Origin of the sequence: Martelella endophytica (assembly GCF_000960975.1) — a bacterium.
GTDB lineage: Bacteria > Pseudomonadota > Alphaproteobacteria > Rhizobiales > Rhizobiaceae > Martelella > Martelella endophytica.
On sequence record NZ_CP010803.1, the window covers coordinates 512,605 to 569,670 of the forward strand.

At 62.9% G+C, this 57,066-nt stretch carries 53 protein-coding genes and 1 riboswitch (2 of these 54 cut by a window edge); of the genes, 16 read left to right on the plus strand and 37 right to left on the minus strand.

Annotated elements, in window-relative coordinates:
* The 16 genes from TM49_RS02355 to TM49_RS02425 form a co-directional block, all read right to left on the minus strand.
* Positions 1 to 648, minus strand: the 5' portion of a protein-coding gene (locus TM49_RS02355; RefSeq protein WP_045679369.1) for a DUF4167 domain-containing protein. 84 nt of this gene lie to the left of the window's left edge; only the first 648 of its 732 coding nucleotides appear in the window; its start codon is at positions 646 to 648; its stop codon lies beyond the left edge, outside the window.
* Between the two features lie 316 nt (positions 649 to 964).
* Complete coding sequence (gene prmC, locus TM49_RS02360; protein WP_045679370.1) at positions 965 to 1,831, minus strand: peptide chain release factor N(5)-glutamine methyltransferase; 867 nt, start codon at positions 1,829 to 1,831, stop codon at positions 965 to 967.
* Complete coding sequence (prfA, locus tag TM49_RS02365) at positions 1,831 to 2,913, minus strand: peptide chain release factor 1 (RefSeq protein WP_045679371.1); 1,083 nt, start codon at positions 2,911 to 2,913, stop codon at positions 1,831 to 1,833. The genes prmC and prfA overlap by 1 nt, the downstream gene beginning before the upstream one ends.
* 63 nt (positions 2,914 to 2,976) lie before the next feature.
* Positions 2,977 to 5,244 carry a phosphoenolpyruvate--protein phosphotransferase gene (ptsP, locus tag TM49_RS02370; protein ID WP_045679372.1) on the minus strand — a complete coding sequence of 756 codons (2,268 nt, stop codon included), beginning with the start codon at positions 5,242 to 5,244 and terminating at the stop codon, positions 2,977 to 2,979.
* A 77-nt stretch (positions 5,245 to 5,321) separates the two neighbouring features.
* Entirely contained in the window at positions 5,322 to 6,572 is a 1,251-nt protein-coding gene (locus tag TM49_RS02375; RefSeq protein ID WP_045679373.1) for an aspartate kinase, read from the minus strand.
* A gap of 194 nt (positions 6,573 to 6,766) precedes the next feature.
* On the minus strand, positions 6,767 to 7,543 hold the full coding sequence (locus TM49_RS02380) for an ABC transporter ATP-binding protein (protein ID WP_201777046.1): 777 nt from the start codon (positions 7,541 to 7,543) through the stop codon (positions 6,767 to 6,769).
* Positions 7,540 to 8,541, minus strand: coding sequence for a FecCD family ABC transporter permease (locus tag TM49_RS02385; protein ID WP_045679375.1), 1,002 nt, complete (start codon positions 8,539 to 8,541; stop codon positions 7,540 to 7,542). The genes TM49_RS02380 and TM49_RS02385 overlap by 4 nt, the downstream gene beginning before the upstream one ends.
* The gene (locus TM49_RS02390; protein ID WP_244464779.1) at positions 8,534 to 9,391 is read right to left on the minus strand and encodes an ABC transporter substrate-binding protein; all 858 of its coding nucleotides are present in this window, start codon (positions 9,389 to 9,391) and stop codon (positions 8,534 to 8,536) included. The genes TM49_RS02385 and TM49_RS02390 overlap by 8 nt, the downstream gene beginning before the upstream one ends.
* On the minus strand, positions 9,392 to 11,359 hold the full coding sequence (locus TM49_RS02395; RefSeq protein WP_052699674.1) for a TonB-dependent receptor plug domain-containing protein: 1,968 nt from the start codon (positions 11,357 to 11,359) through the stop codon (positions 9,392 to 9,394).
* A 157-nt stretch (positions 11,360 to 11,516) separates the two neighbouring features.
* A riboswitch (cobalamin riboswitch) is annotated at positions 11,517 to 11,713 on the minus strand.
* Between the two features lie 189 nt (positions 11,714 to 11,902).
* Positions 11,903 to 12,367, minus strand: a complete 465-nt coding sequence (locus TM49_RS02400; RefSeq protein ID WP_045679376.1) for a DUF421 domain-containing protein — start codon at positions 12,365 to 12,367, stop codon at positions 11,903 to 11,905.
* Positions 12,368 to 12,523: 156 nt separating this feature from the next.
* Positions 12,524 to 13,828, minus strand: a complete 1,305-nt coding sequence (gene pncB, locus TM49_RS02405; protein WP_045679377.1) for a nicotinate phosphoribosyltransferase — start codon at positions 13,826 to 13,828, stop codon at positions 12,524 to 12,526.
* A gap of 233 nt (positions 13,829 to 14,061) precedes the next feature.
* Complete coding sequence (locus tag TM49_RS23285; RefSeq protein ID WP_144409450.1) at positions 14,062 to 14,289, minus strand: hypothetical protein; 228 nt, start codon at positions 14,287 to 14,289, stop codon at positions 14,062 to 14,064.
* 160 nt (positions 14,290 to 14,449) lie between these two features.
* Positions 14,450 to 16,069, minus strand: a complete 1,620-nt coding sequence (locus TM49_RS02410; RefSeq protein ID WP_045679378.1) for an ABC transporter ATP-binding protein — start codon at positions 16,067 to 16,069, stop codon at positions 14,450 to 14,452.
* A complete protein-coding gene (locus tag TM49_RS02415) occupies positions 16,066 to 17,208 on the minus strand; it encodes an ABC transporter permease (protein ID WP_045679379.1) in 1,143 nt (380 codons plus the stop codon). Before TM49_RS02415 ends, TM49_RS02410 begins: the two co-directional genes overlap by 4 nt.
* A 1-nt stretch (position 17,209) precedes the next feature.
* A complete protein-coding gene (locus TM49_RS02420) occupies positions 17,210 to 18,295 on the minus strand; it encodes a microcin C ABC transporter permease YejB (RefSeq protein ID WP_045679380.1) in 1,086 nt (361 codons plus the stop codon).
* Between the two features lie 259 nt (positions 18,296 to 18,554).
* Positions 18,555 to 20,369 carry an extracellular solute-binding protein gene (locus TM49_RS02425; protein WP_244464780.1) on the minus strand — a complete coding sequence of 605 codons (1,815 nt, stop codon included), beginning with the start codon at positions 20,367 to 20,369 and terminating at the stop codon, positions 18,555 to 18,557.
* A gap of 169 nt (positions 20,370 to 20,538) precedes the next feature.
* Between TM49_RS02425 and mepA the strand changes: the two genes are divergently transcribed.
* A complete protein-coding gene (mepA, locus tag TM49_RS02430; protein ID WP_045679382.1) occupies positions 20,539 to 21,549 on the plus strand; it encodes a penicillin-insensitive murein endopeptidase in 1,011 nt (336 codons plus the stop codon).
* A gap of 177 nt (positions 21,550 to 21,726) precedes the next feature.
* A complete protein-coding gene (locus TM49_RS02435) occupies positions 21,727 to 22,752 on the plus strand; it encodes a glucokinase (protein ID WP_045679383.1) in 1,026 nt (341 codons plus the stop codon).
* A gap of 6 nt (positions 22,753 to 22,758) precedes the next feature.
* Here TM49_RS02435 and TM49_RS02440 read toward each other — a convergent pair whose 3' ends face one another.
* The 10 genes from TM49_RS02440 to TM49_RS02485 form a co-directional block, all read right to left on the minus strand.
* Positions 22,759 to 23,205 (minus strand): hypothetical protein, encoded by a 447-nt coding sequence (locus TM49_RS02440; RefSeq protein ID WP_144409454.1) that lies wholly within the window; start codon positions 23,203 to 23,205, stop codon positions 22,759 to 22,761.
* 151 nt (positions 23,206 to 23,356) lie between these two features.
* Positions 23,357 to 24,457: a CehA/McbA family metallohydrolase gene (locus TM49_RS02445; protein WP_144409456.1), complete on the minus strand. Its 1,101-nt coding sequence runs from the start codon at positions 24,455 to 24,457 to the stop codon at positions 23,357 to 23,359.
* Between the two features lie 198 nt (positions 24,458 to 24,655).
* Positions 24,656 to 25,507: a fumarylacetoacetate hydrolase family protein gene (locus TM49_RS02450; RefSeq protein ID WP_045679386.1), complete on the minus strand. Its 852-nt coding sequence runs from the start codon at positions 25,505 to 25,507 to the stop codon at positions 24,656 to 24,658.
* Between the two features lie 21 nt (positions 25,508 to 25,528).
* Positions 25,529 to 26,806, minus strand: a complete 1,278-nt coding sequence (locus tag TM49_RS02455; RefSeq protein WP_045679387.1) for an L-fuconate dehydratase — start codon at positions 26,804 to 26,806, stop codon at positions 25,529 to 25,531.
* Between the two features lie 25 nt (positions 26,807 to 26,831).
* Positions 26,832 to 27,563, minus strand: coding sequence for an SDR family oxidoreductase (locus tag TM49_RS02460; protein WP_045679388.1), 732 nt, complete (start codon positions 27,561 to 27,563; stop codon positions 26,832 to 26,834).
* Positions 27,564 to 27,575: 12 nt separating this feature from the next.
* The gene (locus TM49_RS02465; RefSeq protein WP_045679389.1) at positions 27,576 to 28,682 is read right to left on the minus strand and encodes a mandelate racemase/muconate lactonizing enzyme family protein; all 1,107 of its coding nucleotides are present in this window, start codon (positions 28,680 to 28,682) and stop codon (positions 27,576 to 27,578) included.
* 1 nt (position 28,683) lies between these two features.
* Positions 28,684 to 29,775: an ABC transporter ATP-binding protein gene (locus TM49_RS02470; RefSeq protein WP_045679390.1), complete on the minus strand. Its 1,092-nt coding sequence runs from the start codon at positions 29,773 to 29,775 to the stop codon at positions 28,684 to 28,686.
* 4 nt (positions 29,776 to 29,779) lie between these two features.
* Positions 29,780 to 30,643, minus strand: coding sequence for a carbohydrate ABC transporter permease (locus TM49_RS02475; RefSeq protein WP_045679391.1), 864 nt, complete (start codon positions 30,641 to 30,643; stop codon positions 29,780 to 29,782).
* Positions 30,640 to 31,542 carry a carbohydrate ABC transporter permease gene (locus TM49_RS02480; protein WP_045679392.1) on the minus strand — a complete coding sequence of 301 codons (903 nt, stop codon included), beginning with the start codon at positions 31,540 to 31,542 and terminating at the stop codon, positions 30,640 to 30,642. Before TM49_RS02480 ends, TM49_RS02475 begins: the two co-directional genes overlap by 4 nt.
* A gap of 95 nt (positions 31,543 to 31,637) precedes the next feature.
* Entirely contained in the window at positions 31,638 to 32,960 is a 1,323-nt protein-coding gene (locus TM49_RS02485; RefSeq protein WP_045679393.1) for an ABC transporter substrate-binding protein, read from the minus strand.
* Positions 32,961 to 33,142: 182 nt separating this feature from the next.
* Here TM49_RS02485 and TM49_RS02490 point away from each other — a divergent pair, with 182 nt between their 5' ends.
* The 3 genes from TM49_RS02490 (at position 33,143) to TM49_RS02500 (ending at position 35,160) form a co-directional block, all read left to right on the plus strand.
* A complete protein-coding gene (locus tag TM49_RS02490) occupies positions 33,143 to 33,898 on the plus strand; it encodes an IclR family transcriptional regulator (RefSeq protein ID WP_045679394.1) in 756 nt (251 codons plus the stop codon).
* A 78-nt stretch (positions 33,899 to 33,976) separates the two neighbouring features.
* On the plus strand, positions 33,977 to 34,801 hold the full coding sequence (locus TM49_RS02495; RefSeq protein WP_045679395.1) for an amidohydrolase family protein: 825 nt from the start codon (positions 33,977 to 33,979) through the stop codon (positions 34,799 to 34,801).
* A gap of 29 nt (positions 34,802 to 34,830) precedes the next feature.
* On the plus strand, positions 34,831 to 35,160 hold the full coding sequence (locus TM49_RS02500) for an L-rhamnose mutarotase (RefSeq protein WP_045679396.1): 330 nt from the start codon (positions 34,831 to 34,833) through the stop codon (positions 35,158 to 35,160).
* A gap of 5 nt (positions 35,161 to 35,165) precedes the next feature.
* Here TM49_RS02500 and TM49_RS02505 read toward each other — a convergent pair whose 3' ends face one another.
* The gene (locus TM49_RS02505; RefSeq protein ID WP_045679397.1) at positions 35,166 to 36,194 is read right to left on the minus strand and encodes an NAD-dependent epimerase/dehydratase family protein; all 1,029 of its coding nucleotides are present in this window, start codon (positions 36,192 to 36,194) and stop codon (positions 35,166 to 35,168) included.
* A gap of 85 nt (positions 36,195 to 36,279) precedes the next feature.
* On the opposite strand from TM49_RS02505, the gene TM49_RS22515 reads away from it, so the two are divergent.
* The 9 genes from TM49_RS22515 to TM49_RS02550 all read left to right on the plus strand — a co-directional run bounded on the left by TM49_RS22515 (position 36,280) and on the right by TM49_RS02550 (position 44,311).
* A complete protein-coding gene (locus tag TM49_RS22515; protein ID WP_052699676.1) occupies positions 36,280 to 36,831 on the plus strand; it encodes a TetR/AcrR family transcriptional regulator in 552 nt (183 codons plus the stop codon).
* A 76-nt stretch (positions 36,832 to 36,907) separates the two neighbouring features.
* A complete protein-coding gene (locus TM49_RS02515) occupies positions 36,908 to 37,972 on the plus strand; it encodes a Gfo/Idh/MocA family protein (RefSeq protein WP_045679398.1) in 1,065 nt (354 codons plus the stop codon).
* Entirely contained in the window at positions 37,969 to 39,132 is a 1,164-nt protein-coding gene (locus tag TM49_RS02520; RefSeq protein ID WP_045679399.1) for a CaiB/BaiF CoA transferase family protein, read from the plus strand. Before TM49_RS02515 ends, TM49_RS02520 begins: the two co-directional genes overlap by 4 nt.
* Complete coding sequence (locus TM49_RS02525) at positions 39,132 to 40,259, plus strand: extracellular solute-binding protein (RefSeq protein ID WP_045679400.1); 1,128 nt, start codon at positions 39,132 to 39,134, stop codon at positions 40,257 to 40,259. Before TM49_RS02520 ends, TM49_RS02525 begins: the two co-directional genes overlap by 1 nt.
* Positions 40,259 to 40,705 (plus strand): MaoC/PaaZ C-terminal domain-containing protein, encoded by a 447-nt coding sequence (locus tag TM49_RS02530; RefSeq protein ID WP_045679401.1) that lies wholly within the window; start codon positions 40,259 to 40,261, stop codon positions 40,703 to 40,705. The genes TM49_RS02525 and TM49_RS02530 overlap by 1 nt, the downstream gene beginning before the upstream one ends.
* Before the next feature lie 374 nt (positions 40,706 to 41,079).
* Positions 41,080 to 41,652: a TetR/AcrR family transcriptional regulator gene (locus TM49_RS02535; RefSeq protein WP_045679402.1), complete on the plus strand. Its 573-nt coding sequence runs from the start codon at positions 41,080 to 41,082 to the stop codon at positions 41,650 to 41,652.
* 158 nt (positions 41,653 to 41,810) lie between these two features.
* Positions 41,811 to 42,677, plus strand: a complete 867-nt coding sequence (locus TM49_RS02540) for an oxidoreductase (protein WP_045679403.1) — start codon at positions 41,811 to 41,813, stop codon at positions 42,675 to 42,677.
* Between the two features lie 152 nt (positions 42,678 to 42,829).
* Complete coding sequence (gene dapB / locus TM49_RS02545) at positions 42,830 to 43,651, plus strand: 4-hydroxy-tetrahydrodipicolinate reductase (protein ID WP_045679404.1); 822 nt, start codon at positions 42,830 to 42,832, stop codon at positions 43,649 to 43,651.
* Positions 43,652 to 43,675: 24 nt separating this feature from the next.
* Positions 43,676 to 44,311: a 2,3-bisphosphoglycerate-dependent phosphoglycerate mutase gene (locus TM49_RS02550; protein ID WP_045679405.1), complete on the plus strand. Its 636-nt coding sequence runs from the start codon at positions 43,676 to 43,678 to the stop codon at positions 44,309 to 44,311.
* A 56-nt stretch (positions 44,312 to 44,367) separates the two neighbouring features.
* Here the strand turns inward: TM49_RS02550 and TM49_RS02555 are convergent, their stop codons facing one another.
* The 6 genes from TM49_RS02555 to TM49_RS02580 all read right to left on the minus strand — a co-directional run bounded on the left by TM49_RS02555 (position 44,368) and on the right by TM49_RS02580 (position 50,441).
* Complete coding sequence (locus TM49_RS02555; protein WP_045679406.1) at positions 44,368 to 45,801, minus strand: aminobutyraldehyde dehydrogenase; 1,434 nt, start codon at positions 45,799 to 45,801, stop codon at positions 44,368 to 44,370.
* An 18-nt stretch (positions 45,802 to 45,819) separates the two neighbouring features.
* The gene (locus TM49_RS02560) at positions 45,820 to 46,845 is read right to left on the minus strand and encodes an ABC transporter ATP-binding protein (RefSeq protein WP_045679407.1); all 1,026 of its coding nucleotides are present in this window, start codon (positions 46,843 to 46,845) and stop codon (positions 45,820 to 45,822) included.
* Positions 46,846 to 46,854: 9 nt separating this feature from the next.
* The gene (locus tag TM49_RS02565; protein ID WP_045679408.1) at positions 46,855 to 47,658 is read right to left on the minus strand and encodes an ABC transporter permease; all 804 of its coding nucleotides are present in this window, start codon (positions 47,656 to 47,658) and stop codon (positions 46,855 to 46,857) included.
* Positions 47,651 to 48,475: an ABC transporter permease gene (locus TM49_RS02570; RefSeq protein WP_045679409.1), complete on the minus strand. Its 825-nt coding sequence runs from the start codon at positions 48,473 to 48,475 to the stop codon at positions 47,651 to 47,653. Before TM49_RS02570 ends, TM49_RS02565 begins: the two co-directional genes overlap by 8 nt.
* A 412-nt stretch (positions 48,476 to 48,887) precedes the next feature.
* Positions 48,888 to 49,919 (minus strand): ABC transporter substrate-binding protein, encoded by a 1,032-nt coding sequence (locus TM49_RS02575; RefSeq protein ID WP_045679410.1) that lies wholly within the window; start codon positions 49,917 to 49,919, stop codon positions 48,888 to 48,890.
* A gap of 45 nt (positions 49,920 to 49,964) precedes the next feature.
* Entirely contained in the window at positions 49,965 to 50,441 is a 477-nt protein-coding gene (locus TM49_RS02580) for a DUF3830 family protein (protein WP_045679411.1), read from the minus strand.
* A 383-nt stretch (positions 50,442 to 50,824) separates the two neighbouring features.
* Between TM49_RS02580 and TM49_RS02585 the strand changes: the two genes are divergently transcribed.
* Positions 50,825 to 51,433 (plus strand): DsbA family protein, encoded by a 609-nt coding sequence (locus TM49_RS02585; RefSeq protein ID WP_045679412.1) that lies wholly within the window; start codon positions 50,825 to 50,827, stop codon positions 51,431 to 51,433.
* A 147-nt stretch (positions 51,434 to 51,580) separates the two neighbouring features.
* Positions 51,581 to 53,380, plus strand: coding sequence for an adenine deaminase C-terminal domain-containing protein (locus TM49_RS02590; protein WP_045679413.1), 1,800 nt, complete (start codon positions 51,581 to 51,583; stop codon positions 53,378 to 53,380).
* Between the two features lie 22 nt (positions 53,381 to 53,402).
* Here TM49_RS02590 and TM49_RS02595 read toward each other — a convergent pair whose 3' ends face one another.
* The 4 genes in view from TM49_RS02595 to TM49_RS02610 are tightly spaced (at most 39 nt apart) and all read right to left on the minus strand, a layout consistent with a single transcriptional unit that may run on beyond the window.
* Positions 53,403 to 54,353, minus strand: coding sequence for a DUF4432 family protein (locus TM49_RS02595; protein WP_045679414.1), 951 nt, complete (start codon positions 54,351 to 54,353; stop codon positions 53,403 to 53,405).
* A 39-nt stretch (positions 54,354 to 54,392) separates the two neighbouring features.
* A complete protein-coding gene (locus tag TM49_RS02600; RefSeq protein WP_045679415.1) occupies positions 54,393 to 55,514 on the minus strand; it encodes an ABC transporter ATP-binding protein in 1,122 nt (373 codons plus the stop codon).
* Positions 55,515 to 55,522: 8 nt separating this feature from the next.
* The gene (locus tag TM49_RS02605) at positions 55,523 to 56,356 is read right to left on the minus strand and encodes a carbohydrate ABC transporter permease (RefSeq protein ID WP_052699678.1); all 834 of its coding nucleotides are present in this window, start codon (positions 56,354 to 56,356) and stop codon (positions 55,523 to 55,525) included.
* Positions 56,353 to 57,066, minus strand: the 3' portion of a protein-coding gene (locus tag TM49_RS02610) for a carbohydrate ABC transporter permease (RefSeq protein ID WP_045679416.1). It continues 210 nt past the right edge of the window; the window shows 714 of its 924 coding nt (coding positions 211-924); the start codon falls outside the window, past its right edge; the stop codon is at positions 56,353 to 56,355. Before TM49_RS02610 ends, TM49_RS02605 begins: the two co-directional genes overlap by 4 nt.

The following is a 57,066-nucleotide window of genomic DNA, read 5'->3' on the forward strand; positions in this document are numbered from 1 at the left end:
GGCCGGCTTCTTCGGCGCCTCGCCCTCATCGGCGGAGGCATCGGCTTCGGCGGCGGCGCTGTCATTGCCGGCGTTTTCACCTGCGGCTTCGGCGGCGGCGCGCTTGGTGCGGCGCGGGCGGGAAGCGGCGGCCGAACGGCGGCGCCCCTTCTCGACCGGCTGACCATCTGCCTCTTCGGCAGCGACTTCGGCCGGCGTGCCGTCGATCACCGGCTGCGGGCCGTCGGCATCGACCGATGCTTCCTGGCGGCGCGGCTGCTGATCGCGGCGCTCATTGCGCTCGTTGCGGTCATTGCCCTGGTTGTTGTTGCGGGCGGACGAGGCGTTGTTGTTGTCGTCCTCGTCATCATTGTCGCGATCGTCGCGCTGATAGCGCTCCTGCAACTGGGCCTGCGCGGAGGCGATGATGCGATTGTAATGTTCGGCGTGCTGGAGATAGTTCTCCGCCATCACCCGGTCGCCGGCACTCTGCGCATCGCGAGCGAGCGACATGTACTTCTCCGCGATATGCTGGGCTGTGCCGCGAACCTTCACATCAGGACCAGTACTGTCATAGGTCCGGGTCAACGGATTCGCGCCCTTGCGGTTGAAGTTGTTGTTATTATTACCGCGCCCGCGACCGCGTTTATTCTGCTGTCCTGACCTCATGAGATAGTCACCTGAATTTTCTGTTTAAGGTCGAGCTACGCCATCAGCCGTGCGCGTGTCAGTCGGACACGGCGGCGCAGTCCCGCTGGCGAGGCCAAAGCCTGCTGCCATTCGTGGAATCTGAAAACCTGAATCACGCAAAAACCGGCAGGTCGCAATGAACCAACACTGGACGGAAAACCTAAGACTGCGGCTCGGAAACGAATCGCCGTTTCCCTCAGTCATCGCTTTGCGTGGGGGCAAACTATAATGCTTGCCGGAAAAATCCAAGCCCTTTCTTCGCATGTTTTCAAAAAGCTTGCGCTGTTGCCGAGCATCACGCCGCGTCCCTTCCGGCAAAAATGAGAACGCGATCATTGCCGCCGAAATCTCGCACGGCATCGAGAAGATTAAAACCGGCGGCAGCAAAAATCGCGCTGACCACAACCTTCTGATCAAATCCGACCTCGACCGCCACAAGACCCTCTTCGGAAAGATGATCGGCCGCGCCCGCCGCGATCACACGATAGGCATCAAGCCCGTCGGCGCCACCATCAAGGGCTGCACGCGGATCATGCTCGCGCACTTCCGGTTCCAGGCCTTCGATGTCGGCGGAGCCGATATAGGGCGGATTGGAGACGATCACGTCATACCGCCCGATGACCGCGTCATACCAGAAACCCCTGGCGCATTCGAAGCGGTCTGCAACACCATTAATCAAGGCATTGCTGCGCGCTGTTTCAAGGGCTTCGGCGGAAATATCGGTCGCGAGCGCGTTTGCCCCGGCGCAGTGCTTCAGAAGTGCAATGGCGATCGCCCCGGTTCCGGTGCCAAGGTCGGCGAAGCGTACGGTGCCCCGTTCCTCCACGAGGCGGTTCAGATGGGGCAGCACTGCGGCAACCAGGGTTTCGGTGTCGGGACGCGGCTCCAGCGTTTCAGGCGAGAGCAGGAAATCGAGGCCATAGAACTCGCGGGCGCCGAGGATCCGGTAGACCGGCTCGCGGCGTTTGCGCCGCTCGACGGCCGCTTCGACGGCGGCGCATTCTTCCGGATCAATCTCCCGACCTGCCTCCGTCACCATCTCCGTCAGGGTGAGCCCGAGAACACCGCTGACGAGATGACGGGCGTCCTCTGCGGGAAGGTCCGCAGCCTCGAATTCGGCGAGGGTGCGACGAAATAACGCATCCAGTGTGAGACCCGCCATCAATGCGCCTCAACGCCGAGCTGGGCGAGCTGACCGGCCTGGAAATCGGAAATCAGCGCGTCGACGACCTCATCCAGATCGCCTGCGATCACCTGGTCGAGCTTGTAGAGCGTGAGGTTGATGCGGTGGTCGGTGACCCGTCCTTGCGGGAAATTGTAGGTGCGGATGCGTTCCGAGCGGTCGCCGGAGCCGACCTGGCTCTTGCGATCGGCCGATCGCGCGCTGTCGGCGCGCTGGCGTTCCATGTCGTAGAGCTTGGCGCGCAGCACCTGCATCGCCTTGGCGCGGTTCTGGTGCTGGGACTTTTCCGACGAGGTGACGACGATGCCGGTCGGGATGTGGGTGATCCGCACGGCCGAGTCCGTCGTGTTGACGTGCTGACCGCCAGCGCCGGAGGAGCGCATCGTATCGATGCGGATATCTTCCTGGCGGACCTCGATGTCGATGTCTTCCGCCTCCGGCAGAACGGCGACGGTCGCCGCCGAGGTGTGGATGCGCCCGCCCGCTTCCGTCTCGGGCACACGCTGCACGCGGTGCACGCCGGATTCGAACTTCAACCGCGAGAACACGCCCTTGCCGGTGACCGAAGCGATGACTTCCTTGTAGCCGCCGGCGTCGCCCTCGCTTGCCGACAGCACCTCGACCTTCCAGCCCTTGGATGCGGCATAGCGCTCATACATGCGAAACAGATCGCCGGCGAAAAGGGCCGCCTCGGAACCGCCGGTTCCGGCGCGGATTTCGAGCACGGCGCTCTTCTCGTCAGCCGCATCGCGCGGCAAAAGCAGGATCTGGATCTCGCCGGCGAGCGCCTCGATGCGCTCCTCCAGCTCCGGCATTTCCATCTCGGCAAGTTCACGCATCTCCCGATCGGTCGAACGGTCGGCGAGAAGCGTCTCGAGATCGGCATATTCGCTTTCGGCGGACTGGTAGTCGCGGATCTTCTTCACCACCGGCTCGAGCTCGGCATATTCGGAAGCGAGCTTCACATAGGTCTCGGCGTCGGGGCCGGCCGACATCCGGGCCTCGACCTCGGCAAACCGCCGGTCCAGTTCTCGCATCTTGTCCTCGGGAAGCCTCGCCACGCCGGGTACACTCCATCATCATCGCCTGCCTCGCCCAAAGCGCGCGAGACGGCCGTCATCTAGCTAAAGGGGAATATTGTGTTCGGTGGCGAAGCGCTCAAGCACGCGCCGCACCGGTTCGGTGTTCGACGGGTCGTCGAGGGCGGCATTGACCACCGCGCTGACCGCCGAAATATCGAGCCCGAGCAGCATCGCCTTGACCGGGCCGATCGCGGTCGGCGACATCGACACCGCGCGATAGCCGATCGCAAACAGCGCCATCGCCGAGAGCGGCTTGCTCGCATATTCGCCGCAGAGCGTTACCGGCACGTTGTTCTTCTCGCCGGCGCGCACGATGTCGCGCAGCACCCTGAGGAACGGCTTGCTCACCGTATCATAACGGTCCGAGACGCGGGCATTGCCGCGGTCGATCGCCATGAAGAACTGGTAGAGGTCGTTGGAGCCGACCGAGACGAAGTCGACCTCGGCCATCAGCTCGTCGATTTCGTAAAGCAGCGCCGGCACTTCCAGCATCGCGCCGAGCTCGATCTTCTTCGGCACCTGATGGCCGAAGCGGGCAAGATGCTGGACTTCCTTCGCCATCAGCGCCCGCGCCTCGCGAATTTCCGCGACTTCGGAGACCATCGGCACCATGACCTTCAGCGTCTCGCCGGCCGTCGCCTTCATCAGCGCGCGCAGCTGCATGCGCAGGAGATAGGGCCGGTCGAGCGCAAGCCGGATGGCGCGCCAGCCCATGGCTGGGTTTTCCTCTTCCTGCGAGCGGAAATAGGAGACCATCTTGTCGGAGCCGATATCGAGCGTGCGGAAGGTCACCGGGCGGTTGCCGGCATGATCCAGCACCTGACGGTAGAAGCTTTCCTGCTCGGCCGCCTTCGGCATGCGCGAGGCAATCATGAACTGCAGCTCGGTCCGGAACAGGCCGATGCCTTCCGCGCCCGAATCGTCAAGCTGCGGCAGGTCGACCAGCAGGCCCGCATTCATCATCAGATTGACACGCACGCCATCGGCGGAGAACGGCTCGACGGCTCTGAGCGCCCGAAACTGTTCCTGCCTGCGGGTACGCAGGCGGACCTTCTCTTCGTAGGCCATGATCACCGCGTCAAGCGGGCGGACATGAACCTCGCCGTCATCGCCATCAACGATGACGGAATCGCCATTCTCGACCTGCGCGGCAACGCCCGTCGCCTGACCGATGACCGGGATGCCCATGGCGCGAGCGACGATGATGACATGGCTGGTGGCCGAGCCCTCCTCCAGCACCAGCCCGCGCAGCTTCTCGCGCGGATAGTCGAGGAGCTCGGCGGCCCCCATGGCGCGGGCGACGATTACCGCATCATCGGGGAAGCCGTTGCCATCGGCATCGACGGCGTGGCCGGTGAGCTGGCGCAGCAGCCGGTTGGCGAGATCATCGAGATCATGCATGCGCTCGCGCATGAACGGGTCCGTGACCCGGATCATCCGCGCCTTGGTATCGCTCTGCACCTTCTCGACCGCGCCCTCGGCGGTGAGGCCCAGCATGATCGCCTCTTCGAGCCGCCGCACCCAGCCGCGGTCATGGGCGAACATGCGATAGGTTTCGAGCACGTCGCGATGCTCGCCCTCGGCGGAAACGTCGCCGCGCTCCAGAAGGTCGTCGATCGAGCGGCGCAGCTTGTCCATGGCGGCGCGCAGCCGTTCGATCTCGGCGTCGCTGTCCTCGTTGACGAGGTTGTTGATGACGATGCGCGGCTCGTGCAGTACGGCATGGCCGAGCGCGATGCCCTCACCATAGGCATCGCCCGAAAGCGACACCGAGCGCGTCAGGTCCAATTCCATGCCGGGGCGGGTGATCTTCTTCAGGTCGCCGGAGGCGATCAGCTCTGCCAGCAGCATCGCCGCCGTCTGCAGCGCCTCGACCTCCTCCTCGCTATAGGCATGTTCGTCGGTGTTCTGCACCACGAGAACGCCAAGCGTGCGCCCGGCGCGCAGAATCGGCACGCCGAGGAAGGAGTGATAAATCTCCTCACCCGTTTCCGGCAGGTAGCGGAAGGCGGGATGCGACTGGGCATCGGAAAGGTTCAGCGGGCGGGCCGATGCGGCGATCGTGCCGACGAGGCCCTGGCCCATGCGCAGACTTGCAAGGTGGACGGCGTCGCGCTTCAGGCCCTGGGTCGCGAAGAGTTCGAGAACGCTGTCGGCGCGCAGCACATAGACCGAACACACCGCGGCCACCATGTTGTTCGCGATCTGGCCGACGATGCGGTCGAGGCGGTCCTGGGGTTCCAATGGCTCCGCCATCAGTTCCCTCAACCGCTTCAGCAATGTGCGCGGGCTCGATGCTTGGTGGTTCATCGCAAGTCTGTCCCCGTTGGAGGAAGCGCCCTGCGCTTCCATGGGCATCCGGGACTCACCGGGCACCCTCTTAGGGTTTATTTATCGAGACCATAGCAGGAATGCAAAGTCCTGACTGCGAGCTCGGCATAGGCACCGTCGATCAGGATCGAGATCTTGATCTCCGATGTGGTGATCGCCTTGATGTTGATGCCCTTCTGCGACAGCGCCTTGAAGGCCGAGGCGGCGACGCCGGAATGCGAACGCATGCCGATGCCGATCACGGAAATCTTTGCGAGTTCCGTTTCGCTCTGGATCACGTCATAGCCGATCTCGGACTGCTTGGCGGCAAGCGCGACCTTGGCCTTCTCAACGTCCGAAGCCGGCACGGTGAAGGTCATGTCTGTATGCGTGCCCTCTTCCGAGATGTTCTGCACGATCATGTCGACATTGACATGGGCATCGGCGAGCGGGCCGAAAATGGCGGCGGCGACGCCGGGCCGGTCTTCAACACGACGCAGAGAAATCTGCGCCTCATCCTTGGCATACGCGATGCCGGTGACGACTTCCTGTTCCAAAATCTCATCCTCGTCGCAAATCAGGGTACCGGGCGGATTGTCGAAATCGCCCATGCCGGGCGCATCCGGCGCATCGAAACTCGAGCGCACGAAGGTGCGCACCTTGTGAACCATGGCAAGCTCGACCGAGCGAACCTGCAGCACCTTGGCGCCGAGGGAGGCCATCTCCAGCATTTCCTCGAACGCCACCTTCTTCATCCGCTTCGCCTTCGGCTCGACGCGCGGATCGGTGGTGTAGACGCCGTCGACATCGGTGTAGATGTCGCAGCGGTCGGCCTTCACGGCGGCGGCGATGGCAACGGCGGAGGTATCCGAACCGCCGCGGCCGAGCGTCGCGACGCGGTTATCCGGGCCGATACCCTGGAAGCCGGCGCAGACGGCAACCTGGCCCTCGCCCATGCGCTTGATGATGTCGGAGCCGTCGATATCGACGATCCGGGCGGCGCCGTGGGTGCCGTCCGTCTGGATCGGAAGCTGCCAGCCCTGCCAGGAGCGGGCATTGACGCCCATCGACTGCAGCACGATCGAAAGCAGGCCGGAGGTGACCTGTTCGCCGGAGGAGACGACGACGTCATATTCGCGCGCGTCGTGCATCGGCGAGGCTTCGCGGGTCCACTCCACCAGCTCGTTGGTCTTGCCGGCCATGGCCGAGACCACGACGGCGACCTCATGGCCGGCATCGACTTCCCGTTTCACATGGCGCGCGACATTGCGTATACGCTCGATATTGGCGACCGACGTGCCGCCGAACTTCATGACAATGCGGGCCATCTAGAACTTTCCAACCACTTTTCAAAACCTCGGGCACCCGAAGGACGGACGCAAATCAGAAACCCTCCGGCCCCGCTCGGCGGACACGGGAAAGCGCGCCGCGCGCAGACGCGCCGGAAAAGCTGCGGTTTCTTAGCGAAATCGCGGCCCCTGCGCAATGGCGCTTCATGCGAGTTTGGCACTGCCGCCTGCGACTATTTTTCCGAAAGTTCGGTCGGCATCACCACCGGCCCGCCGCCGGCCTCGCCGAGGAAAGCCTCGATGCCGTAAACCCGGCGGAGATTCTCGGCCGTCAGCACCGCCGCGGGCGCCGCATCGGCAATGATGCGGCCTTCGTGCAGCATGACGAGGCGCGTGCACCAGCGTGCGGCAAGGCCGAGATCGTGCATCGAGGCGATCACCGAGCGCCCCTCGCGCAGAAGCGAACGGAAGAGTTTCATCAAACCGATCTGGTGGGCCGGATCGAGACCGGCGACCGGCTCGTCGGCGACGAGAAGCGGGGTCGTCTGGGCAAGCGCCCGGGCAATCAGTACCCGCGTGCGTTCGCCTCCGGAAAGCGCATTGGCCGGGCGGGCGGCAAGATGCGAGACGCCCATGCGCGTCATGGCGCTGGCGACGATCTGGCCGCCGGCATAATCGCCGAAGGCAAAGCCTTCCCGCCAGGGCTCACGCCCGAGCGCCACGACATGGCGGGCCGCGACCGGCCAGGCGATTTCGTGCTCCTGCGGCAGATAGGCGACGGCCCGGGCGCGCTCGACCGGCGTCAGCCTGGCAAGCGGCAGGTCGGTCAGGCGGATGTCGCCCGAAGCGCCGATCAGCCCGAGGGCCGCCTTCAGCAGCGTCGACTTGCCGGCGCCATTCGGGCCGATGAGGCCAATGAATTCGCCATGATTGACCGAAAGATCGATGTCGTTCAGCACCGTGCGGCCGGCAAGGCGAACCGACAGGTTGTGAAGATCGAGCAGCATCAGATGAGCTCCCGGCGGGTGCGGAAGATCAGCCAGAGAAAGAACGGTGCGCCGATCAGCGCCGTGACCACACCGATCTTCAGGTCGCGCTCCGGCGCCACCAGGCGGACGGCGATATCGGCGGCCAGCAGCACGGCCGCACCGCCGAGCGCGCTAGCCGGCAGGAGCCTCGAAGGCACGGAACCGGTGAGCGGGCGCAGCAGATGCGGCACGACAAGGCCGACGAAGCCGATGGTCCCGGAGACCGCCGTCGCCGCGCCGACGCTTGCGGCTACGCCGAGGATGACCTGCCGTTCCAGCCGCCGCGGCGAAATGCCGAGGCTCGCCGCCGCCTCCGGCCCGAGCGTCATCGCATCGAGCGCGCGGCCGGCGGAAAACATCAGCACAGAGCCGACGAGCATGAAGGGCACGGCGAGCCAGACCTGCAGCATCGAACGGTCGGCGAGCGAGCCGAGCATCCAGAACATGATCTCCATCGCCGCGAAGGGGTTGGGCGAGAGATTGAGCGCGAGCGCCGTCATCGCGCCGGCAAAGCTCGTCACCGCAACGCCGGCAAGGATGATCGTCAGACTGCGCGCGGCACCACCTGCCAGCATCCGCACGAAGACGACGGAGAGGAAGGCTAAGGTCAGTGCCATGAACGGCAAAGCCAGCGCAAACATCGCCGACAGGCCGGTATAGATCGCGATCACGGCGCCAAGCGAGGCGGATGCCGAAACGCCGAGCAGCCCCGGTTCGGCCAGCGGATTGCGCAGATAGCCCTGCAGCACCGCACCGGAAAGCCCGAGCGTCGCCCCGATGGTGAGGCCGAGGATCGCGCGCGGCAGGCGGATCTGCTGCATGATCAGCGCGATCGCACCGGCATCGCGGCTGAACAGACCGCCCATGCTGTCGGCAAGGCCGATGCCGGCCGGACCGACGGCGAGCGAGGCGAGAAACAGGACGAAGACCAGCAAGGTCAGCGCGCCGATCAGCAGGGCAAAGGCGGCGCGCTCAGTCATTGCCGATATCCTCAAGCCGCTCGACGGCATCGACATTGAACGGCCCACCGCAAATCGTGTAGCTGCTCGCAAGCGGCACGTAGTCCGCCGCCGCGGCCGCCCGGACAAAGGCCGGGTGGGCGAATACGGCATCGGCCAGCGCCGGCGCCTCGTAGCCGCCGTCACCACCGATGATGACATCGGGTGCCGCCATGATCAGGCGTTCGAGCGGCAGCCTGCCGAGACCGTCAACGCCGGCGCCTGGGCCGATATTCTCAAGACCCGCCTTCGCCACGATGTCTCCGGCAAGCGTATCGGCGCCTGAGGTATAGCCGTTGGAGAAATAGAGCGCCGCCGTCTTGTTGGAGGCGGGTTTTGCCGCAAGGGCCGCGAGCCTTGCATCCATGTCGGCGACGATTTGCTCCGCGCGCGCTTCCTGCCCGAGAAGCGCCCCCATACGCTCCAGATTGTCGCGGACATCGGCAAGGCCGGTTTCCGGGGCGAATTCGGCCACGGCAATGCCGAGCCGCTGCAGGAGATTGACCGTATCGCGGGTGGTATAGCTGCCGGCAAGAACGAGGTCCGGCTTCATCAGGAAGACCTCTTCCGCGAGGCCGGAATTGAGGCGATAGCCACGCGCCTCCTCCGCCATTGCCGAGACCACGGGATCGGCGGCGAGGTTCGAGACGGAGACGAGCTGGCCGGGCGCTGCAATCAGCATCGCCATCTCATCGGTGCAGAGATTGATCGAAACGACGCGCTGAGGCGCCGCAACGGCGGGAGCCGCCATCACCAGGATGGCGGCCGCCAGCCCGGCCCGCACGACCCTTGCCGGATGAAAGGCTCGAGCCGTGCACGCCGATCGCATCATTCAGAACGTCCTTCGATAGGCGAGCGTGACAGTCGTGCCGGGCGCCTTGTAACCATAGGCTGTCTGGTACTCTTCATCGAACAGGTTCTCAACCGCGAATTTTACGTTGGCCGTCTCGTCGATCGCATAGATGGCGGAAAGGTTGACGAGCGTGTAGGCACCGAGCTGATACTGGGCATAGTTGGTGTATTCGATGTTGTCGGCATTGGTCCAGCGGCTGCCGACATATTCGATACCGGCATTGAGGTTCAGCTTCTCCGTCGCGGCATAGCTCGCCTCCGCCGTGAGCTTCAGCCGGTTCTGGTTGGCGATGTAGACGTCGTCGGTCTCATCTTTCGGCAGGCGGTATTCGAAGCCGAAGTCGAGGCCGAGTCGGTCGTCGAACAGCATCTGGCTATAGGTGGCGCGCACGCCCGAAACCTTGGCCTTGTCGATGTTTTCCATCGTGCCGATGTAGGTGACCGGATCGGAGACATAGGCAATCATGTCGTCGATGCGGTTTTCGTAATAGACGAGGTCGATCGCCGCCGTATCTGTCGGCGCCCAGTTCAGGCCGACTTCCCAGTTCTTCGAGGTTTCGGCCTCGAGATCGGGATTGCCGACATAGGAGCCGTCATAGGCCCAGTAGAGATCGTTGAAGGTCGGGGCGTTGAAGCCGGTCGAGAACGAGGCGCGCGCCGTCAGCCCCTCGACGAGTTCGTAGCCGAGACCGACATTGTAGGTCACCGCATCGCCGAACTGCTCGTCATAATCGTAGCGCAGGCCCGCATTGAAGGTCAGCGCATCGAGCTCCAGCCCGTACTGGCCGTAGACGGCCGCGACGTCGCGGGCAGTCTCCGTGTATTCGACGGATGAATCCACCGTCTCGCGATAGGCTTCGGCGCCGAGCGTAAAGGTGTTCAACGCGGCACCCGCCTGGATTTCCTTCGTGGTCGAGGCCGAAAGACCGTAGCGGTTGGTGTCGTAGTGAGTATCGGCTTCGGGATGGCCGTCGCGGAAGTTCTTCTGGTAGTCGAAGGCGGAGTAGAGTTCGAACACGGACGACCAGGTGTCGGAGTGATCGACTTCGGCGCCGACCTTGAAGGCAGCATTGGTCTGATCGGCCTCATTGGCCCCATAGACGGTCTCGCCGGTCATCCAGTCGGCATAGGGCGCGCTGTCGAAATGCGGGTTCGAGCGCACGTAAAGGCCGCTGGTATAAAGCCGGCCCCAGAGGAAATCCTTGGACAGCGCGAAGTTGAAGGCGCCCTGCAGGAAACCGTCGCGGCCATCTTCATGCACGGAATTGTCGGCAGTGGTGAAATCGTAGCCCTCGGTTCCCAGCAGCGACAGGCCGATGTTGAAATTGACCCCGGAATTGCTGACGCCACGGGTCGAAACCGTACCGTAGCCGCCCCAGGGATAGGTGACGCCGGTCTCGACCGTGGTGCAGACGGAGGCGCCGTTCTCGCAGGTCGAGCCGTCCTTGGTGATGATGTTGACGACACCGCCGATCGCATCCGCTCCCCATTCGGCCGAATGGGCGCCCTCGACGATCTCGACGCGGGCGATGGAGGACAGCGGAATGTTGGAAATATAGGCCGTGCCGGACGTGGCGGAGGCAACCCGCATGCCGTCGATCAGCACCAGCGTCTGCGAGGCGGAAGCGCCGCGCAGGACGATCGAGGATGTGGCGCCTTGGCCGCCATTGGTGGTGATATTGACGCCCGGATAGCGCTTCAGCAGTGACGGCAGGTCGGGGGCGGCGGATTTCTCGATATCGTCCTCGGTGATCACGGTCACCGTCGAGGTCGACTGCAGCACGGTCGTCGGGCGGCGCAGCGGCGTCGTCACGGTCACCGGCGCAAGCTCGGTTACGGCACCATCGGCAAGCGCCGTGGAAAACGCGTCGGATTCCTGTGCGAAAGCCTGACCGCTGACGGCAAGCGCGATAGTCGCAGCAGAGGCTGCGAAAGCGTATTTCTTCATCAATATGTCCCCATGGGCCGGCAATGCCGGCCGCAACACCGCGGGACGGAATGTGTCTGAAGAGGTCTCCCCATCGGTCGCATTCCACCACGGCAACATCGTTTCGAAATGTCACCGCGACGGCTGACCGCGCCCGAACAAGAACCCCGTGTTCCGGCAAGGGTGACCGGATCCGGCAGGTCTCCTGGCTTCCGCGTCATCGCCGTGTTTCCGTCTTCCCGGACATAGGCCCAGTGACATCATGGAAACGGCTCTGCGGTTACAGTTGCGGGGGCAGCCACGGAATTGCCTGAAGGCGCACCGTATTCCCTTTTCATCCGCCGCAAGGGCGGAACCTGATCCAGGTTCCAGTTACCGGCGGCAGGGCGCGGATGTCAACGCGGCAGGGCGAGAGGCAGAACGAAGCGTCCGGACTATTGCTTTTTGGTCACAGGCGACCGGGCTAAAGCAATTCCAGGTGAAGTGGATACCGGTCACCGTCCGGAATTGCGAAAAAACAAAGAAATGAAGCGTTTCCACGTTTCCATGAAACGCGGAAACGCTTTAGCGCGTCACCACGCTCAACGACCCATCCGTCTCGAGGATGACGGCAGCAATCGCGTCGACCTCGTTTTCACCTGCCGCCCGGATGGCAGACCTCACCTCGTCTTCCGTCAGCCGCTGCCGGCGCATGGCATCAACGAGAAACCGGCCATCGCGAAACACCAGCGCCGGCTCGCTTTTCACCAGCCTGTCGAAGGCCGGCCAGCGCACCGAGAAAAAGGTGATGAAGAACTGCAGCAGGATGAGCAGCGCAAGCGCCGCAGCACCTTCGGCAAGCGGCACCGAGCGGCTCAGCATCACCGTCGCCAGCACCGAGCCAAGCGCAACGGTGACCACCAGATCGAAGGCATTCAGCTTGGAAAGCGTGCGCTGCCCGCTGACCCGCAGCATCAGGACCAGCGCGACATAGGCAAGCGGGCCGATGACGAGGACGCGGGCCACACCGGACCAACTCTCGAACAACATGATTTCCTCCCTCTTTCAGGGAGAACGCATCAGGTCGCGAATGGTACCATTGCGCCAGAGCATCGGGCGAGAAAGTGGAATCCGGTTTTTCGACGACCCGATGCGGCAGACAAGGAAACTAGAGCATCGGGCGATGCTAACTAATCGCCCGATGATCTAGACCACCACCGGATGATCCACCATGTCCTCCGTGCCGAAGAATTTCATGTAGCGCTCGACCTCGGCCGGGTCGCCGGTCGCCTTCTGCGGATTGTCGGAGAGCTTGACCGCCGGGCGGCCATTGGCGTCGGAGACCTTGCAGACGATCGAGATCGGCTTCAGCCCGCTGACGCGATGCGGCGCGCAGCCGATGAAATCATTGGTCAGGTTGGTGCCCCAGCCGAAACTCATCCGCACCCGTCCCTCGAAATGCTTGTAGGTCTCGATAATCGCGTCGACGTCGAGGCCATCGGAAAAGATCAGCAGCTTTTCCTTCGGGTCGCGGCCCATCTTCTTCCACCACTCGACGATCTTTTCGCCACCCTCGATCGGCGGCGCGCTGTCCGGGCGGAAGCCGGTCCAGTCGGCGACCCATTCCGGCGCATTGCGCAGGAAAGCCGTCGTGCCGAAGGCATCCGGCAGCGCGATCAGCAGGTTGCCGCCATAAAGCTTGTTCCAGTCCTGCATGATCTTGTAGGGCGCGAAGGCGAGCGCTTCATCGGTCTCGGCAAGGGCTGCCGCCACCATCGGCAGTTCATGGGCGTTGGTGCCGACGGCCTCGAGATCGGTATCCATGGCCAGCAGCACGTTGGACGTGCCGGTAAAGGCCGGCCCGATGCCTTCCTTCAGCGCTTCCACGCACCAGCGCTGCCAGAGGAAGGAATGGCGCCGCCTCGTGCCGAAATCGGATATCTTCAGGCCCGGCAATGCGGCAAGCCGCTCGACCTTCGACCACATCTTGGCCTTGGCACGCGCATAGGTGACATCGATGGTAAACAGGCCGAGATCGCGCATCGTCGCACGCGACCGCAACTCGTTGATGATGCAGAGCGCCGGGATTTCCCACATCGTGGTTTCCATCCAGCGCCCGTGAAAATCGAGCTGATACTGGCCATCCTTCTTGGTCAGCTCGTATTCCGGCAGGCGGAAACCGGCGAGCCAGGTCAGGAACTCGGGCTCGAATATCTGCGAGCGGCCGTAGAAGGAGTTACCCGCAAGCCAGATCATCTCCTTCTTGGTGAGCCTGATCTCGCGCGCATGGTCGAGCTGGGCGCGAAGTTCGCCCTCATCGATTTCGTCCGCCAGCCGCACCGAGGTGGTCCGGTTGATCACCGAGAAGGTGGCGTTGACGTCCGGATAGAGCTTCCAGATCATCTGCAGCATCAGCAGCTTGTAGAAGTCGGTATCCAGAAGGCTGCGGATGATCGGGTCGAGCTTCCAGGTGTGATCGTAAACCCGCGTCGCGATATCGGTCTTGGCCATGGCATCTCAGTCCTGCTCGCGGTCAGCCGCGGTGACACTTCCTGTTTGCGCCAGTGTTAGCGAAAAATGCGTGTCAAAGTCCATAGCTGGCCGAAGACAGGCCGCTGCCGGCCGCGCCGATGCTCCGTTCAAGAACGCAAATCATTGAAAAACGACAAGCAAAAACAGGCCGCCCGGGTGTAGTCCGGGCGAGCCGCCAAGTTTCCTCAAACGCGAAAAACAGTCAGTTCAGGTCAGAACTTGTTTTCAGCGATGTTCTTTTCGAGCTGGGCATTGAGAATGCTGAGCCGCTGATCACTGGTGGTGAAATCGTGATAGCCATACCAGAGCGCCGCAACAAAAGCGGCCACGATAATGGCGAGAACAATCAAGCCCGTCACGGAATGTCCCGCAGAACCGTCCTGCGTTTTCTCCGATACGGAAGATGAATGATGATGATGGCCTAAAACTGCGTTCGACATCTACGAAATCCTCCCGAGATTGTCGATGTAAACTCCTCTGACAACAGCATACTACGAAATTTGAAGAAGAACAAATCCGCATTTGGTCTGAACTTTTCAGGGCAATCGACAGTCCCTGCCGCTGGCAGAACCAGCGACAGCTCTTCCAGGGGCCGAGGTCTCAGTCGGCTTCGATCGGTTCGATATCGAAGGCAGCGGCGAGCAGCGCCCTGGTATAATCGGCCTGCGGGTTTTCGAAGACCTCTGCCGCCGGGCCGCGCTCCACCACCTCGCCGAGACGCATGACGATGATCTCGTTGGCGAGCGCGCGTACCACCTTCAGGTCATGGCTGATGAACAGATAGGCCAGATTGTGCTTCTTCTGCAGGTCGGAGAGCAGATCGACGACCTGAGCCTGCACGCTCATGTCCAGCGCCGAGGTCGGCTCGTCGAGCATGACGAAGCGCGGTTTCAGCACCATGGCACGGGCGATCGCGACGCGCTGGCGCTGGCCACCGGAAAACTCGTGCGGATAGCGCCAGCGGGTGGCGGCATCGAGCCCGACCTCCTCAAGCGCTTCGGCAACGCGCGCTTCCCGTTCCCCGGCCGAAAGGCCGCTCTCGTGGATCTTCAGCCCTTCCGCGACGATCTCGCCAATCGACATGCGCGGCGAGAGCGATCCGTAGGGATCCTGGAAGACGATCTGCATTTCTTCCCTGAGCGGCTTCATCGCCTTGAACGAATAGGCGTTGATATCCTTGCCGACAAAGGCGATCCGGCCTTCCGAAGAAATCATCCGCGTCAGCGCCAGACCCAGCGTCGTCTTGCCGGAGCCGGATTCGCCGACGACGCCGAGGGTCTCACCGGCTCTCAGCTTCAGCGAAATGCCGTTCACCGCCTTCACGTGGTCGACGGTCTTGCGCAACAGCCCCGCCTTCACCGGAAACCAGACCTTCACGTTGTCGGCTTCCATCACCACCTCGCGGGCCGGATCATGCGCCGGCGGCGTGCCCTTCGGTTCGGCGGCGAGCAGATGCTTGGTGTAGGCATGCTGCGGGTCGGAGAAGATCTCGGCGACCGGGCCATGCTCGACGATCTTGCCGTTGGTCATCACGCAGACGCGGTCGGCAAACTTGCGGACAATGCCGAGGTCATGCGTGATGAACAGCATCGACATGCCGTGGTCGCGCTGCAGCGATTTCAGAAGCTTCAGGATCTGCGCCTGCACCGTCACGTCGAGCGCCGTCGTCGGTTCGTCGGCGATCAGCAGCTTCGGCCGGTTGGCAAGCGCCATGGCGATCATCACGCGCTGGCGCTGGCCGCCGGACAATTCGTGCGGGAAGGCACCGAGCCGCTTTTCGGCGTCGCGGATGCCGACCTCCTGCAAAAGCTCGAGCACCCGCTTTCTGGCCGGAGCGCCGGTCAGACCGGCATGCAGCGCCAGCGTCTCGCCCACCTGCCGCTCCACGGTGTGAAGCGGGTTCAGCGAGGTCATCGGCTCCTGGAAGATCTGGGTGATGTCGCCGCCGCGCACCTGCCTGAGCGCCCGGTCGTCTGCCTTCAGGAGATCACGCCCCTCAAACAGGATTTCGCCGGTCGGATGGCTTGCCGTCGGATAGGGCAGAAGCTTCAGCACCGAAGCCGCGGTCGCCGACTTGCCGGAGCCCGATTCGCCGACAAGCGCCACCACCTCGCCCGGCATGATGTCGAAGGAGACGCCGTCGACGGCGAGGTTGGACGCGCCACCATGACGGAAGGCGACGGAGAGATTGCGGACGCTGAGGAGAGGTTGTTCGCTCATTGGAAGGTCTTCCTCGGGTCGAAGGCATCGCGCACCGCCTCGCCGACGAAGACGAGGAGCGACAGCATGATCGAGAGCGTGACGAAGGCGGTGATGCCGAGCCACGGCGCCTGCAGATTGCTCTTGCCCTGGTTCACCAGTTCGCCGAGCGAGGGCGAGCCGGGCGGCATTCCGAAGCCCAGAAAGTCGAGCGATGTCAGCGTCACGATCGCACCCGACAGGATGAACGGCACGAAGGTGAGCGTGGCGACCATCGCGTTCGGCAGCAGGTGGCGGAACATGATGGTAAAATTGCCGACGCCGAGCGCACGCGCCGCCCGCACATACTCGAAATTGCGTGCCCTGAGAAACTCCGCGCGCACAACAGCAACGAAACTGACCCAGGAGAACACCAGCATGACGCCGAGCAGCACCCAGAAGCCGGGCGGCAGGATCGCGGCGATGATCAACAGGATGTAGAGCGTCGGTAGCGACGACCAGATCTCGATGAAGCGCTGCATCAGCAGGTCGACCCAGCCGCCGAAATAGCCCTGCACGGCGCCGGCCGAAACGCCGATGATTGCCGAAAGCACGGTCAGCGCCAACCCGAACAGCACCGATATCCGGAACCCGTAGATGACGCGGGCGAGCACGTCACGGGCAAGGTCATCCGTGCCAAGCCAATCCATGTTGCCGAGGACGCAGCCGGGATCATCCACCCCTTGCGGATAGCCGGCGCAGCGCTCGTCCTTGCTCATCAGCCAGAAAGGCGGCGTGGGCGCCGAATAGGGCACATTGGAATTGATCGTGCGGTAGGAATAGCGGATCGGCGGCCACAGCATCCAGCCGTTGGCCTCGATCTCCTCCTGGATGAAGTCGGAGCGATAGTCGGTCACGGCAAAGAAGCCGCCGAACTTTTCCTCCGGATAGTCGACCAGAACGGGAAACAGCAGTTCGCCCTTGTATTCGACCATCAAAGGCTTGTCGTTGGCCACGAACTCGGCGAAGAGGCTGATGATGAACAGGAACAGGAACAGCCAGAGCGACCAGTAGCCGCGCCGGTTGGCCTTGAAGTTCTGCCAGCGTCGCGCATTCATCGGCGACAGGATGCCGGATTTCGGCACGTTGGTGATGGCGTCGGGGGATGCGAGTTCGCTCATCTCAGACATCCCTCTTTTCGAAGTCGATACGCGGATCGATCCAGGTGTAGATCAGGTCGGAGACGAGGCCGATGACAAGGCCGATCAGCGAGAAGATGTAGAGCGTCGCAAACACCACCGGATAATCGCGATTGACAAGCGAGAGATAACCAAGCCGGCCAAGGCCATCGAGCGAGAATACGTTCTCGATCAGAAGCGAGCCCGTGAAGAAGGCGAGGATGAAGGAGCCGGGAAAGCCGGCGATCACGATCAGCATCGCATTGCGGAACACATGGCCGTAAAGCACCTTGCGCTCGGTCAGCCCCTTGGCCCGCGCCGTCACCACATATTGCTTGCCGATCTCGTCGATGAACGAGTTCTTGGTCAGAAGCGTGGTGGTGGCAAAGGATGAGACCGAAAGCGCGATCAGCGGCAGGGTCAGATGCCAGAAATAGTCGAGGATCTTCTGCCACCAGGTAAGCTGCGCAAAATTGTCGGAGACGAGGCCGCGCAGCGGAAACCAGTCGAAGAACGACCCGCCGGCAAACAGGATGATCATCAAGAGGCCGAGCAGGAAGCCAGGCACGGCATAGCCGATGACGATGACGCCGGAGGTCCAGACATCGAAGCGCGAACCATCCTTGACCGCCTTGCGGATGCCGAGCGGGATCGACACCCCGTATGATAACAGGAGCACCCAGACCCCAAGCGAGATTGACACCGGCAGCTTGTCGATGATGAGGTCGATAACGCTGGAATTGCGGAAGAAGCTGTCGCCGAAATTGAAGGTCAGGTAGTCGCGCATCATCAGGAGGAAGCGCGTCACCGGCGGCTTGTCGAAGCCGAACTGCTTCTCGAGGTCGGCGATCAGTTCCGGATCGAGCCCGCGGGCACCGCGATAGCCGCTGTCGGCCCCCTCCATCTGCATGCCGGCATCGGCGCCACCGGAAATGCGCGCCTCCGCACCGCCGCCCTGCCCGTTCAGCTGGGCGATCACCTGCTCCACAGGGCCGCCGGGCGCAAACTGCACGATGACGAAGGAAATCGTCATGATACCGATCAGCGTCGGGATCATCAGCAGGATACGCCTGAGGATATAGGAGCCCATCAGGCGTGTCCTCCTGCAAAGCCCGACCGCAGAACGCCCTTCGATCTCCCCCCTTGAGGGGGAGATGCCCCGACAGGGACAGAGAGGGGTGAAACCTCTCCGGGAGCACGGAGTTTGCGGCTTATGCCTGATACCCCTCTCTGTCGCTTTCGCGACATCTCCCCCTCAAGGGGGGAGATTGGATGGAGTGCGTGGTTCTTCCTGCGCAAAATCACCGCCGTTCCTGCAACAGCGGCCATCATACCATCGGCATCAGTCGTCATTCGGCCTCCGTCGACCACCAGGCATCCGGGAAATCGAGACCATATTCCGGGAATTCCGCGGGATGGGCGATCGTGTTCCAGTAGGCGATGCGATAGTCGGTGGAATAATAAAGCGGTATGATGAAATTGTGGGCGAGCAGCACGCGGTCGAGCGCCTTGGTGGCGGCGACCAGCGTATCGCGGTCGTCGGCGAAGACCACCTTCTCGATCAGTGCATCGATGCCGGGATCGGAAATGCCCGCATAGTTTTGCGAACCGGGCTGGTCGACGGAGCGCGAGCCCCAGTAGTTGAACTGTTCGTTGCCCGGGCTCAGCGACTGGGCCCATAGCTCCCAGATCATGTCGTAATCGAAATCGTTGACGCGGTTCTGATATTGCGATGAATCGACCAGTCGGATCGAAGCCTCGATGCCGATCTTCCTGAGATCCTCGACATAGGGCAGCACCACGGTCTGCAGCGACGGATTGTCGAGCAGGATCTCGAAGGTGAACGGCTTTCCGGTCTTCACATCGACCATCTGCGTGCCGCGCCGCTCGAAACCGGCTTCCTTCAGCAGCTCGAAGGCATGGCGAAGGTTGTCGCGGAATTTCTCCGGCGTCCCGGCAACGGGCAATGTGTTCGGCTCGTCGAAGATCTCGGCCGGCACCTCGTCCTTCACCGATTGCAGGATGTCGAGCTCCTCACCCTCGGGAAGGCCGGCAGAGGCGAGATCGGTTCCGAACCAGAAGGAATTGTCGCGGGAATAGGCGTCGTTGAGCTGGGTCTTGTTGATGGTCTCGAAATCGAGGGCATAGATCAGCGCCTCGCGCACGCGCTCGTCATTGAATGGCGCCCGCCGGTTGTTCGGCACCAGCGCCTGCATGATGCCGGTGGAGCGCAGCGGATTGGGTACCGCCTCGCGTTTGACGCTGCCGTCCTTGGCGGCCGGGAACTCATACTCCGTCGCCCAGCGTTTTGCCTTGGTCTCGATCCAGAAGTCGAAATCATGCGCACGGAAGCCGACGAAGGCGACGTCGAAATCGGAATAGTAGAGATACTTGATCGAGCCGAAATTGTTGCGGCCGACATTCACGCCGAGATCCTTGCCCCAGTAGTCGTCGTCAAGCGTGTAGGTGATCGAGGAGCCCGGATTGATCTCTCCGATCTTGTACGGCCCGGAGCCGACGATCTTTTCCAGCGTGCTCGCCGAAACATCGTGCGGCGTGTCGCCTTCAAACCAGTGCTTGGGCAGGACCATGAGCTGGCCGACGATCTGCGGTAATTCGCGATTGCCCTTCTCGTCGAAGTGGAAGGTCACTTCGCGCTCTCCGGTCACTTCCGCGCTTGTCACGTGACGATAGTAATTGGCGTAGGTGGCGTTGAGCGTCTTGAAGCTGTCGAAGGAGAAGACCACGTCCTCGGCGGTCACCGGCATGCCATCGGAGAATTTCGCCTCGGGACGCAGGCGGTAGGTCACCTCGGAATAATCGTCCGGATAGCGGAAGGCTTCGGCAAGCAGGCCATACTGCGCGTTGATCTCGTCCTGCGACGGGGTCATCAGCGTTTCGAAGACGAGCGCAAGGCCGGTCGCCTTGTTGCCGCCATAGGGGATGGGGTTCAGCGAATCAAAAGTGCCGATGCCGGGCATCCGCAACTCGCCGCCCTTCGGCGCATCGACATTGACGTAATCGAAGTGGGCAAAGCCCTCGGGATATTGCGGCGTTCCCGTCAAAGCCCCGGCATAATGCCACTCTTCGGCGCCACCCTCCTGGGCAAGGGCGGCAGGCGCGGCAAGCGCCAGCGCCACAACCCATGTAGTCTTTACAGCCATTTTCCACATGGTTTTTGTCGGTTCCATTCTTGCTTTTATCGTTTGGGAAGCAAGAATAAACAAATATCGGCCGGGGTCCACAAGCCCCTCATTTCGAAAGCGCGACGGCACGCGGCGATCGGCCGCTCCGGCATGGCCCGCCCGAAACGCGCCCTGAGAGGAGCATGAGATGCGCTGGATAAAGGCTTTTGCGGTCCTGATGGGCCTGATGACGGCAGTGCCGGCGTTTGCGGAAGATCCGCCGCCAGCGAAAATCCTGTTCGGCTCGGAAACGACGCCGACGGCCAGCAAGCCGCAATCCTACGGCTTCTACAACAAGGGCTGCATCGGCGGGGCGGAGGCCCTGCCGATCGACGGGCCGACATGGCAGGCGATGCGACTTTCGCGCAACCGCCGCTTCGGCCATCCCGACACGATCGCGCTGATCGAGAAGCTCTCGCGCGATGCGGCCCAGTATGACGGCTGGCCGGGGCTTCTCGTCGGCGACATCTCGCAGCCGCGCGGCGGGCCGATGCTATCGGGCCACGCCTCCCACCAGGTCGGGCTTGATGCCGATATCTGGCTGACGCCGATGCCCAATCGCACGCTGTCGCTGCGCGAGCGCGAGGACATATCCGCGGTCTCGATGCTGAAGAATGACGGCACACTGTTCGTCGACAAGACGAAGTTCACGCCCGCGCATGAACGGCTTTTGATGCGCGCGGCGAGCTATCCGGAGGTACAGCGGATCTTTGTCCATCCCGGCATCAAGAAGGCGATGTGCGAGGACTGGAAGGGCGACCGCACCAACCTCGCCAAGCTCCGCCCCTACTATGGCCACTACTACCATTTCCACATCCGCCTGTTTTGCCGCCCGGGCTCGCCGGGCTGCACGGCGCAGAACGCGGTCGACATGAAGGATGATGGTTGCGGGGCGAACCTCGCCTGGTGGCTTTCCGACGAACCGTGGCGGCCCGCCAAACCGGCGCCGCCGCCGAAAGAGCCGGCAAAGCCGAAGCCAAAGCCCACGCGGCCGAGCTACACCATCCTTTCCGACCTGCCGAAAGCCTGCGCCGCGGTGCTGGACGCCGCCGCACCGGCCAATCTTCCGGCAGCGGCACTGACGCCGAAAATTCCGCTGCCGCCGCTCGCGCCCTGGCCAGAAATCGGCCCGGTGCCGACGCCACGCCCGGCGGGCTGACGTGCGCCAAGAAGGAAAACGGCGAAGCAGGAAGTGCTTTCAAAGCGGTTTGGGTTGATGTAGGAGAAAGCGACCGGTTTGCCGGTCCTCTCCGGCCCGTTTCGGGGCCCCGCCGCTATGCAAGGCGCGATCAGAAGAACAGTTGCCTCGGTTCAATGAGGCAGGAGCGGAAACACCATGGCCAGACACAGCATTCACGAGCAGCCTCTTTCCTTTCCCATTCTCATCGGCGACATCGGCGGCACCAATGCCCGCTTCTCCCTGCTCGTCGATGCCTATGCCGAGCCGCGCGAATTTCCGATCGTCCATACCGCCGATTTCCCGACCATCGATGCCGCCATCCAGGCCGGGGTGATGGACAAGACGGCGCTGCAGCCGAGGAGCGCCATTCTTGCCGTCGCCGGCCCGATCCGCGGCGATGAAATCCCGCTCACCAATTGCGACTGGGTGGTGAAGCCGAAGGACATGATCCGCGCGCTCGGGCTTGAGGACGTGGTGATCATCAACGATTTCGAGGCGCAGGCGCTGGCGATCGCCAATATGCCCGACCAGTTCCGTGAACCGCTCGGCAACCGCCCGGACACGATGATCGCCTCGCGCGTCGTGCTCGGGCCCGGCACCGGCCTCGGCGTTGCCGGCCTCGTCCACGCCGAAGAACGCTGGATTCCCGTGCCGGGCGAAGGCGGACATATCGACCTCGGTCCGCGCAGCGAGCGCGACTATCAGGTGTTCCCGCACATCAAGACCATCGAGGGACGCATTGCGGGCGAACAGATTCTCTGCGGACGCGGCATGGTCAATCTCTATAACGCCATCTGTGCCGCCGACGGCATCGAGGCGAAGCCCTACGAGCCCAAGCATGTCAGCCAGTATGGCCTGGACGGTTCAGACCCGCAGGCGGTCGAGACGCTGTCGCTGTTTTCCACCTATCTCGGGCGGCTTGCCGGCGATATGGCGATGATCTTCATGGCCCGCGGCGGCGTCTACCTCGCCGGCGGCATTTCGCAGAAGATCCTGCCGGCACTGAAGCAGCCGGAATTCCGCGCTGCCTTCGAGGACAAGGCGCCGCATACCGGGCTGATGAAGACGATCCCGACCTATGTCGTCACCCATCCGCTGGCAGCCCTTGCCGGGCTCGCCACCTATGCCCGCACCCCGACCCGCTTCGGCCTCGCGCTCGACGGACGCCGCTGGCGCGGCTGAGGCTGCTCAAAACGAGGCGGAGAGCTTGCCGAAGGCGGCGTTCTCCGTTGCCCCGCTGCCGATGCGGCCATGATCGCCGACAGCTCGCGGTAAGAGTTGGGCGCCGGAGACCTCGCCATAATCGGGGGCGCGGTAGAGGTTCTCGGTGATCTTCAGGTTCTCGGTGATCTGGGCATCCGCCGCGCCGGAACTGTCGGCGAGGCCGGGAAAGGCCGAATAGAGATACTGATAGGCAAATTCGGGATCGCTTGGGGAGGAGCGAGCGTGTTTGTAAGCGGGCTCGCCATGGTGCTCTCCCGCTTCACAGCCGAAGAAGATCGTCCCATCATTGCCGCGATAGCCCGAGATCGGCGCGGCATCGCCGCCTGATGAAAGCAGAAAGAGCAAGGCCAGCGCCGTGCCCGCTTCGCCGGCATGCCGGCGCTTCAAAGCCCCGCCCCCGCCCGCGGCCAAATGCGCATCCCCATCGACCTCACCCCTCAAGATCGTTTTGTCGATGGTCGCCGCAGAGGCAGATTTGACAAACGGCAGCCGAGGAAAGGTAACCACAACTCTTTCAAAAGTCATCGCCAAAACAAGCGGGCGCCAGCCCTGAAAGGGTGACCTAGAAATCGGGATCGTAGTTGAAATAGAGCGGGTTCGAGAGCGCCACCATGTCGGCGGAAAGATGCATGGAATTCGGGATATCCGGATAGGCCGCCTGCGGCCCCGTGATCTCGGCGCGGTAGTAGCTGGTCTCGCCTGCAGCGGGCGTGTCGGTGAACCGGGCGATGCGGGTTTCGGGATCGACGGCAAGCGTTGCGAAAGGCGCGCGGTTCTTGACGATCGTGACGCCGTAGCGCGCACCGGCAATGCCGCCTTCCGAAAGCCGGACCTCAAAACGGACAGGCCCTCCGTCGGCTTCGGCGTTGTCGCCCATCATCATCTCCGCAACCCCGTCGCCATCGGCATCGGCGACCAGCTCGACGCGCGGATTGAAGGGATTGGAGCTCACCGACGCCCGTCCTGCCACCAGGCTCGCGAGGATGGCAGGTTTAGTGCGGTCTTCGGCGAAGACCCAGGTTGTTGGCGTGCCGACATAATTGGCCGTCGCCTCCGGCGTCCATGGCGTCGTCAGCTCCGGCGCATCCGGCACGCCGTGATGCGCATCCGAGCCACCGCGCGCGCCGAGCATGCGCCCCGAAAGCAGGATATTGTCCCAGACGCGGACATTGGCGGCATTCTTCGGCCACATCGGCCCGTTCCAGATCTCGATGGAATCGGCGAGATCGAAGGAGAAGCCGTAATGGTTGCTCGTGACGGGATGATTAGCCGACCAATGGATGCCGAGATCGCGCTTCAGCGCCAGCAGGTCCCAGTCGCGGTCGTTGCGGCGGTCGAAGATGCGCTGGTGGTCATAAGGCTCGATGCCGAAAATGTTGACGTGGCCCCGCGGCGCGGTCAGTTCGGCGCCGTAGAACAGCAGCAGGTCGTCGGACCGATAGGCCGGGTCTGCCCATGTATGCCCCGCCACGGCGCCGGCGACATGGACGTCGTGATCGGTAATCGTCAGATAGTCGAAACCGAGCCGTTCGGCGAAGCCGATGATCTTCTCGACAGGATTGTTGGTGGAGTCATCGCTGTGGCGGGAATGGAGGTGCCAGTCCCCCTTGAGCCAGAGCCCCTCACGCGCGTTGATCTGCAATGGATTGTCGTCGGATGTCATCTGCCATGCCTCATTCTCGGCAATCCCACGAATCGCCTGTCCTGCCACCAGCATAACGCGGTTTCGGAACGGCTCGGGACCAGATGGCGGAAAAGTTCGCTGGTGACAGAGGGACAGGCCGCGACCAATTTCGCCACCTGGCCGATATCGGACCGGCCTTCCCTCAAGGGGAAGGTCGGTGGAAGGGATAACTGGCGCTTACGCGTTCCAGGGAACCGTCTTCTGGGTCTGTTCGCCAAGGCCCTCGATGCCGAGGCGCATCGTCTGGCCTTCCTTCAGATAGACCGGCTCCGGCTTGATGCCCATGCCCACGCCGGGCGGGGTTCCGGTGGTGATGATGTCGCCGGGCTGCAGGCTCATGAACTGCGACAGATAGCTGACGAGGTACTGCACGCCGAAGACCATGGTCTTGGTCGAACCGTCCTGATAGCGGTGGCCGTCGACTTCGAGCCACATCGGCAGGTCCTGCGGGTCGGCAACCTCGTCGCGGGTGACGAGCCACGGGCCAATCGGGCCGAAGGTGTCGGCGCTCTTGCCCTTGACCCACTGGCCGGAACGCTCGATCTGGAATTCGCGCTCGGAGAGGTCGTTGACCACGCAATAGCCGGCGACATGATCCATCGCGTCGGCCTCGTCGACATAACGTGCCTCCTTGCCGATGACGACGCCGAGCTCGACCTCCCAGTCGCTCTTCTTGGAGTTCTTCGGAATGCGAACATCGTCGTTCGGGCCAATGATGGCGCTGGTCGCCTTCATGAAGATGATCGGCTCCTTCGGCAGGTCCGCGCCGGTTTCGGCGGCGTGGTCGGCATAGTTGAGGCCGATGCAGATGAACTTGCCGACATTGCCGACGCAGGGGCCGATGCGGCTTGTCCCCGGCAGGACCGGCAGGCTGTCGATATCGGCAGCCGCGATCCGCGACAGGCCGTTGGCGGAAAGCGCCTCGCCGGCGATGTCGACGACGATCGACGAAATGTCGCGGTAGCTGCCGTCGGCGTGCAGGATGGCAGGGCGCTCGGCGCCCTTGGCACCAACTCGTAGCAATTTCATGTCTTTACTCCTTTTTGCGGCTTACGCCGCCGAATAGGCGAAGTTATGAAGCGTTTCCGGCTTCATCTCAATGGAAAAGCCCGGCTTTTCCGGCGGCATGTAGGCCGCGCGCTCGATCCGGCACGGATCGACGAAGTGCTCGTGGAGGTGATCGACATATTCGATGACCCGCCCCTCCTTGGAGCCGGAGACCACCAGATAGTCGATCATCGACAGGTGCTGGACATATTCGCAAAGCCCGACGCCGCCGGCATGCGGCCAGACCGGCAGGCCGAATTTCGCCGCCATCAGCAGCACCGAAAGCACCTCGTTCAGCCCGCCGATACGGCAGGCGTCGATCTGCACGATATCGATCGCGCCACCGGCGATGAACTGCTTGAACAGGATGCGGTTCTGGCACATCTCGCCAGTCGCGACCTTCACCGGGGCGACGGCCTCGCGAATCTTCCTGTGACCGGCGACATCGTCGGGGCTCGTCGGCTCCTCGATGAAGAAGGGGCGGAAGGGGGCAAGCGCCTGCACCCAGTCGATCGCCTGATCGACCTCCCAGACCTGGTTGGCGTCGATCATCAGCGTGCGATCCTCGCCGATCACCTCGCGCACGATCTTGAGGCGCGCGACATCCTCGTCGCGGTCCTGCCCGACCTTCATCTTGATATGAGTGAAGCCGGCATCGACGGCTTCCTGAGCAAGACGGCGAAGCTTGTCGTGGCTGTAGCCGAGCCAGCCGGCCGAGGTTGTGTAGCACGGGTAACCGTTGACTTTCAGCTCGGCAATGCGTTCGGCCTTGCCGGTCTCTGCCTTGCGGAAGATTGCAAGCGCCTCCTCCGGCGTGATCGCGTCGGTCAGATAACGGAAATCGACAATCGAGACGAGCTGTTCCGGTGTCATGTCGGCGACGAGCTGCCAGACCGGCTTGCCCGCGGCCTTCGCCATCAGATCCCAGGCGGCGTTGACGACCGCGCCGGTGGCCAGATGCATCGCGCCCTTGTCCGGCCCGATCCAGCGCAACTGGCTGTCGCCGGTCACATGCCGCCAGAAGCGGCCGGGGTTTTCGGCAATCCAGTCGAGGGAAAGCCCGGTCATACGGGCTTCCAGCGCGCGGATCGCGGCGCAAACAACCTCATTGCCGCGGCCGATGGTGAAGGTCAGGCCGTGGCCCTCCAATCCGCCATCCGTTTTCAGGATGACATAGGCCGCGGAATAATCCGGATCGGGGTTCATCGCATCCGAACCGTCGAGCTTGGCCGAGGTCGGGAAACGCAGGTCGTGGACGGAAAGTCCGGTGATTGTGGTCATGTCGTTCACTCGGGTCTGCAGCGGTTCAGCAGGTCCAGCCGCCGTCGATGATATGGGCCTGGCCGGTGGTGTAGGTCGCGCCTGCGAGGTAGACGGCGAGATCGGCGATTTCCTCCGGCGTGCCGATGCGGCCGATGGGCTGGCGGGCGATAAAATCCGCACGCGCCTTCTCATAGTCGCCAGTTGCCCTCAGCCGGTCCTGCAGCGAGGGGCTGTCGACCGTTCCGGGGCAGATGGCGCTGCAGCGAATGCCCTTGGTCACATAGTCGGCGGCGATCGCCTTGGTCATGCCGAGCACGGCGGCCTTGGTGGTCGAATAGGCAAAGCGGTTCGGCACGCCCTTCAGCGACGAGGCAACCGACGACATGTTGATGATGACGCCATATTCGCGCTCCAGCATGCCCGGCAGGAAGGCCTGCACCGTGCGCACCATCGCCTTGACGTTGAGGTCGTAGGCGAAATCGAGATCGCCTTCCTTCATGTCGAGCACCGAGCCGTTATGGACGACGCCAGCGCAATTGAACAGGATGTCGACGGGGCCGATTTCCAGCGCGGCATTGGCGACGGCCTCGTCCGACAGCACGTTCAGAAGCCGAGTTGAGATGCCGTCTATGCCCTCGATTTCGGCGAGCTTCTCGGCATTGATATCGGTGGCGATCACCTTTGCGCCGGCCCTGGCGAAGGCTTTGGCGGAGGCGGCGCCGATGCCTTGCGCGGCGGCGGTGATGAGGCAGGTCCTGCCGGTCAGGTCAGTCATGGGCATATTCCTTCAAGTGATTGTCTTCTGCGAGCCTTCGACCGCCATGCGGCCGATCGCCTCGAAATCCCAGGCGATGCCGAGGCCGGGTTCTTCAGATGGAACGGCCCGGCCCTCGCGAATGTTCATGCCGTAAAGCGTAATCGCGTCGAGCTGGGGGATGTATTCGACCCAGCGCGCATTGGGCACGGCGGCGCAGAGCGACACATGCAGCTCCATCAGGAAGTGCGGCGCGACCGCGACGTTGAAGCACTCCGCCATGTGCGCGACCTTGAGCCAGGGCGTGATGCCGCCGATGCGGCCCACGTCGACCTGGACGATCGAGCAGGCACGGCGCTCCAGATATTCGCGGAAATGCGAGGCGGAATAAAGGCTCTCACCGACCGCGATCGGCACCGATGTGTGACGGGAGAGCACGGCATGGCCTTCGATGTCATCGGCCGGCAGCGGCTCCTCCAGCCAGCCGATATCGAGCCGCTGATAGACCGCCGCGCGGCGCACCGCCTCATCGACGTTGAAGGCTTGATTGGCATCAGTGAAGATCTCGAAAGCGGGACCAACGGCGTCGCGGACTGCGCCGATGCGGGCGGCGTCTTCGGCGAGCGGTCGGCCGACCTTGAGCTTGCAGCCGGAAAAACCGTCCGCCTGCGCCCGCAGCGCATCATCGACAAGAGCTTCGGCCTCCAGATGCAGCCAGCCACCCTCGGTGGTGTAGAGCGGGATCTCCGCCTGGGCACCGCCGGCAAGACGATGGAGCGGCAGACCGAGTTTCACCGCCTTCAGGTCCCAGAGCGCGGTATCGATGGCGGCGAGCGCAATCGAGGTGATGGCGCCGACAGTGGTCGCGTGGGTGAGGAAGGTGAGGTCCCACCAGATGCGCTCGATATCGAAAGCCTCGCGGCCGATGATCGCCGGCAGCAGCGTCTTTTCCAGAAGCGCCATCACCGAAGGTCCACCGGTCCCGATGGTGTAGGAATAGCCCGTGCCGGTAACGCCGTCCGCATCGGTGATGCGCACGATCGGCGTTTCCTGGGAGACGAAGGACTGGATCGCGTCGACCCGCGTGACCTTCGGCTTCAGGTCCACCATCAGGATTTCGGCGCGGACGATCCTTGCCATGTCAGGCCCTCAGGCTCTTGCCGCTTGCGCCGTCAAAGACATGCAGGCGTTCGAGATCGAGCGTGAAGGTCAGTTCCTCGCCATCCTCCAGCGGACGTGGATCGAGCATCTTCGCCTGCACTTCCTTGCCGCCGAGCTCCGTGTAGATGATGGTCTCGGTGCCAAGCGGTTCCGAGATCAGCACCGGCAGAGCGACTTCGAGCGACCGGTCCTCCGGATGCAGCGAATGCCCCTTCGGCGCGAAGGCGTCCGGGCGGAAGCCGATCACCACCTTGTCGCCGGCAGACACCTTCGGTGCGATATCGGTCGGCAGCGGCACCAGCGTGCCGTCGGCTAGCCGAACCGCCCCGTCCTCGACAACGGCTTCAAGCTGGTTCATCGGCGGCGAGCCGATGAAGCCGGCGACGAAGGTGTTGGCCGGGTTTTCGAACACCTCCGTCGGCGTGCCGACCTGTTCGACATAGCCATCGCGCATGATCACGATCCGGTCTGCCAGCGTCATCGCCTCGACCTGGTCGTGGGTCACATAGATGACCGTTGTCTTGACCCGCTGATGCAGCTTCTTGATCTCGACGCGCATCTGGCCGCGCAGCTTGGCATCGAGGTTCGACAGCGGCTCGTCAAACAGGAACACGTCCGGATGGCGCACGATGGCGCGGCCCATGGCGACGCGCTGGCGCTGGCCGCCGGACAGATTGGCCGGCAGGCGGTCCATGAACGGCTCGAGGCCGAGAATGCCGGCGGCCTCGTCGACACGCGGCTTGATGTCGTCCGGCGTCATGCCGGCGATCTTCAGGCCGAAACCGAGATTTTCGCGGACCGTCATATGCGGATAGAGCGCGTATGACTGGAACACCATGGAAATGTTGCGCGATCTTGGCGGCAGGGCGTTGACGATACGGTCGCCGATCCTGAGTTCTCCGTCGGAGATTTCCTCAAGTCCGGCAATCATCCTCAGCGTCGTCGACTTGCCGCAGCCGGAAGGCCCGACGAGCACGACGAACTCGTTATGGGCAACGTCGAGATCGATGCCGTGGACGACTTCCAGCGAGCCATAGCGCTTGACGATTTTGGAAAGGTGCACTTCGGCCACGGGATTATCCTTTCACGCCGCCGAACGTCAGTCCGGCAATCAGATGCTTTTGTACGATGAAGGTGAGGATCAGCGCCGGGATGATGATCAGCACGGCCATGGCGCTCATCCCGGTCCAGTCGACGGTGAACTGGGCGGTGAAGTCCATCAGCCCGACCGGCATGGTTTTCGACGCGGTGGTGCGGGTGAGCTGGCTGGCGAGCGCGAACTCGTTCCAGGCCGTCAGGAAGGCGAAGATGCCCGCCGATGCAAGGCCCGAGCGGGCGAGCGGAAACTCAACCTTCCAGAACGCCTGCCAGCGGGTGCAGCCGTCGATCTGGGCGGCTTCGGACAGATCCGCCGGGATCTGGCGGAAGAAGCCATCGGTCAGCCAGATCGTGAACGGGATGTTGATCGCCATGTAAACGAGTATCAGCCCGAACTTGGTGTCGATCAGCCCGATCTTGCTCCACAGGATGAAGAGCGGCAGAGACAGCGCCACGCCCGGCACGGTGCGCGACAGCATGAAGGAGAGGAACAGAGCGCCCTTGCCCTTGAAACGGTAACGGGCAAAGGCATAGCCGCCCATCATGCCGACCAGGATCGCGACAACCGTGGAGGTCAGCGAGATTACCAGCGAATTGAAGAAATAGCGCTCGACCGGCAGGCCCTGCTGGCGATCCGGCAGGAGGCCGAAAATGCCGAGGAAGTTGTTCAGCGTCCAGTCCTGCGGGATCCAGATCGGCGGACGCGCCATGACTTCCACATTCGGGCGGAAGGCGGTCATCACCACCCAGGCGCCGGGCACGACGAGGATCATCATCGCGATGAAAAGGGTGATCCTGAGCAGCCAGCGCTGCCAGGGTTTTTCGATGGTGCGCGCGCTCATTGGGCGCCTCCCATGAAAACGCGGGCCTTGGAAAGGTTGCGGTAGAACATGATGGTGAAGGCGATCGAGAGCAGGATCGAGATGTAGCCCATGGCGTTCGCCATGCCCATCTGCGAGTTCTGGTAGCCGGTGCGCGTCATCAGCGTCCAGATCAGCTCCGTGCGCCCCGCGGGGCCGCCATTGGTCATGATCTTCACCATGTCATAGGCACGCGCGACATCGAGCGAGCGGATCGTCATCGCGATCCAGATGAACGGCATCAGGAAGGGCAGCGTGATATGGCGGAACACCTGCAGCGCGTTGCAGCCATCGACCTTGGCGGCCTCGATCGGCTCCTTCGGCATGGCGAGCAGGCCGGCCATCAGCAGGATGGCGAAGATCGACGTCGACATCCACATTTCCGCGACGATGATCGAGAAATTGGCCAACCAGCCATTGACCAGCCACGGGATCGGCTTGTCGATCAGGTTGAGCGCAAACAGCGCATTGTTCACCAGACCGACGGAATCGTTGAACAGATACTTGAACTGGAAGCCGACAAGGATCGGCGAGAACATCATCGGAAACATCATGATGGTTCTGAGCGTCCGCTGGCCCCAGGTGATGCGGTTGACGAGCAGCGCCAGCCCGAGCCCCATGAGCATTTCCAGATTGAGCGCGATGGTGATGAACACCACGGTGCGGCCGAAGGCCCACCAGAAATCATCATTGCCGATCAGGCGCCTGTAGTTACGCAGGCCGACGAAATTATAGAGCGAGTCCGGCCGCACCAGATTGTAGCTGGTGAAGCTCGTCCAGAACGACACCAGAAGCGGCACCAGCACGACCGCCAGAATGACGACGATGGCCGGCAGCAGCAAAAGATAGGGCGTCGCCTGCGGAGACCTGAAAAACTTCATGTCGCGCCTTCGGAAATTTCGGAAGAATGAAACTGTGTCCGGCCGGAGCCGGTGACGCCGCCGGCGCAAAGGCCGGCGGCGATATGAAGGGCCACTCAGTAGTAGCCGGCGTCTTCCATGATGTAGGTCGCCTGTTCGGCGGCATCATCAAGCGCGTCCTGCGGGGTCTTTTCGCCGACGATGGCGGCCTGAAGTTCGGGCCACAGCACGTTCGAGACCTGGATCCATTCCGGGATCAGCGGCGGGGTGCGGGCGTCAGCCAGCGATTCCTGCCAGACCTGGAACATCTCGGCGAGGTTTTCCTTGCCGTTCTCGTTGAACCAGGCAATCACCTCGTCATAGGTCGCCGTGCGGGTCGGCAGGTTGCCGGCCTTGGCTTCCATGAGTTCGCTCTCGTCATTGGTCATGAACACGGCAAACGAAACGGCGGCATCCTTGTTGTCGCAATCCTGCGTAACAGAGAAGGAGTGCGAACCGGACCAGCCACCGCCATGCCCAGATGTGCCGGCGGGAGCGACGGCATAGCCGAGGTCATCCGAGATCTTCGAGGACGACGGGTCCGCGAAGAAGGCGGCAAAGCCCGGCCAGTCGAGATCGAGGGCAAGCTGGCCTGCAGCCATCGCCTGACCGATATCGTCCCATGTGTAGTTGACAGTACCGGCCGGCACGGCACCGGCGTCATAAACATCGATGAACCACTGCAGGGCCGCAACGCCTTCCGGCGAATTGAAGGTCGGGTGGAACTCGTCGTCGAACATGTCGCCGCCATTGGCGCGCAGGATTTCCATGAACCGGCCCGACATGCCCTCGTCCTTGCCGGCAAAGGCGGTGCCATAAAGGTTCGGCGGATCGGCGAAGAAGATCACCTGGTCGCGGAACTCGTCATAGGTCTTCGGCGGGGCGAGATCGGTTCCGTATTTTTCCTTCCACGCCTCCTGGTTCGCCGGATCGGCGTAAAGGCTCTTGCGATAGTAGAGGTTGGAAACGTCGGTGACGCGCGGAAGCTGGACCAGCCGGCCGTCGACCTTTGCCGATTCCAGCGTGCCCGGAACATACTTGTCGAGTTCCGACTGCGGAATGACTTCCGAAAGATCGATATAGAGATCGCCGTATTGCGGGGCGAAGCTCGTGTGGTTGGAGCCAACGCACCAGGAAATGTCGCCGGCGGCGATGTCCTGCTTGATCTCGCGGTCGAGGTCGAAGTGGTTCTTCGACGAGACGATCTCGACCTTGGCGCCCGTCATCTCCTCCCATTCGGGAATGCGGGTATAAAGCTTTTCGTACTGCGTACCGCCAATCAGCTTGACCTGCAGCGTGTAGCCCGGAAAGCTGCCATAATCGAAATCATCGGCGTTGGCGGTTGCGGCAAGGCCACCGACCGCGCAGCACGCCACAAGTGCTGCCTTCAGATATTGCATGATTGTCCTCCTCAATCATTCAAGCCCAGAAAAGGCTTGATCCTCCATATTTGAAAAGTCTATTTGTATATAAGCATCATTTCTGTGAGGCCGTCAACGTCAGTCTTGATATCGGACAGGAACAGAGCCAGTTTCACAGCGAATTCAGGGCGGAAAATCTGCCCACCGGCCAAGGACCGACCATGAGCACAGACGATTCCGACCGCTATCGCGCCCCAGCCCTCGACAAGGGCCTCGACATCTATGAACTCCTGGCCGAAACGGACGGGACGCTGAGCCAGGCGGAAATCGCCAAGGCGCTCGGGCGCACACCGAACGAGATCTACCGCATGCTCGACCGGCTGGTGAGACGCGAATATATCCGCCGCACGCCGGAGGACCGCTACGAGATCACACTGAAGATGTTCGAGCTGGTGCATGCCCGCCCGCCGCTCAGGCGCCTCGTCAGCCAGGCGATCCCGCTCCTGCAGCATGTCGCGCAGGAGGCCGGACAGTCCTGTCACATCGTCGTCTTCGACCGCGATGCCGCTGTCGTCGTGGCACAGGTTGACGCGCCGAGCTACTGGAGCCTTGCGGTGCGCGTCGGCACCCGGCTGAAACTCACCTCGACCGGTTCGGGCCTCGTCTTCCTGGCCTTCTCGACAGCCGAAAACCGGGCGCTGATGCTGAAGGGCGCCGGCGAGACGATGTCGGCAGAGATCGAGGGCCAGCTCGAGGCGATCCGGCGCGACGGCTACACCATCACGCCGAGCGAACAGATCGCCGGCGTCACCAATGTCTCCGCACCCGTCATCGGGCCGCTCGGTTCGGTGATGGCGGTCATCACCTCGCCCTACACGGAGCGCCTCGACCGCACCATCACCGATGACCGGGACCGCACGCTGAAACTGGTGCGCGAAGCAGCGGCCAGCCTTTCGAAGGGACGCGCCGACATCTGAGGAACATGGCGCAGGCGGGCATGGAGGAACGCCCCCGGCGCCCGCGAGACTACCCCGGCAGGGGCAAAGGGAGGAACCATGCGCATCATCGATACCCATCTTCATCTCGTCTACAAGGACCGGTTTTCCTATCCCTGGCTGAAGGACGCACCGGCGCTCGATCGCCAGACAACGGCTGAAGACTATTTCGCCCGCGCCAAAAAGCTCGGCATCGACATGGCGCTGCATATGGAGGTCGATGTCGCGGAGAAGGACATGGAGGCTGAGACCGCCTTCATCGTCGGCGCGCATGAGAAGATCGCCGGCGCCATTGCCGCCTGCCGCCCGGAAAGCCCCGATTTTGCCGTCTACCTGGAGCGTATGGCTGCGACCCCCGGCCTGCGCGGCTTTCGCCGCGTGCTGCATGTGGTGCCGGACGAGGTATCGCAGGCGCCGCTTTTTGCCGAAAACCTCCGCCGTCTTGCAGGCTACGGCCTGACCTTCGATCTCTGCGTTTCCGCCCGCCAGCTTCCGCTCGCCATCGACCTTGCGAGGAAATGCCCGGAGGTGCAGTTCGTGCTCGACCATTGCGGCGTGCCGGATATCGAAAACGATGCCTTCTCGTCATGGGCGGAGCATATCGCCGAATGCGCGCGGCTGGAAAACGTCACCGCCAAGATCTCCGGCGTCATCGCCTATGCCGGCGCGGACTGGAGCACGGAAAAGCTCCGGCCCTACATTTCCCACGTTCTCGATGCCTTCACCTTCAACCGCGTGGTCTGGGGCTCGGACTTTCCGGTCTGCACGATCCACGCAAGTCTCGAGGACTGGGTCGCAAGCGCGAAGGAAATCGTCTCGAAGGCAACGCCGGAGGAGCAGGAGAACTTGTTCTCGCGCAATGCCATGCGCGTCTACCGACTCTAGAGGACGAAATACCAAAACGGAGGAATACCATGCAACGCATCGGGATGGTCATCGGGCTCAACGCCGACAAGGTCGCCGAATACAAGAAGCTTCACGCCCATGCCTGGCCGGAGGTGCTGGCCATGATCAAGGCCTGCAACATCCAAAACTACACGATCTTCCTGCGCGAGCCGGAAAACCTGCTGTTCTCCTACTACGAATACACCGGCACAGATTACGAAGCCGACATGGCGAAGATGGCCGCCGACCCCAAGACCCAGGAATGGTGGTCCGTCTGCATGCCCTGCCAGAAGCCGCTGGATACAGCGAAGGAAGGTGATTGGTGGACAGAGATGGAAGACGTGTTCCATCTCGATTGAGGATTTCAGGCGAGACCGCGCGCAACCAGCGACCGCCCCATGTCGCCCACGGTCGTTTCGATCGCCGTTGGCGGACGCCCGAGGAGGCCGGCCGCACGCGAGGAGTCGATTTCTGGATCATAGCCGAGTTCGCTCACGATCGTCTTCATGTCGGAATCGAACAAGGCCATCAGACGAACGATAAAATCCGGCGCGCGCCGGCGGGGGATGGCGCCGGCCCGTTCGGGAACGGCCTTTGCCAGCAATGCGGCATAGTCCAGAAGACTGAGGCTCGAAAACACCGCCGGGTGCCGCCGCGAAACGGCGGCTGGATCGGTGAGTGCTGCCACATGGATGCGCGCCAGATCGCGCACGTCGACCGTATGCATGAACAGCTCTGGGAGCATCGGCACGCCGCCCTTCAGGAGACGTGCCAGAATGGCACCCGACGTACCCGGATCATCGTCAAGCAGCGGTCCGACGATGAAGCCAGGATTGATGACGGCAAGCGGGAGGCTTTCGGCGGCGGCGATCTGCCAGGCCCGACGCTCCGCCAGCACTTTCGAAAGCTGATAGGCATTGAGCTTGCCGCTGTCCGGGTCCGCCCAGTCATCCGGCCCGAGATGGCTCGGCCCCTTGCGCCCGCGCCCCGAGACGATCGCCACGGAAGAGGACGTCAGGACCACGCGTTCGACGCCAGCCCTCTTGGCCGCCATCAGCGCCCGTTCGGTGCCATCCACTGCGGGACGGATCAGTTCGTCCGGGTCCTTGGGCATGGCGGTTACGAAAGGGGAAGCGGTATGCAACACGAAGCGCGCGCCCTCCGCCGCCTCAGCCCATCCGTCATCATGGGTCAGATCCAGGGTGACGAAGTCAAGTCCCGTGGTGTCTGCGCCAGCAGCTGCAAGCGCCACGCGGGTGCTCTCGGCACGCGCGCGATCGACACCCGGATTGCGCAGGCTTCCGCGCACTTTATAACCGGCATTCAGGAGCTCAAGGGCGACATGGCCACCAAGAAAGCCGGTAATCCCTGTAAGGAGGACTGTATCGCGCATCGAATCCTCTTTTATTTTGAACAAATTGAACTATAAACGTTCATATCGTTAAATTTTAAATTTGACAAGTGGGCGAGCCACGACAATGACGAAATCGGAAACCCGGACCCTGAAGATCCTTGTTGCGGCACAGGCAGAGTTCCTCGAAAGCGGCCTGCGTGGTGCCACCATGCAGTCGATCGCGAGACGAGCGGGCGTCGCCAAGCCGACGCTCTACGCCTATTTCCCGGACAAGGAAGCGGTGTTTCAGGCGACACTACGCAACATCATGTCGCGCATGGTCACGGAAGCAGAAGCAATCCTCTCCGGTCCCGGCAGCGCTGTCGACCGCGCCGCCGAGGCGCTCGCGGGAAAGTATGTTTACGTCAGGGGCATGCTCGCCCACTCGCCGCACGCGCAGGAGCTGCTGGACGGCACGAAATCCGTCGGCGGTGAACTGCATGGCGAGGTTTCCGCCCTGCTTTCAGCACGGATCGCAACGCTGCTTGTCGACGAAGGTTGGCCCGAGCATGCCGCTAAGCACCGTTCGGAACTGCTGCTCGACTGCATATCCGGGCTCTATCAGAATCACGCCGCAAGCCGGACAGCACCGGAGGACGTCGCTTTTCTGGCCCGTCGGTTGCTGACCAGTCCGTAGCTGCCTCTTGCATTTCCTCCAAATTTGAATAATCTATTCAGATAAGAATGACGCCGTTACCTGAAGGAGGAGCAGGTTGTCCGAGAAGTCACGCAACCCGGCGCAAAGCTGGGCGGCGGTCAGAGCCCCGCGCCCGATTGTCATCTTCGGCGGAGGTTCGATCGTCGGCGACGCCCATATGCCCGCCTACCGCATGGCCGGCCTGCCGGTCACCGGTGTTTACGATATCGACCCCGCGCAAACTGCGAAGGTCGCTGCCGAATGGGATATCACCGCGTTTTCAAGCATCGAGGAGGCCGCAGGCGTTGAGGGTGCGATCTTCGATCTCGCCCTGCCGCCGGCCGCCCATGTGGAGGTGCTGAAGCGCCTGCCCGACGGCGCCGCAGTGCTGATGCAGAAGCCGATGGGCCGCGACCTTGCGGAGGCGACGGCCATTCTGGAGATCTGCCGCAAGAAGAAGCTGACGGCGGCGGTAAACTTCCAGCTCCGCTTCTCGCCGATGATGCTCGCCATCCACGACCTTTACGAAAGCGGGGCGCTTGGTGAACTCGTCGATGTCGAGATGCATGCCAACATGATGACGCCCTGGGATCTCTGGCCTTTCGTAAAGACCATGGACCGCGTCGAGATCCTGCTGCACTCGATCCATTATCTCGACCTGATCCGTCATTTCCTCGGCAATCCGGCCGGCGTTCACGCCCGCACCATGGGCCATCCGCTCTCGACCGTGGCCCAGACCCGCACATCGGCAATCCTCGATTACCCGGCGCCGGTCCGCGCCGTGGTTTCGGTCAACCACAACCACGATTTCGGTCCGAAATTCCAGGACTGCTACTTCCGCTTCGAAGGCACCAAGGGTGTTGCGACGACCACGCTCGGGGTCAACCTCAACTATCCGAAGGGCGTGCCGGACGAATTGTGGTTCTCAGAGAAGGGCGGTTCGTGGCAGCAGATCCCGCTTTCCGGCACCTGGTTCCCGCATGCCTTCGTCGGCGTGATGAGCAACCTCCAGCGTTTCGTCGCCGGCGATGATGCCGAACTTGTCACCTCGGTCGAGGATGCCTGGAACACCATGGCGCTGGTCGAGGCCGCCTACCAGTCGAGCGCTTCGCCTGCGACGCCCATCAAGGAAAAACCATGACAGCTGAGAATAACGACCTGCCGCTTGCCGGCGTGCTGGTGCTCGACATGTGCCAGTTCCTCTCCGGCCCCTACTGTTCGCTCCGCCTGCAGGACCTCGGCGCCCGGGTGATCAAGATCGAACGGCCTGGCCTTGGGGACCTGTCGCGGCGGCTCTATCTCTCCGACACCGAGATCGGCGGCGATTCGACCATCTTCCATGCCATCAACCGCTCCAAGGAAAGCCTTGCGATCGACATGAAGGACGAGGCGGATATCGCAGCGCTGAAAACGCTGATCGGCAAGGCCGATGTCGTGTTGCAGAATTTCCGTCCCGGTGTGATCGAACGGCTCGGCCTCGACTACAACACGGTCAAGGCCTTCCATCCGGGCATCGTCTACGGCTCGATCACCGGTTATGGCGACGAAGGGCCATGGGTTTCCCGGCCGGGGCAGGACCTGCTCGCCCAGGCGCGCTCCGGCGTGATGTGGCTGAACGGCGACGAGGACCAGGGGCCCGTGCCCTTCGGCCTTGCCGTTGCCGACATGCTGGCGGGTGCAGCACTCTGCCAGGGCGTGCTGGCCGCACTGGTGAAGAAGGGCCGCACCGGCATCGGCGCCCATGTCGAGACCAGCCTTCTCGAAGCGCTGATCGATTTCCAGTTCGAGGTGCTGACCACGCATCTGAACGATGGCCAGCGGCCGCCGAAGCGCTCGGCCTTCCGCTCGGCCCACGCCTATCTGTCGGCCCCCTACGGCGTCTATCCGACCGCCGACGGCTATCTGGCGCTCGCCATGATGCCGATCGACCAGCTGGCCGACGTGCTGAAAATCGCCGCACTCGATCCCTATCGCGGCAAGCCGGACCTCTGGTTTTCGGCCCGCGACGACATCAAGCGCATCATTGCGACGGCGCTGCAGGAACAAACCACCGACCATTGGCTTTCTATTCTGGAGCCGGCCGATATCTGGTGCGCCAAGGTGCTCGACTGGAACGAACTGATGGAGCACGCCGGTTTCAAGGTGCTCGACATGCTGCAGACGGTGACACGCGAGGACGGAGTCGAAATCCGCACCACGCGCTCGCCCCTCAGGGTGGATGGCAGACGAATGCAAACCCGCCGCGCGGCGCCGAAGATCGGCGAGCAGAGCGCGGCCATACGCGCGGAGTTCGGACTTTAATGACAATCCTGAAGGGCATGACCTGGAACCACCCCCGCGGATACGATCCGATGGTCGCAGGCGCGGAGGCATGGGCGGAAAAGACCGGTGTCACCATCAAATGGGACAAGCGCAGCCTGCAGGATTTCGAGAGTTTTCCGGTCGAGGAACTTGCCCGGCAATATGACCTCATCGTCATCGATCATCCGCATGTCGGCCAGGTGACGGCGGAAAACTGCCTTGCGCCGCTCGACGTTGAGGGTCGCGACGAAGAACGTGAGGCGCTTTCGGCGGGCTCCGTCGGCGTCTCCTTCCTGAGCTATCACTACAAGGGCCGGCAATGGGCCTTCCCGATCGATGCCGCCGCCCAGGTGATGGCCTACCGGGCGAACCGCGCGCCGGAAGTGCCGACAACGTGGGAGGGACTGATCGATCTCGCCCGCGACGGCCACGTGCTGCTGCCGCTTCGGCCGCCGCACAGCCTGATGACCTTCTTCACGCTCGCCGCCAATGCTGGCACGCCCTGCCGCAACGACGGCCCCGGCCCGCTGATTTCCGAGGAGGCCGGCATCGAAACGCTGGAACGGCTCGCCGAACTCGCAAGCCTCGTGCCCGAGGACAATTACGCCATGGACCCGATCGCCGTGCTCGAGGCGCTGTCGGCCCCAGAAGCGACGGCTTCGATCTCGCCTTATATCTACGGCTATGTCAGCTACGCGATGGATGGCTTCCGCCCGCACCGGCTGTCGTTCACCGATATTCCGGCCGTCGGCGAGCTCGGCCCTGCCGGCTCGGCGCTCGGCGGCACCGGCATCGCCGTCTCCGCCTTCTCCGAGAACATCGAGGCAGCGACCGACTTCGCCTACTGGATCGCAAGCGGCGACGTGCAGTCGACGCTGTACCCGAAGGCCGGTGGCCAGCCCGGCCATGCGGACGGCTGGACGAGCAGCGCCGTGAACGCCACCACCAACGGCTTCTACCGCAACACCCGCGAGACGCTGGAAAACGCCTATCTGCGTCCGCGCCACAACGGCTACATGGCCTTCCAGCAGCTCGCCTCCGACACGATCAACGAGACTTTGCTGACCAATGCCCCGGCCCACGCCGCGATCGGCCGGATCAACAAGCTGTTCGAGGAGAGTTTCTGATGGAGCGACCGCGCCATTTCGAGGAGATCGCCATCGGCGAAGAACGCCGCACCTATGGCCGCACGATCACCGAGACCGATTTCGTCGTCCATGCCGGCCATACCGGCGACTTCTTTCCGCACCACATGGATGCCGAACACATGAAGTCGACGCCCTTCGGCCAACGGATCGCCCACGGCACCATGACGTTCGCGATCGGGATCGGGCTTTCGGCCTCGGAGATCAACCCGCTCTCCTTCACCTATGGCTACGAGCGCCTGCGCTTCCCGAAACCGGTCTTCATCGGCGACACGATCCACACCGTGCTGACCATCGCCCGCTGCGAGGACGACCCGAAGCGCCCCGACTTCGGTCGCGTGATCGAGGAAGTCAGGGTGAAGAACCAGCGCGACGAGGTGGTGATGGCCTGCGACCACGTCTATCTGGTGCAGCGCAAGGCGGCGTAATCACGATCGGCGATGCGCCCCCTCGGCTTCAGTAGCGAACGCCGGACATCGCCAAAGCGGATGCGTGCCCGCAACCTTCTCCTCGTGCTTGAAACGAGGTTCCAGGCCGGATGCCCAGGACATTCCACACTCGCTTTCAGCGCGTGCCGTGTGCGCCGTTCAGCACGCGGTAGTTATTCGTGCCATTAATGGGGACCTTTTCAAGTAGCACGACCCTTGGATCCTCGTTTCGCGCACGAGGATGGAAGGGTGGATTTGCCGTTGCAAATGGCCGCTTGTGACCCGGTTCGAACCAATTCCCACCGCCCCTCTTGCGCTCGCGTGAACTTGACCTATATTTTGAGTGACTACTCACTTATTAATCGAGTTTAGCCATGGCCAGACCCACCAGCGAAGAAAAACGGACAGCCATTCTGGCCGCCGCGACCCGGCTTGTCGCCACGCAGGGAACAGGCGTCTCGACGGCAAAGATCGCGCGGGCCGCCGGTGTCGCCGAAGGCACGGTGTTCGTCTATTTCGAAACTAAGGCGATATTGATGGAAGCGCTGCTGTTGGCGCTCGAGGGCGAGCTGGCCAAGGCATTTGCCTTTGATGCGCTGCCCGGCGATGGCGGCCGGGAAGACCTCCATCATATCTGGAGCCGGCTGATCGATTGGGGCGTATCGCATCCGGAGTGCTGGCGGGCGATGAAGCGGCTCAAGGTTTCCGAACTGGTGAGCGAGCGCTGCCTCAGAGAGGGTGAAGCCCTGTTCGTCGAGGCCGCAAGCGTTCTCGACACCACGATTGCCCGCCATGGTCGCCGGGACATGCCGCAACGTTTCGTTGGCCTGATGCTGAACGCGACGGCGGAAGTCACTTATGAATGCATCGCCGGTACGCCCGACGAAGCTGAACATTACAAGGCGCTTGGGTTCGAGATGATCTGGAACGGCATCACCGGCGGCTGACATTTCCCGGCGCTGGCTGCGCACGACCTCCAAAGCCTCGACACGAATATTCTTATCCTGGCCGCAAATGGCCGGTTCACCCAACAGACGAAGATCCGTCTGTTATTTTTCCCGTAAAATTGAGTGACTACTCACTCATAAAATGAAAGGACTCTACCATGACCACTCCCAAAACATGGCTCATCACCGGCAGCGCTCGCGGCCTCGGCCTCAACATTGCACGCGCCGTCCTTGAAGCGGGCGACCGCCTCGTCGCCACCGCCCGAAACCCGGAACGCCTGGAGCCGCTCGTCGCCGAATTCGGCGATCGCGTTGCGCCCTTCGCGCTCGACGTCTCCGATGCCGCTCAGGCGGAGAAGGCCGTGCAGTTCGCCATCGACACGTTCGGACGACTGGACGTCTTGGTCAACAACGCCGGCTTCGGCCATTTTGCGCCGTTCGAGCAATCCGATCCCGATCATTTCCGCGCCCAGTTCGAGACGAACTTCTTTGGCGTGGTCAACATGGTACGCGCCGCGCTGCCGCATATGCGGGCACAGCGTTCGGGCCATATCATCAACGTCTCGTCGGTTGGTGGCCGCATCGTTGGCCCCGGCATGGCAGCCTACCAGTCATCGAAGTGGGCGGTCAGCGCCTTTTCCGAAATCATCGCCAAGGAAACCGGTCATCTCGGCATCAAGACCGTTTCGCTGGAGCCCGGCGGCATGCGCACGGACTGGGGCCAGCTCGCCCGCGGCGACGCGCCGAAGCTGATGGCGGACTACGAGCCTGCCATGGGTGCTATGGCGGAAGCGCTGAACAAAGTCGTGGGCCACGAGGTCGGCGATCCCGACAAGGTGGCCGCCGTCGTCCTCGACCTTGCCAACAGCGATCATGTGCCGGAACACCTCCTGCTCGGCAGCGATGCCTGGGCGATGCTGCACAAGGTCGAGGAAGCCCGCGGCAGGGAAGCCACCGAATGGGAGGCCGTCACCCGCTCGACCGACAGCGACGACGCCGACCTTTCGTTCCTTCAGCACATCTGAGCAAGGGGAAACGTCGCGTCGGCCGGAAACAAACCGGAACCGGCGCGCCAAGATCGACCTTTTCTTCCGCAAACGCTTCCAATAAGGTCTGCATGCCCCGCCGCTGAGACACGTGGCGGGGCTGACGTCCAACGGAAATACCAGGAAGAAGCATGAACATTCCGGCAATGAAGCTCGTCGTCGTGGGTGCAAGCGGACGGATGGGCCAGAGCCTTATCCGCGTGATCTCGGAAACGGAGGGCGCGGTTCTGCATGCCGCCATCGACCGGCCGGACAGTTCCGCGCTCGGCAAGGATGCCGGCGAGCTCTCCGGCGTCGGCACGCTCGGTGTCGCGATCACCGACGATCCGCTGAAGGCCTTTGTCGATGCAGACGGCGTGCTTGATTTCACGGCTCCGGCAGCCTCCGTCGAGTATGCCGGCCTCGCCGCGCAGGCACGGATCGTGCATGTGATCGGCACGACGGGCCTTTCCGAAGACGATGAGACACAGATCAAGGCGGCCGCGCGCCATGCCCGTATTGTCAAATCCGGAAACATGTCACTGGGTGTCAACCTGCTCGGCGAACTCGTCAAGCAGGCAGCAGCCGCCCTTGCCGCCAAGGGCTGGGATATCGAGGTTCTGGAAATGCACCACCGCCACAAGGTCGATGCCCCCTCCGGCACGGCGCTTCTTCTTGGTGAAGCTGCCGCCGATGGCCGCGGCATCAGCCTGAAGGAGAATGCCGTGAGAGTGCGCGACGGCCATACCGGCGCTCGCCAGGAAGGCACGATCGGCTTTGCGACGCTGCGCGGCGGCTCTGTCGTCGGCGAGCATTCCGTGCTCTTTGCCGGTGAGGGCGAAACCGTGAGCCTGTCCCACAAGGCCACCGACCGCGGCATTTTCGCCCGCGGCGCGGTTCAGGCGGCGCTCTGGGCGCGCGGCGAAAAGCCGGGACTTTATTCCATGCTCGACGTGCTCGGGCTTTCCAAATAGCAACTTTTCGAAGGAACAGAGATTATGAGCGGAACACTGGTTCTCGTACGTCACGGCCAGAGCGAATGGAACTTGAAGAACCTCTTCACCGGCTGGAAGGACCCGGACCTGACCGAGCTCGGCGTCAAGGAAGCCACCGCCGGCGGCAAGGCACTCGCCGAAACCGGCATCAAGTTCGACATCGCCTTCACCTCGGCCCTGACGCGCGCCCAGCACACCTGCAAGCTGGTGCTCGACGAAGTCGGCCAGCCCGACCTCGAAACCATCCGTGACGAGGCGCTGAACGAACGTGACTACGGCGACCTCGCCGGCCTCAACAAGGATGACGCCCGCAAGAAATGGGGAGAGGAACAGGTCCATATCTGGCGCCGCTCCTATGACGTTCCCCCGCCCGGCGGCGAAAGCCTGAAGGATACCGGCGCCCGCGTCTGGCCCTACTACATGACCGACATCCTGCCCCGCGTTCTGCGCGGCGAAAAGGTGCTGGTGGCCGCCCATGGGAACTCGCTGCGCGCCATGGTGATGGTGCTCGATCGCATGACAAAGGAAGAGATCCTGAAGCTCAACCTCGCCACCGGTGTGCCGATGGTCTACACGCTGAAGGCCGACTCCACCGTTGCCGAAAAGAAGATCCTCGGCGACATGTCCGGCGCGCACTGAGCGCCGGCCGGCCCATTGCATAACCGGAGAGCCTGCAAGCCAGGCTCTCCTGCTCTTTACGAGAGCGCCGTCATCACATGGCGGACCTGGGTGTAATCGAGCAGAGACTGCATCGACAGGTCCGAACCGTAGCCCGAATTCTTCATGCCCCCATGCGGCATTTCGGTTGCGAAGACGCCGTGGGTATTGATCCAGGTGACGCCATATTCGAGCGCTCCGGCGATCCGCGCCGCCCGGCCGCTGTCCTTCGACCAGACCGAGGAGGCGAGGCCGTATTCCGAGGCGTTGGCGTAAGCGATCGCCTGCTCGTCGCCATCAAATGGCGTCAGCGAAATCACCGGGCCAAACACTTCCTTCTGCACGATCTCGCTGTCGATTTCTGCTTCCACCAGCGTCGGCGGATAGAAGAAGCCATCACCGTCCGGCAGCGCGCCGCCGGTGACGACACGCCCGCCTGCAACCTTCGACCTCTCGACAAAACCTGAGATCCGCTCGCGGTGGCGGGCGGTGATGACCGGGCCGAACTCGACATCGTCGCGCTCCGGCGCACCGAAGACGATGGTGTCCATCATCGCTTCTAGGCGCTCAGTCAGTTCACCGGCGATGCGGCTATCGGCCAGGATGCGGCAGGCGGCGGTGCAGTCCTGCCCGGCATTGTAGAAGCTCGCCTCGCGCAGCGTTTCCACCAGCACGTCGAGATTGGCATCCTCGGCCACGATCACCGGCGCCTTGCCACCCAGTTCCAGATGGGTGCGTTTGATCATCGGGCCGGCTGCGGCGGCAAGCACGGCGCGGCCGGTGCGGACATCACCTGTCAGCGAGATCATTCGCACCAGATCATGCGAGATCAGCCGCTGGCCAACGTCGGCGCCATTGCCGAGCACGACATTGACGACGCCCGGTGGCAGGATCTCGGCGATGATCCCGGCAAGGGTCAGCAGGCTGAGCGGCGTGTGCTCCGAAGGCTTGATCACCACGGTATTGCCGGCGGCAACGGCGGGCGCGATCTTCCAGGCGGCCATCAGCAGCGGATAGTTCCACGGCGCGATCTGGGCGATGACGCCGACGGGATCGCGGCGCATCACGCTCACCATCGAGGCCGAGCGATAATGCCCCGCAGCCGTTGCCGGCATGTTGCGCACGGCGGAGGCAAAGAAACGGAAGACATCGGCGACATTGGCGAGTTCGCCGGCGAGCACGAACCGCAGCGGCTTGCCGGCATTGACGGATTCGATTTTCGCCAGTTCCGCATTGCCCTCGATCCTGTCGGCAATCGCGTTCAGCGCCCGGGCCCGCTCCTTCGGCGTCGTCACCCCCCAGCCACGCCGTGCCCTGTCGGCGGCCTCGACGGCGCGGTTGATCTGCCCGGCCGAGGCCGATGCGACTTGCGCCAGAGCCTTGCCGGTTGCGGGTTCATAGGCGGTCTCGGCCGCCCCTTCGCCCGCCTCGAACCGGCCGTCGATGAACAGTCGTGTCTCGAAATTTTCCATCGCAAACGCCTCCTGGACCTAGCGCGCGAGCACGCGCACGCGGGCGGGATCGATGGCGAGGAAGACGTCCTCGCCGGGTTTCAGCACCACTTCATTGCCGGTGAGCAACCGGATGGTCTCGCCGGCAAGGCTCAGCACATAGCGGTTGCGCGCGCCGAGGAAGACGCGGGTCTTCACGGTCGCCTTCAGCCCGGCATCGGCGACGGCGAGGTCCTCCTGCCGCAGCACGATGGCGGCATCACCTGTAACCGATGCATCGGCGACGGCGAGCTTCTGGCCATCGGCAAGCACGGCGACCGGTCCGATCTCCATGGTCGCCGGCAGCACATTGGCCGAGCCGATGAAGCCGGAGACGAATTCGGTTTCCGGCCGCGCATAGATCTCGGCAGGCGCGCCCTCCTGCTCGACCTTGCCGGCATTCAGCAGCACGACCCGGTCGGAAAGGCTCAGCGCCTCCTCCTGATCGTGGGTGACGAACAGCGTGGTGAGGCCGAGACGGCGGTGGATCTCGATCAGCTCCACCTGCATGTCCTCGCGCAGCCTGGCATCGAGATTGGAGAGCGGCTCGTCGAGCAGCAGCACCTTGGGATTGGAAACGATAGCGCGGGCGAGCGCGACGCGCTGCTGCTGGCCGCCGGAAAGCTGGCGCGGATAGCGGTCGGAGAGATGCGGAAGCTGCACCGTCTCCAGCGCATCCTTCACCCGCTGGTCCTGTTCGGAGCGGCTGCCGATGCGGCGCATCCTGAGCGGGAAGCGGACATTCTCGTAGACGCTCAGATGCGGCAACAGCGCATAGGACTGGAACATCATCGCGATGTCGCGCCTTTCGGGCGGCAGGCGCGTCACGTCCTGGCCGTCGATGACGACGCGGCCGGAGGACACGCCCTCGAGCCCCGCCACGGTGCGCAAAAGCGTGGTCTTGCCGCAGCCAGAGGCGCCGAGCAGGCTGACGAACTCGCCGGAGGCGAGGTTCAGGTCGATGCCGTGGAGAACCTCCACATGGCCGTAGGATTTGCGGATCTGGTCGAGATGGATATCGGACATGTTCTGTTCCTAGGCGCTCGCGAACTTGCGGATGCCAAGCACCCGGTCGATCACCAGAATGAGGATCACGGTGAGCGCGATCATGATCGAGGAGACGGCGGCGACAGAGGGATCGGGGCTGAATTCGAGCTGTCCGTAGATGCGCACCGGCAGCGTCGTCATGTCCGGCGTTCGAAGGAACAGCGACAGCACCGCCTCGTCGAAGGAAATGTTGAAGGCGAAGAAGGCGCCGGCGGCAAGGCCCGGCCGGCACTGCGGCAGCACCACGAAGATGAGCCGCTGCAGCCGCCCTGCCCCCATCGTGCGCGCCGCCTCCTCGATGAACGGATCGGCCTCGGTCAAGACGGCAAGCGTCGTCCGCACCACGTAGGGCAGCGTGATCAGCGTGTGGCCGATCCAGAGCGTGACGAAGGAGACCCGGCCGAAGGTGGAGCTCCAGAACATCAAGAGCCCGATGGCATAGATGATCGTCGGCAGGATCAGCGGCGACAGGAACAGAGCGCCGAGCAATTCCGACTGCGGCAGCTTGCGGCGGTGAATGGCGATCGCGGCGGAACCGCCGATGATGACGGCTGAAAGCGTCACCAGAAGGGCGATGACGAGACTGAGGCCGGCGGACGCCAGATATTCGTTCGACGATAGCACCTTGCGATACCATTCAAGCGAGAACCCCTTCGGCGGAAACGAGATGAACTGGTTCGCCGAAAACGAGGTGCCGATGACGACGACGAGCGGCGCCAGCATGAGGATGACGACGAGCGCGACGAAAACCCATGTCGCGATCTTCAGCCAGAGCGGAACGGCCTTAACCATGCCGGCCTCCCGTGAGCCTGAAATAGGGAATGAGCGTCAGCGCGATACCGAGGAACAGGATGACGGCCTGGGCGGCGGCAAAATGCCAGTCGAGCGTCTGCGTGACGGAACTGTAGATCGATGAGGCCAGCACCTGCAGCCGCGGCCCGCCAAGCAGGCTCGGCGTGACGAAGGAGCTCGCCGACAGCGTGAAGGCAAGCAGCGAGCCGGCGGCGATGCCCGGCATCGCAAGCGGCAGCACCACGTGGCGGAAGGCCTGCAGGAAGGTGCAGCCCATGGTGCGCGCGGCCTCTTCGAGGCGGGCATCGATCCGCGAGATCACGCCGAGGATGGAAAGCGTCATGAACGGCAGCAGCACCTGCACCATGCCGATCACGATCGCCGTTTCGGTGCGCATCAGGTTGAAATTGCGCTTCACCAGGCCGAGGTCGTAGAGCGTGCCCGAGACGATGCCGCCGCGCTCGAAGATCACCATCCAGCCGAAGGTGCGGATGACGACGCTGGTCATCAGCGGCAGCAGAATGACGATGATGAGCCACAGCCGCACGGTGGCTCCTGCACGGGCCATGATATAGGCGAGCGGAAAGCCGATCAGTGCGGAAATCAGGGTGATGATGAAGGAGAGCCGGATCGTGCGCCACAGCACGCCCAGATAATAGGGTTCCTTCACGAATTCGGCGAAATGGTCGAGCGTGAGACCCTCGGGGCCCATGACCGAGAGCATCAGCATGCGGGCGATCGGCAGGAAGAAGGCGAGCGCCAGCAGGATCAGGCCTGGCGCGACCAGAAACGCGTTTTCCGCTCGATCAGTGTTCATCCGCGTTCCTTCTGACTGTGGAGACAATCGCAATATCCACCTTCCGCGCAAAAAGCGCGAGCCTTTCCAAACTGCAATAGCGGCGGGCCCGGCCTTTTGCTTCGCCGCACAGCCTCCAAACCTTCTCGCCCAGGAGGGGAGAGATGTCGCGACAGCGACAGCGAGGGCGGAGAACTTCAACACGGGCGCCCTCGCGAACTGACTTGCAGCTTCACCCTCACTGCCCCTTTCGGGGCATCTCTCCCACAGGCGGGAGAGAGTATTTGGAGCAAGCGGCAAGGCCTCTGATAAATCTACCTGCACTCGAAGCGGAGGCTGTCCATAACAGGTTCCTGCTGCCAGTTGCCGTGTTGAGGATTTCGTTCGCCCCGCATCCCGGTTGGGGGCGGGATACGGGGCGGGCGCACCACTTTTATTGGGCGATGGCCTTGTTCCATTCGACGACCCAGTCGGCGCGATTGGCCTCGATAACGGCCGGATCGAAGCGCAGCAGGCTCTTCACGCCTTCCTCGCCATAGGCGACGTCGGCGGCGACCTCCTCGGGCAGTTCCGTCTTGGAATTGGTCGGCGTGTAGCGCAGCGCCTCGGCGAAGCAGGCCTGCGCTTCCGGCGAAAGCTCCATGTCGATGAACTTCAGCGCCAGATCCTGATTGTCGCGACCGGCGACCAGATTGGCGGTGATGTAACTTGCCGGCGTGCCTTCCTCGCCCTGCTGGAATTTCACCGGCAGGCCGGCCTTGCGCAGCGTATAGGCATAATCGGAAGCGTAAGGCGCGATGAAGGTGCCGCCCTGGGCGAAAGCCTGCTGGATTTCCGGCGATTTCGAAACCACGAAGGCGCCGTTCTCAAGCATCGTCTTCACCGCGTCGAGACCCGGCTGAATGTTGTCGAGATCGCCGCCGGCGACCTGGTTCAGCATCAGGAAGCCGAACAGGCCGTAGGTGTTGGAAATGTCGGTCAGCACCAGGCCTTCCGCCATGTCCGGCTCCATCAGGTCCGCCCACTTGGCGGGCGCCTCGGCGAGCTCGTCGCTGTTATAGAGCAGGCCGATCGCGGCGATCTGATAGGCCGGGCCCTCGCCCTTGTCCATGTTTGCCCCGGCAAAGGGGTAGAGATCGGCGGCGTTAGTGAGCTTCGAGGCGTCGATCGGCGCCAGCAGGCCTTCTTCGGCGCCGACGATTTCCTGACCGCCGGAGAAGTGGATGACGTCATACTGCGGCGCATCCTTCTGGGCGCGCAACTGGGCGAAGGCGTCCGCCGAATAAGCGGTGACAATCTTCACATCGGCGCCGGTTTCCGCGGTGAACGGATCGATGACGCATTTGCGGTGCGCCTCTTCATAGGCGCCGCCGAACGAGTTGATGGTGATTTCCGCAGCGAAGGCCGAGACCTGCGAGGCGGCGAGAACCGATGCTGTCGCCAGCAATGTGGTGAGACGTTTCATGCTATTCCCTTCCTCTTGTTTTTCTAAGGTTATTCGGCCGAACCGTCAGACGAGACGGCCGATCTCAACGCGCTTCGCGCCCTCGGTGCGGATCAGCCGGCACTGGGCCGCAACCGCCTCGAGATTTTCGGTCATCTTGCCGAAATAGGTGCATGAAATCCATCCGGTCGGACCGAATGTGCGGCCGCCGACGCCGTAGAACATGCCGATTTCCCAGAACTCGTCCGGATCGATCTTGAAGAAGTTCTTGGGCTGGTAGAACCACAGAAGCTCGCCCGGTTCCGGCAGGATGGTCTGGTTTTCCGGCGGCAGTTTCGTCGGATCGAAATTGCGGGCCTCTTCCGGCAGGCCCATCATGATTTCAGGCCCCGAAAAGATCGCATGGGTCGCCGGCCACTGGATCGGCTTTTCCAGCGCACCCCAGATCGCCTTGCATGTCTCGGGAGCATTGTCCCAATAAAGAGAAATGATGCCTGTAACATCGGCATCGATAAATTTCAGGTAGAGTTTCTTGTCGCTCATCAACCGCTCCTGCTGGATTTCAGCAACAGAAAACCGAACTTCACGTGATTGTGTCCAATTTCAAATTTACATACGGCGATAAATGCTTTTTATGCATCCGGCTGCTGAAGCGGTTCGTTTTTGTGTTGGTCCCATCGGTAAGGTCGTCGCTTTGCGACTTGCCGTTTTTTTTCGGACCAGACCGCCAGTTGCTTTCTGGAGTGAAAATCGAAAACGGTCCTTTGCGACCGAACGGTGAGGGGTTCGCGTGATCCACGCGGGCCGGTGTGCGCCCTCGCCGTGCCGAAAGGCATGTCCTTCGATTTTTGTTGAACCCCGCGGGCCTCAGGCATCGATGCCGCGTGCCCGCACGCATGACTACGATCCAAGGAACCAAAAAAAGAATGCACAATCGACGCAGTTTCATGACGGCAATGGTCGCCGTCGCCGCAATGCCGCTTTTCCCCCTGCCAACCTTTGCCCGTACTGTCGGGCGCATCGCCGAGGACCCTGCAGCGCCCGTGCTAGGCAATCCGAATGGCGATGTCACCATCGTCGAATTCTTCGACTTCCAGTGCGGTTATTGCCGCTCCGGTTACCGGGCCCTGCGTGAGGCCGTTGCCGAGGACGGCCAGGTCCGCCTCGTTCTGAAGGACTGGACCGTTTTCGGGTCGTCGTCCGTCTATGCCGCCGAGGCAGCACTCGCAGCACGCCGCCTCGGCGTCTACGAGAACGCGCTCAGCGCGCTGATGTCGACCCGTGGTCGCCTGACCCCGCGCGGCATAGACCGGGTGCTGGCACGCAAGGGTGGCCTCAACATGGACGCCATCCACGCCGAAATGGCCACCGGCAAGGCATCTGCCACAGCATTGCTTGCCCGCAACGACGCCGAAGCACGTTCGTTGCGCCTTGAGGGCACGCCCTCTTTCGTCATCGGGCGACAGCTCATCGCCGGCGATATCGGCAAGCGAGGCTTTGCCGCCGCTATCGCCAACGCGCGGGCTTCTGCCTGACGCCGCCCCCGCGGCACGCTGCAATTTGCAGCGTGCCGCTTTCATCTGGAATTTTCCCGAAAAGCCTTGCCTTGACGCTATCGGAAGCTTTCTATGATGGGAAAGGCCTGTTCGGGGCCTTTTTCATTACCCGCAGAAAGGCCGCCGATGACCAGACTGACCCGCTTTTCCGTTTCCCCGCTCTCTGACATGACGCGCCGGCTTGCCGACGTCGCCTCCAGCCGCGCCGAGCCAGATCTCGTCATCACCGGCGCGCGGGCGCTTTCGACCTATTCCGAGCGGATGCTGGACAATCGCGAACTCTGGATCGCCGGCGGCCGCATCGCCGCGATGAAGCCGGCCGGCAGCTACAAGGGTGCCGCCAAACGCTATGACGCGAAGGGCGGCATCATCGCGCCCGGCCTCGTCGATCCGCATCTCCACATCGAATCGAGCATGGTCACGGCCTGTGCCTATGCCGAGGCCGCTCTTCTGAACGGCACCACCACGATCTTCTGCGACAGCCACGAAATCGGCAATGTCATGGATGTCGCCGGCGTCGAGGCGATGCTGGAGGACGCCCGCCAGGCGCCGCTTTCGATCTTTCTGACGGTGCCTTCCACCGTGCCGGCCACCTCGCCGGAAATGGAAACGGCCGGCGGCGACCTGACGCCGGAGAAGATTGCCGCAATCTTCGACAACTGGCCGGAAGCCATGGCGCTCGGCGAGAAGATGGACTTCGTGCCGGTGGCCATGAGCGACGAACGCTCGCACGCCATCATCGCCGAATCGCTGAAGCGCGGAAGGCCGGTCTCGGGCCACGTCTATGGCCGCGATTTCGTTGCCGCCTATGCCGCTGCCGGCGTTACCGACACCCACGAGGCCATCGACCGCGAGATCGCCAACGACCTTCTGGAAGCCGGCGTCTGGATTTTCCTGCGCGGCGGCCCGCCGACGACGCCGTGGCACTCGCTGCCGGAAGCGATCAAGGCGATCACCGAACTCGGCGCCTCGCACAAGCGCGTCGCCGTGTGCACCGACGACCGCGATGCCGACGACCTGTTGCTCTTCGGCCAGGACTGGGTAACGCGCCAAGCCGTGAAGGCCGGCATGACGCGCGAACAGGCCTGGGCGATGGGCTCGCTCCACGGCGCCACCCGCTTCGGCATCGGCGACGAAGTCGGCGGGCTCGGCGGCGGCAGGCGCGCCGATATCGTGCTGCTCGACGATGAACTGAAACCGGTCAACACCTGGTATGGCGGCGAGCTGGTGGTCGAGGACCGCAAGGTAACGCCGCTGCTCGACGATGCGCTGTCATCGCCCTACCGCTATCCGGAGGCCGCCTATCACACCGTGAAGCTACCCGAGCAGGTGAAGCTGACGCCGGAGCTTCCGACCGAGAAGGTCATCGCCCACTGCATCCGCACCGAACTCCCCGGCATCACGCTCGTCCACGACCGCATCGAACTGGAGCCGGCCAATGACTGGCAGACCCATTTCGAGCGGCACAATCTCTGCTTTGTCACGGTGGTCGAGCGGCATGGCAAATCGGCCGGCAATGTCGCCCATGGCCTGCTTTCCAACTTCTCGCTGAAGAAGGGCGCAATCGCCTCCTCCGTCGGCCATGACAGCCACAACATCATCGTCGCCGGCACGGACGAAGCCGACATGCAGGTGGCCTTGCGCGCGCTCGAAAAGACCCAGGGCGGCGTCTGCGTCGTCGATGACGGCAAGGTGACTGCGATGGTTGAACTGCCGATTTCGGGGCTCCTCTCCGACAAGCGCATTCATGCGGTGGCCGACGAGGTGAAGGCGCTGAAGGTCGAATGGGAGAAGGCCGGCTGCACCATTCCCTACATGGGTTTCAACCTTATCCCGCTCTCCGTCATTCCCGATATCCGCATCACCGACAAGGGGCTGGTGCTCGTGCCGGAAATGGAAATCGAAGCGCTGTTCGAACCGGCCTGAATGCCGCCGCGGCGGGCGGGCGTCACCATTGCCCGCCGGAAAACGTCATTTCCAGGAAAAACGCACGGCTTGCGCCGCGTTCCAGCGGAACCAGTTGACCGGCCTCGCGCAATTCGGCGCGCGGCCGGCGGTCATGGGACACCGGCTCGATGGCGACGACGTTGATCCCGTCTGCGCGGTTCGAGAATGTCTGCAGGTATGGAAGGGTGTCGGCCCGGTAGGCAAGCTCGAAGGCTGGGTCCCCCGGCTGCGGCCCGCCGGCAAGCCGCACCCTGGCGGTTTCCGCACCGGATAGGCCGATGTCGATCGGCTTTTTGAGTCTGGCGGAGATATCCGCATCATTCAGCATCAGCACGCTATCCTCGCCGATCAGCGGAAAGCCGAGATTGATGTGGTAGAGCGCCATCAGCGGCGCCTCGCCGGAAAGCAGCGTCACCGTGTCGCTGACCGAGAGCGAGCGGCCACCGAGCGGAACGCCAATACGGCGCAATAGCCGGAACGCGCCGCCCGACAGGCTGAACTGGGTCACCTCGGCAACGATCTCGAACACGCAGTCATCGCCGATCCACACCGGCGCTGCGGAAAGGATCTTCGCCGGCACATGCATCGCCGAGCCATGCAACGGATAGTCACGCCCGTTGTCGTGCACCGGCTGGCGCACGTGCTCGAAGCCGCAGGTGGTCATCAAGCCCGAAAGCGGGCTGTTGTTGCGCGCCGCCGAGGGGGTCGGATAGCCCATCGGGTTTGTCCATGCGAACGGCGTGCCATTGCACCAGACCTGGCCGATATCGCAGCTCCGGTCCGGCAAGAGGTCGACCCTGAGCCCGCCGCCGCTGTCGATCTGGATCAGCCGCGCGCCGCGGCCACTGCCATCTTCGAACGCGAGAGGCCGGATGCCGGCGACTTCACCGATATCGGGGAGAAGCCGATCGAGCTCGGCTCGCGTCCATTGCCTTCCAAACAACGTGGTCACGATCCCGCCCCCTGCTCAGTTCACGGTCCCGCCCCCGTCTCAGGTGAGCAGGTTATTACCCGTTACGCCATCGAAGAGATGCCAGCGGTCGGTCTGTGGGACCAGGCCGATGACGTCGCCGTTCTTCGGCAATGCCGTCGCATCGATGGACCCGTCCGTTTCCGGCGCACGCACCGCAACCTGCTTGCCGGCGCAATCGCCGAAGATGAAGACCTCGTGGCCGAGCCATTCGACCGCGATGACCTCCATGCGCACGGCATCCTTTCGCGACGCCTCGACGATGACGAGATGTTCGGGCCGGATCCCGAGCTGGACGCTTGTCGAACCGTGGCCTGCTGCCCGCACCGCGGCAAGCCTTTCGGCGCTCGCCGGCAACGCCATCGACGGCGTTCCCGAAAACCGCAATCCGTCATCGCCAATGGCGAGATCCCCTTCGAAGATGTTCATCTCCGGCGTGCCGAGGAAGGTGGCCACGAAGACGTTGTGCGGTGTCAGATAGAGCTCCTGCGGGGTGCCGATCTGCTGCAGATGACCGTCCTTCAGAAGCGCGATCCGGTCGGCCATGGTCATCGCTTCGACCTGGTCGTGGGTAACGAAGATCGACGTCGCCTTCAGTCGGTCGTGCAGGCGTCGAACCTCCAGACGCGTCTGCGCCCTCAGCTTTGCATCGAGGTTGGAGAGCGGCTCGTCGAACAGGAAAAGCTTCGGATTGCGCACCACACAGCGCCCCATGGCGACGCGCTGGCGCTGGCCGCCGGAAAGCTGGCCGGGTTTGCGCTTCTCCAGCCCCTTGAGGCCGAGCATCTCGACCGAATCCGCCACCCGGTGCGCAATCTCCTCCGGGTCCATGCCGCGCATCTTCAGCGCAAAGCCCATATTCTGTTCCACCGTCATATGCGGATAGAGCGCATAGGTCTGGAACACCATGGCGAGATCGCGCAGCGCCGGATCCTGTCCGGTGATATCCTCGTCATCGACGATGATCTTGCCGCCGGTGGTTTCCTCAAGGCCCGCAATCATCCTGAGAAGCGTGGATTTGCCGCTGCCGGAGGGGCCGACGAGCACGACGAACTCGCCGCTCTTGATATCGAGGCTGATGCCGGGAATGACGTCCAGCTTGCCGTATGATTTCTTGACGTTTTGAAGTTCAAGCTTGGCCATTGTCCTACCTACTTGACTGCGCCGGCGAGAAGGCCGCGCACCACGAAGCGTTGTCCGAATAAAATGAAGGCGAGCGCCGGCAGCATCGACAGCACCGCCGCCGCCGCCATTTCGCCGTAGCGGATCTGATATTCCTGCGCGAAGGTCGCGATCGCCACCGGCGCGGTCATCGTGTCCTTGTCGGAAAGATTGAGCGCGATGGCGAAATCGCTCCAGGAATAGATGAAGGCGAGCGCGCCGGCCGCCGCCATGCCGCCGAGCGAGAGGGGCAGCACAAGATGGCGGAACACCTGCCCGTAATTGCAACCGTCGAGGCGAGCGGCCTGGATCAGCTCCTTCGGGATGTTCATGACGAAGCCGGTCATCAGGAACAGCGCCATCGGCAGATTGTGCACCACGTGGGTGAGTATCAGCGCCAGATAGGTGCCGTGCAGGCCGAGCTCGGCGAACATCACGTACCACGATCCGACGAAGGTGAGCGTCGGCAGCATGTGGAAGATCAGCGTCCAGCCGAGCACCAGATAGGTCACCCAGCGCGGCGGCTGCAGCCTGACGATGGTGAAGGCGGCAAGCGTGGCGACGAAGAGCACGATCGCTGTCGAGACCACCGCGACCACGGCGCTGTTGAACAGGTTCATCAGGAAGTCCGACTGCCTTGAAAACAGAACCGACTGGTAATTCGAGAGCGTTGCCGGCGCGATCGTCACGCCCATCAGGATGTCGATCTGGCGCTTGAACGAATTCGACAGAATCCACAGCATCGGACCGGCGATCATCAGCGCGTATCCCCAGACGACGAGGTTTCCTCCTGCGGCTCTGAGGCCGCTCGAACGGGGCGTCATGCGTGCACCTCCTTGTTGCGACGCCAGCGCCGGACAACGGCATTGGCGAGAATGGCGATGAAGGCGACGGAGAACAGGGTCAGGAAAGACATCGCCGAGCCGAGGCCGACATTGTCCTGGCCGAAGAACACCCGGTAGATCGAGAAATTGATGACTTCCGTTGCAGTGCCCGGCCCGCCTGCTGTGAGCAGGAACACCTCGTCGAACACCTTGAACGACAGGATCAGCCGGAAGGCGACCGTGATCAGGATGGTCGGCAGCATCAGCGGGATGGTGATATGGCGCAGTTCCTGCCAGCCGTTGAGGACATCGATGCGCGCCGCCTCGAACACTTCTTGATCGAGCGATTCAAGCCCGGTCAGCATCAACAGGAAGACAAACGGCGTCCAGTGCCAGATATCGACCGCGATGACCGAGGGCAGCGCCAGCCTGGCGCTTCCGAGCCAGTCGAACGGCCCGAGCCCGATGAAGCCGAGGATGTTGTTGACGATGCCGAAATCGCTGCCGAGCAGCAACCGCCACATCGCACCGATGACGATCGGCGGAATGACGATCGGCAGCAGATAGATCGCCGTCAGTACACCGCGACCGATCTTCGAAGCCCTCTGCACCGACAGAGCCATGAAGAAACCGAGCACCATCTGGCAGCTGACGGCCGCCACAGCAAAGATGATGTTGTTGCGCACGCCGGCCCAATAGACCGGCTGGTC

What these genes read in the sequence shown, in the direction of transcription:
- TM49_RS02455 (WP_045679387.1), bottom strand. Translation starts at nt 26,806, where the DNA reads ATGACCACAATCACCGGACTTTCCGTCCACGACCTGCGTTTCCCGACC.
- TM49_RS02505 (WP_045679397.1), bottom strand. Translation starts at nt 36,194, where the DNA reads ATGCGCGATACAGTCCTCCTTACAGGGATTACCGGCTTTCTTGGTGGC.
- TM49_RS02540 (WP_045679403.1), top strand. Translation starts at nt 41,811, where the DNA reads ATGACCACTCCCAAAACATGGCTCATCACCGGCAGCGCTCGCGGCCTC.
- dapB (WP_045679404.1), top strand. Translation starts at nt 42,830, where the DNA reads ATGAACATTCCGGCAATGAAGCTCGTCGTCGTGGGTGCAAGCGGACGG.
- TM49_RS02495 (WP_045679395.1), top strand. Translation starts at nt 33,977, where the DNA reads ATGCGCATCATCGATACCCATCTTCATCTCGTCTACAAGGACCGGTTT.
- TM49_RS02445 (WP_144409456.1), bottom strand. Translation starts at nt 24,457, where the DNA reads ATGACATCCGACGACAATCCATTGCAGATCAACGCGCGTGAGGGGCTC.
- TM49_RS02375 (WP_045679373.1), bottom strand. Translation starts at nt 6,572, where the DNA reads ATGGCCCGCATTGTCATGAAGTTCGGCGGCACGTCGGTCGCCAATATC.
- TM49_RS22515 (WP_052699676.1), top strand. Translation starts at nt 36,280, where the DNA reads ATGACGAAATCGGAAACCCGGACCCTGAAGATCCTTGTTGCGGCACAG.
- TM49_RS02410 (WP_045679378.1), bottom strand. Translation starts at nt 16,069, where the DNA reads ATGAGCGAACAACCTCTCCTCAGCGTCCGCAATCTCTCCGTCGCCTTC.
- TM49_RS02570 (WP_045679409.1), bottom strand. Translation starts at nt 48,475, where the DNA reads ATGAACACTGATCGAGCGGAAAACGCGTTTCTGGTCGCGCCAGGCCTG.
- TM49_RS02500 (WP_045679396.1), top strand. Translation starts at nt 34,831, where the DNA reads ATGCAACGCATCGGGATGGTCATCGGGCTCAACGCCGACAAGGTCGCC.
- TM49_RS02385 (WP_045679375.1), bottom strand. Translation starts at nt 8,541, where the DNA reads ATGACTGAGCGCGCCGCCTTTGCCCTGCTGATCGGCGCGCTGACCTTG.
- TM49_RS02525 (WP_045679400.1), top strand. Translation starts at nt 39,132, where the DNA reads ATGACAATCCTGAAGGGCATGACCTGGAACCACCCCCGCGGATACGAT.
- TM49_RS02485 (WP_045679393.1), bottom strand. Translation starts at nt 32,960, where the DNA reads ATGCAATATCTGAAGGCAGCACTTGTGGCGTGCTGCGCGGTCGGTGGC.
- TM49_RS02590 (WP_045679413.1), top strand. Translation starts at nt 51,581, where the DNA reads ATGACCAGACTGACCCGCTTTTCCGTTTCCCCGCTCTCTGACATGACG.
- TM49_RS02415 (WP_045679379.1), bottom strand. Translation starts at nt 17,208, where the DNA reads ATGAGCGAACTCGCATCCCCCGACGCCATCACCAACGTGCCGAAATCC.
- TM49_RS02420 (WP_045679380.1), bottom strand. Translation starts at nt 18,295, where the DNA reads ATGGGCTCCTATATCCTCAGGCGTATCCTGCTGATGATCCCGACGCTG.
- TM49_RS02580 (WP_045679411.1), bottom strand. Translation starts at nt 50,441, where the DNA reads ATGAGCGACAAGAAACTCTACCTGAAATTTATCGATGCCGATGTTACA.
- TM49_RS02555 (WP_045679406.1), bottom strand. Translation starts at nt 45,801, where the DNA reads ATGGAAAATTTCGAGACACGACTGTTCATCGACGGCCGGTTCGAGGCG.
- TM49_RS02425 (WP_244464780.1), bottom strand. Translation starts at nt 20,369, where the DNA reads ATGGCTGTAAAGACTACATGGGTTGTGGCGCTGGCGCTTGCCGCGCCT.
- TM49_RS23285 (WP_144409450.1), bottom strand. Translation starts at nt 14,289, where the DNA reads ATGTCGAACGCAGTTTTAGGCCATCATCATCATTCATCTTCCGTATCG.
- TM49_RS02490 (WP_045679394.1), top strand. Translation starts at nt 33,143, where the DNA reads ATGAGCACAGACGATTCCGACCGCTATCGCGCCCCAGCCCTCGACAAG.
- TM49_RS02475 (WP_045679391.1), bottom strand. Translation starts at nt 30,643, where the DNA reads ATGAGCGCGCGCACCATCGAAAAACCCTGGCAGCGCTGGCTGCTCAGG.
- TM49_RS02600 (WP_045679415.1), bottom strand. Translation starts at nt 55,514, where the DNA reads ATGGCCAAGCTTGAACTTCAAAACGTCAAGAAATCATACGGCAAGCTG.
- mepA (WP_045679382.1), top strand. Translation starts at nt 20,539, where the DNA reads ATGCGCTGGATAAAGGCTTTTGCGGTCCTGATGGGCCTGATGACGGCA.
- TM49_RS02520 (WP_045679399.1), top strand. Translation starts at nt 37,969, where the DNA reads ATGACAGCTGAGAATAACGACCTGCCGCTTGCCGGCGTGCTGGTGCTC.
- TM49_RS02535 (WP_045679402.1), top strand. Translation starts at nt 41,080, where the DNA reads ATGGCCAGACCCACCAGCGAAGAAAAACGGACAGCCATTCTGGCCGCC.
- ptsP (WP_045679372.1), bottom strand. Translation starts at nt 5,244, where the DNA reads ATGAACCACCAAGCATCGAGCCCGCGCACATTGCTGAAGCGGTTGAGG.
- TM49_RS02395 (WP_052699674.1), bottom strand. Translation starts at nt 11,359, where the DNA reads ATGAAGAAATACGCTTTCGCAGCCTCTGCTGCGACTATCGCGCTTGCC.
- TM49_RS02530 (WP_045679401.1), top strand. Translation starts at nt 40,259, where the DNA reads ATGGAGCGACCGCGCCATTTCGAGGAGATCGCCATCGGCGAAGAACGC.
- TM49_RS02390 (WP_244464779.1), bottom strand. Translation starts at nt 9,391, where the DNA reads ATGATGCGATCGGCGTGCACGGCTCGAGCCTTTCATCCGGCAAGGGTC.
- TM49_RS02605 (WP_052699678.1), bottom strand. Translation starts at nt 56,356, where the DNA reads ATGACGCCCCGTTCGAGCGGCCTCAGAGCCGCAGGAGGAAACCTCGTC.
- TM49_RS02575 (WP_045679410.1), bottom strand. Translation starts at nt 49,919, where the DNA reads ATGAAACGTCTCACCACATTGCTGGCGACAGCATCGGTTCTCGCCGCC.
- TM49_RS02550 (WP_045679405.1), top strand. Translation starts at nt 43,676, where the DNA reads ATGAGCGGAACACTGGTTCTCGTACGTCACGGCCAGAGCGAATGGAAC.
- TM49_RS02585 (WP_045679412.1), top strand. Translation starts at nt 50,825, where the DNA reads ATGCACAATCGACGCAGTTTCATGACGGCAATGGTCGCCGTCGCCGCA.
- TM49_RS02435 (WP_045679383.1), top strand. Translation starts at nt 21,727, where the DNA reads ATGGCCAGACACAGCATTCACGAGCAGCCTCTTTCCTTTCCCATTCTC.
- TM49_RS02460 (WP_045679388.1), bottom strand. Translation starts at nt 27,563, where the DNA reads ATGACTGACCTGACCGGCAGGACCTGCCTCATCACCGCCGCCGCGCAA.
- prmC (WP_045679370.1), bottom strand. Translation starts at nt 1,831, where the DNA reads ATGGCGGGTCTCACACTGGATGCGTTATTTCGTCGCACCCTCGCCGAA.
- TM49_RS02450 (WP_045679386.1), bottom strand. Translation starts at nt 25,507, where the DNA reads ATGAAATTGCTACGAGTTGGTGCCAAGGGCGCCGAGCGCCCTGCCATC.
- TM49_RS02465 (WP_045679389.1), bottom strand. Translation starts at nt 28,682, where the DNA reads ATGGCAAGGATCGTCCGCGCCGAAATCCTGATGGTGGACCTGAAGCCG.
- TM49_RS02480 (WP_045679392.1), bottom strand. Translation starts at nt 31,542, where the DNA reads ATGAAGTTTTTCAGGTCTCCGCAGGCGACGCCCTATCTTTTGCTGCTG.
- pncB (WP_045679377.1), bottom strand. Translation starts at nt 13,828, where the DNA reads ATGGCCAAGACCGATATCGCGACGCGGGTTTACGATCACACCTGGAAG.
- TM49_RS02565 (WP_045679408.1), bottom strand. Translation starts at nt 47,658, where the DNA reads ATGGTTAAGGCCGTTCCGCTCTGGCTGAAGATCGCGACATGGGTTTTC.
- TM49_RS02400 (WP_045679376.1), bottom strand. Translation starts at nt 12,367, where the DNA reads ATGTTGTTCGAGAGTTGGTCCGGTGTGGCCCGCGTCCTCGTCATCGGC.
- TM49_RS02560 (WP_045679407.1), bottom strand. Translation starts at nt 46,845, where the DNA reads ATGTCCGATATCCATCTCGACCAGATCCGCAAATCCTACGGCCATGTG.